Origin of the sequence: Amycolatopsis sp. VS8301801F10 (assembly GCF_046195355.1) — a bacterium.
GTDB lineage: Bacteria > Actinomycetota > Actinomycetes > Mycobacteriales > Pseudonocardiaceae > Amycolatopsis.
This window is the reverse complement of sequence record NZ_CP176065.1, coordinates 3,222,077-3,277,385: the sequence shown is the minus strand read 5'-3', so window position 1 is coordinate 3,277,385 and position 55,309 is coordinate 3,222,077. Positions and strand designations below refer to the sequence as shown.

55 protein-coding genes are annotated in these 55,309 nt (G+C 69.4%); 26 read left to right on the top strand and 29 right to left on the bottom strand.

What is annotated here, in order from left to right:
• Positions 1–104: 104 nt before the first annotated feature.
• Complete coding sequence (locus F9C11_RS15905; protein WP_409185636.1) at positions 105–1,601, bottom strand: AMP-binding protein; 1,497 nt, start codon at positions 1,599–1,601, stop codon at positions 105–107.
• 225 nt (positions 1,602–1,826) lie between these two features.
• Here F9C11_RS15905 and F9C11_RS15900 point away from each other — a divergent pair, with 225 nt between their 5' ends.
• Positions 1,827–2,072, top strand: coding sequence for a phosphopantetheine-binding protein (locus F9C11_RS15900; protein WP_409185635.1), 246 nt, complete (start codon positions 1,827–1,829; stop codon positions 2,070–2,072).
• Here F9C11_RS15900 and F9C11_RS15895 read toward each other — a convergent pair.
• Both F9C11_RS15895 and F9C11_RS15890 read right to left on the bottom strand, forming a co-directional pair.
• A complete protein-coding gene (locus F9C11_RS15895; RefSeq protein ID WP_182891222.1) occupies positions 2,065–3,024 on the bottom strand; it encodes an ACP S-malonyltransferase in 960 nt (319 codons plus the stop codon). The genes F9C11_RS15900 and F9C11_RS15895 overlap by 8 nt on opposite strands.
• Positions 3,017–3,949: a proline iminopeptidase-family hydrolase gene (locus tag F9C11_RS15890; RefSeq protein WP_409185634.1), complete on the bottom strand. Its 933-nt coding sequence runs from the start codon at positions 3,947–3,949 to the stop codon at positions 3,017–3,019. The genes F9C11_RS15895 and F9C11_RS15890 overlap by 8 nt, the downstream gene beginning before the upstream one ends.
• 235 nt (positions 3,950–4,184) lie before the next feature.
• Between F9C11_RS15890 and F9C11_RS15885 the strand changes: the two genes are divergently transcribed.
• The 3 genes from F9C11_RS15885 to F9C11_RS15875 are packed head-to-tail and all read left to right on the top strand — an operon-like array spanning position 4,185 to position 7,677.
• Positions 4,185–5,894: a nucleotide disphospho-sugar-binding domain-containing protein gene (locus tag F9C11_RS15885; protein ID WP_409185633.1), complete on the top strand. Its 1,710-nt coding sequence runs from the start codon at positions 4,185–4,187 to the stop codon at positions 5,892–5,894.
• Positions 5,885–7,000, top strand: a complete 1,116-nt coding sequence (locus F9C11_RS15880) for a sensor histidine kinase (protein ID WP_409185632.1) — start codon at positions 5,885–5,887, stop codon at positions 6,998–7,000. The genes F9C11_RS15885 and F9C11_RS15880 overlap by 10 nt, the downstream gene beginning before the upstream one ends.
• 23 nt (positions 7,001–7,023) lie before the next feature.
• Positions 7,024–7,677, top strand: a complete 654-nt coding sequence (locus F9C11_RS15875; RefSeq protein ID WP_409185631.1) for a response regulator transcription factor — start codon at positions 7,024–7,026, stop codon at positions 7,675–7,677.
• A gap of 312 nt (positions 7,678–7,989) precedes the next feature.
• Here F9C11_RS15875 and F9C11_RS15870 read toward each other — a convergent pair whose 3' ends face one another.
• The 4 genes from F9C11_RS15870 to F9C11_RS15855 form a co-directional block, all read right to left on the bottom strand.
• Complete coding sequence (locus tag F9C11_RS15870; RefSeq protein ID WP_409185630.1) at positions 7,990–8,604, bottom strand: acyl-CoA carboxylase epsilon subunit; 615 nt, start codon at positions 8,602–8,604, stop codon at positions 7,990–7,992.
• A gap of 365 nt (positions 8,605–8,969) precedes the next feature.
• Positions 8,970–10,538 (bottom strand): acyl-CoA carboxylase subunit beta, encoded by a 1,569-nt coding sequence (locus F9C11_RS15865; RefSeq protein ID WP_409185629.1) that lies wholly within the window; start codon positions 10,536–10,538, stop codon positions 8,970–8,972.
• Positions 10,531–11,301, bottom strand: a complete 771-nt coding sequence (locus F9C11_RS15860; RefSeq protein ID WP_409185628.1) for a thioesterase II family protein — start codon at positions 11,299–11,301, stop codon at positions 10,531–10,533. Before F9C11_RS15860 ends, F9C11_RS15865 begins: the two co-directional genes overlap by 8 nt.
• Before the next feature lie 280 nt (positions 11,302–11,581).
• Positions 11,582–12,268: a GNAT family N-acetyltransferase gene (locus F9C11_RS15855; protein ID WP_409185627.1), complete on the bottom strand. Its 687-nt coding sequence runs from the start codon at positions 12,266–12,268 to the stop codon at positions 11,582–11,584.
• Positions 12,269–12,418: 150 nt separating this feature from the next.
• Between F9C11_RS15855 and F9C11_RS15850 the strand changes: the two genes are divergently transcribed.
• Both F9C11_RS15850 and F9C11_RS15845 read left to right on the top strand, forming a co-directional pair.
• Positions 12,419–13,138, top strand: coding sequence for a VOC family protein (locus tag F9C11_RS15850; RefSeq protein WP_409185626.1), 720 nt, complete (start codon positions 12,419–12,421; stop codon positions 13,136–13,138).
• Between the two features lie 31 nt (positions 13,139–13,169).
• Positions 13,170–13,658 carry a GNAT family N-acetyltransferase gene (locus tag F9C11_RS15845; RefSeq protein WP_409185625.1) on the top strand — a complete coding sequence of 163 codons (489 nt, stop codon included), beginning with the start codon at positions 13,170–13,172 and terminating at the stop codon, positions 13,656–13,658.
• A gap of 7 nt (positions 13,659–13,665) precedes the next feature.
• Here the strand turns inward: F9C11_RS15845 and F9C11_RS15840 are convergent, their stop codons facing one another.
• Positions 13,666–14,097 carry an Lrp/AsnC family transcriptional regulator gene (locus F9C11_RS15840; protein WP_409185624.1) on the bottom strand — a complete coding sequence of 144 codons (432 nt, stop codon included), beginning with the start codon at positions 14,095–14,097 and terminating at the stop codon, positions 13,666–13,668.
• A 161-nt stretch (positions 14,098–14,258) separates the two neighbouring features.
• Between F9C11_RS15840 and pdhA the strand changes: the two genes are divergently transcribed.
• Genes pdhA through F9C11_RS15825 form a run of 3 tightly spaced genes read left to right on the top strand, consistent with a single transcriptional unit; the run spans position 14,259 to position 17,604 of the window.
• A complete protein-coding gene (pdhA, locus tag F9C11_RS15835) occupies positions 14,259–15,359 on the top strand; it encodes a pyruvate dehydrogenase (acetyl-transferring) E1 component subunit alpha (RefSeq protein WP_409185623.1) in 1,101 nt (366 codons plus the stop codon).
• Entirely contained in the window at positions 15,356–16,372 is a 1,017-nt protein-coding gene (locus F9C11_RS15830; protein ID WP_409185622.1) for an alpha-ketoacid dehydrogenase subunit beta, read from the top strand. Before pdhA ends, F9C11_RS15830 begins: the two co-directional genes overlap by 4 nt.
• Entirely contained in the window at positions 16,372–17,604 is a 1,233-nt protein-coding gene (locus F9C11_RS15825) for a dihydrolipoamide acetyltransferase family protein (RefSeq protein WP_409185621.1), read from the top strand. The genes F9C11_RS15830 and F9C11_RS15825 overlap by 1 nt, the downstream gene beginning before the upstream one ends.
• Positions 17,605–17,610: 6 nt before the next feature.
• Here F9C11_RS15825 and F9C11_RS15820 read toward each other — a convergent pair whose 3' ends face one another.
• The 5 genes from F9C11_RS15820 to F9C11_RS15800 all read right to left on the bottom strand — a co-directional run bounded on the left by F9C11_RS15820 (position 17,611) and on the right by F9C11_RS15800 (position 22,798).
• Positions 17,611–18,879 (bottom strand): glycosyltransferase family 2 protein, encoded by a 1,269-nt coding sequence (locus F9C11_RS15820; protein ID WP_409185620.1) that lies wholly within the window; start codon positions 18,877–18,879, stop codon positions 17,611–17,613.
• Positions 18,876–19,049: a hypothetical protein gene (locus tag F9C11_RS15815; RefSeq protein WP_409185619.1), complete on the bottom strand. Its 174-nt coding sequence runs from the start codon at positions 19,047–19,049 to the stop codon at positions 18,876–18,878. The genes F9C11_RS15820 and F9C11_RS15815 overlap by 4 nt, the downstream gene beginning before the upstream one ends.
• Before the next feature lie 22 nt (positions 19,050–19,071).
• Entirely contained in the window at positions 19,072–20,754 is a 1,683-nt protein-coding gene (locus tag F9C11_RS15810) for a DUF2334 domain-containing protein (RefSeq protein ID WP_409185618.1), read from the bottom strand.
• Entirely contained in the window at positions 20,751–21,944 is a 1,194-nt protein-coding gene (wecB, locus tag F9C11_RS15805) for a non-hydrolyzing UDP-N-acetylglucosamine 2-epimerase (RefSeq protein ID WP_409185617.1), read from the bottom strand. Before wecB ends, F9C11_RS15810 begins: the two co-directional genes overlap by 4 nt.
• Before the next feature lie 368 nt (positions 21,945–22,312).
• Complete coding sequence (locus F9C11_RS15800) at positions 22,313–22,798, bottom strand: carboxymuconolactone decarboxylase family protein (protein ID WP_409185616.1); 486 nt, start codon at positions 22,796–22,798, stop codon at positions 22,313–22,315.
• Positions 22,799–22,844: 46 nt separating this feature from the next.
• On the opposite strand from F9C11_RS15800, the gene F9C11_RS15795 reads away from it, so the two are divergent.
• The 4 genes from F9C11_RS15795 (at position 22,845) to F9C11_RS15780 (ending at position 26,772) form a co-directional block, all read left to right on the top strand.
• Positions 22,845–24,242, top strand: a complete 1,398-nt coding sequence (locus F9C11_RS15795; RefSeq protein ID WP_409185615.1) for a PLP-dependent aminotransferase family protein — start codon at positions 22,845–22,847, stop codon at positions 24,240–24,242.
• 73 nt (positions 24,243–24,315) lie between these two features.
• Positions 24,316–24,492 (top strand): CsbD family protein, encoded by a 177-nt coding sequence (locus F9C11_RS15790; protein WP_101438219.1) that lies wholly within the window; start codon positions 24,316–24,318, stop codon positions 24,490–24,492.
• Positions 24,493–24,609: 117 nt separating this feature from the next.
• Positions 24,610–25,218: a TetR/AcrR family transcriptional regulator gene (locus F9C11_RS15785; protein ID WP_409185614.1), complete on the top strand. Its 609-nt coding sequence runs from the start codon at positions 24,610–24,612 to the stop codon at positions 25,216–25,218.
• A gap of 18 nt (positions 25,219–25,236) precedes the next feature.
• Positions 25,237–26,772, top strand: a complete 1,536-nt coding sequence (locus F9C11_RS15780) for an FAD-dependent monooxygenase (RefSeq protein ID WP_409185613.1) — start codon at positions 25,237–25,239, stop codon at positions 26,770–26,772.
• Between the two features lie 201 nt (positions 26,773–26,973).
• Here the strand turns inward: F9C11_RS15780 and F9C11_RS15775 are convergent, their stop codons facing one another.
• Positions 26,974–27,783 carry a class I SAM-dependent methyltransferase gene (locus tag F9C11_RS15775; RefSeq protein ID WP_409185612.1) on the bottom strand — a complete coding sequence of 270 codons (810 nt, stop codon included), beginning with the start codon at positions 27,781–27,783 and terminating at the stop codon, positions 26,974–26,976.
• Between the two features lie 195 nt (positions 27,784–27,978).
• On the opposite strand from F9C11_RS15775, the gene F9C11_RS15770 reads away from it, so the two are divergent.
• Positions 27,979–29,409, top strand: a complete 1,431-nt coding sequence (locus F9C11_RS15770; protein ID WP_409185611.1) for a xylulokinase — start codon at positions 27,979–27,981, stop codon at positions 29,407–29,409.
• 4 nt (positions 29,410–29,413) lie between these two features.
• Positions 29,414–30,097 carry an alpha/beta hydrolase family protein gene (locus F9C11_RS15765; RefSeq protein WP_409185610.1) on the top strand — a complete coding sequence of 228 codons (684 nt, stop codon included), beginning with the start codon at positions 29,414–29,416 and terminating at the stop codon, positions 30,095–30,097.
• Here F9C11_RS15765 and F9C11_RS15760 read toward each other — a convergent pair.
• From F9C11_RS15760 to F9C11_RS15750, 3 genes are all read right to left on the bottom strand, one after another.
• Positions 30,090–30,794: an anti-sigma factor family protein gene (locus F9C11_RS15760; RefSeq protein WP_409185609.1), complete on the bottom strand. Its 705-nt coding sequence runs from the start codon at positions 30,792–30,794 to the stop codon at positions 30,090–30,092. The genes F9C11_RS15765 and F9C11_RS15760 overlap by 8 nt on opposite strands.
• Positions 30,791–31,330 (bottom strand): sigma-70 family RNA polymerase sigma factor, encoded by a 540-nt coding sequence (locus tag F9C11_RS15755; protein WP_409185608.1) that lies wholly within the window; start codon positions 31,328–31,330, stop codon positions 30,791–30,793. The genes F9C11_RS15760 and F9C11_RS15755 overlap by 4 nt, the downstream gene beginning before the upstream one ends.
• A gap of 769 nt (positions 31,331–32,099) precedes the next feature.
• The gene (locus F9C11_RS15750; protein WP_101438212.1) at positions 32,100–32,336 is read right to left on the bottom strand and encodes a hypothetical protein; all 237 of its coding nucleotides are present in this window, start codon (positions 32,334–32,336) and stop codon (positions 32,100–32,102) included.
• Between the two features lie 127 nt (positions 32,337–32,463).
• On the opposite strand from F9C11_RS15750, the gene F9C11_RS15745 reads away from it, so the two are divergent.
• Complete coding sequence (locus F9C11_RS15745) at positions 32,464–33,348, top strand: DUF3800 domain-containing protein (RefSeq protein WP_409185607.1); 885 nt, start codon at positions 32,464–32,466, stop codon at positions 33,346–33,348.
• A gap of 33 nt (positions 33,349–33,381) precedes the next feature.
• Here F9C11_RS15745 and F9C11_RS15740 read toward each other — a convergent pair whose 3' ends face one another.
• Positions 33,382–33,801, bottom strand: coding sequence for a DUF5709 domain-containing protein (locus F9C11_RS15740; RefSeq protein ID WP_409185606.1), 420 nt, complete (start codon positions 33,799–33,801; stop codon positions 33,382–33,384).
• 71 nt (positions 33,802–33,872) lie between these two features.
• On the opposite strand from F9C11_RS15740, the gene F9C11_RS15735 reads away from it, so the two are divergent.
• The 3 genes from F9C11_RS15735 to F9C11_RS15725 are packed head-to-tail and all read left to right on the top strand — an operon-like array spanning position 33,873 to position 36,969.
• Complete coding sequence (locus tag F9C11_RS15735) at positions 33,873–34,949, top strand: VanZ family protein (protein ID WP_409185605.1); 1,077 nt, start codon at positions 33,873–33,875, stop codon at positions 34,947–34,949.
• 50 nt (positions 34,950–34,999) lie between these two features.
• Entirely contained in the window at positions 35,000–36,481 is a 1,482-nt protein-coding gene (locus F9C11_RS15730; protein ID WP_409186916.1) for an AlkA N-terminal domain-containing protein, read from the top strand.
• A complete protein-coding gene (locus F9C11_RS15725; RefSeq protein WP_409185604.1) occupies positions 36,478–36,969 on the top strand; it encodes a methylated-DNA--[protein]-cysteine S-methyltransferase in 492 nt (163 codons plus the stop codon). The genes F9C11_RS15730 and F9C11_RS15725 overlap by 4 nt, the downstream gene beginning before the upstream one ends.
• Before the next feature lie 1,005 nt (positions 36,970–37,974).
• Here F9C11_RS15725 and F9C11_RS15720 read toward each other — a convergent pair.
• Together F9C11_RS15720 and F9C11_RS15715 are read right to left on the bottom strand one after the other, a co-directional pair.
• Positions 37,975–38,799: an isocitrate lyase/phosphoenolpyruvate mutase family protein gene (locus F9C11_RS15720; RefSeq protein ID WP_409185603.1), complete on the bottom strand. Its 825-nt coding sequence runs from the start codon at positions 38,797–38,799 to the stop codon at positions 37,975–37,977.
• 87 nt (positions 38,800–38,886) lie between these two features.
• The gene (locus tag F9C11_RS15715) at positions 38,887–39,519 is read right to left on the bottom strand and encodes a peptide deformylase (protein ID WP_409185602.1); all 633 of its coding nucleotides are present in this window, start codon (positions 39,517–39,519) and stop codon (positions 38,887–38,889) included.
• A gap of 93 nt (positions 39,520–39,612) precedes the next feature.
• Between F9C11_RS15715 and F9C11_RS15710 the strand changes: the two genes are divergently transcribed.
• Together F9C11_RS15710 and F9C11_RS15705 are read left to right on the top strand one after the other, a co-directional pair.
• Positions 39,613–40,809, top strand: a complete 1,197-nt coding sequence (locus tag F9C11_RS15710) for a cysteine desulfurase-like protein (protein ID WP_409185601.1) — start codon at positions 39,613–39,615, stop codon at positions 40,807–40,809.
• Positions 40,810–41,544 carry an enoyl-CoA hydratase-related protein gene (locus F9C11_RS15705; protein ID WP_409185600.1) on the top strand — a complete coding sequence of 245 codons (735 nt, stop codon included), beginning with the start codon at positions 40,810–40,812 and terminating at the stop codon, positions 41,542–41,544.
• On the opposite strand, the gene F9C11_RS15700 is transcribed toward F9C11_RS15705, so the two are convergent.
• Both F9C11_RS15700 and F9C11_RS15695 read right to left on the bottom strand, forming a co-directional pair.
• Complete coding sequence (locus F9C11_RS15700) at positions 41,541–42,056, bottom strand: TetR/AcrR family transcriptional regulator (protein ID WP_409186915.1); 516 nt, start codon at positions 42,054–42,056, stop codon at positions 41,541–41,543. The two genes, F9C11_RS15705 and F9C11_RS15700, sit on opposite strands and share 4 nt — an antisense overlap.
• A complete protein-coding gene (locus F9C11_RS15695) occupies positions 41,989–42,582 on the bottom strand; it encodes a GNAT family N-acetyltransferase (RefSeq protein WP_409185599.1) in 594 nt (197 codons plus the stop codon). Before F9C11_RS15695 ends, F9C11_RS15700 begins: the two co-directional genes overlap by 68 nt.
• Before the next feature lie 318 nt (positions 42,583–42,900).
• Between F9C11_RS15695 and F9C11_RS15690 the strand changes: the two genes are divergently transcribed.
• From F9C11_RS15690 to F9C11_RS15675, 4 genes are all read left to right on the top strand, one after another.
• On the top strand, positions 42,901–43,323 hold the full coding sequence (locus F9C11_RS15690; RefSeq protein WP_409185598.1) for a hypothetical protein: 423 nt from the start codon (positions 42,901–42,903) through the stop codon (positions 43,321–43,323).
• Positions 43,324–43,898: 575 nt separating this feature from the next.
• A complete protein-coding gene (locus F9C11_RS15685) occupies positions 43,899–44,453 on the top strand; it encodes a hypothetical protein (protein ID WP_409185597.1) in 555 nt (184 codons plus the stop codon).
• Positions 44,454–45,028: 575 nt separating this feature from the next.
• A complete protein-coding gene (locus F9C11_RS15680; protein WP_409185596.1) occupies positions 45,029–45,478 on the top strand; it encodes a helix-turn-helix domain-containing protein in 450 nt (149 codons plus the stop codon).
• Complete coding sequence (locus F9C11_RS15675) at positions 45,475–46,017, top strand: toxin (protein WP_409185595.1); 543 nt, start codon at positions 45,475–45,477, stop codon at positions 46,015–46,017. The genes F9C11_RS15680 and F9C11_RS15675 overlap by 4 nt, the downstream gene beginning before the upstream one ends.
• A gap of 262 nt (positions 46,018–46,279) precedes the next feature.
• Here the strand turns inward: F9C11_RS15675 and F9C11_RS15670 are convergent, their stop codons facing one another.
• On the bottom strand, positions 46,280–49,675 hold the full coding sequence (locus F9C11_RS15670; RefSeq protein ID WP_409185594.1) for an aminotransferase class I/II-fold pyridoxal phosphate-dependent enzyme: 3,396 nt from the start codon (positions 49,673–49,675) through the stop codon (positions 46,280–46,282).
• Between the two features lie 107 nt (positions 49,676–49,782).
• Positions 49,783–50,724: an NAD-dependent epimerase/dehydratase family protein gene (locus F9C11_RS15665; protein WP_409185593.1), complete on the bottom strand. Its 942-nt coding sequence runs from the start codon at positions 50,722–50,724 to the stop codon at positions 49,783–49,785.
• Positions 50,725–50,989: 265 nt separating this feature from the next.
• Between F9C11_RS15665 and F9C11_RS15660 the strand changes: the two genes are divergently transcribed.
• The gene (locus F9C11_RS15660; RefSeq protein ID WP_409185592.1) at positions 50,990–52,120 is read left to right on the top strand and encodes an MAB_1171c family putative transporter; all 1,131 of its coding nucleotides are present in this window, start codon (positions 50,990–50,992) and stop codon (positions 52,118–52,120) included.
• On the opposite strand, the gene F9C11_RS15655 is transcribed toward F9C11_RS15660, so the two are convergent.
• The 5 genes from F9C11_RS15655 to F9C11_RS15635 form a co-directional block, all read right to left on the bottom strand.
• Positions 52,102–52,734: a DUF998 domain-containing protein gene (locus tag F9C11_RS15655; RefSeq protein WP_409185591.1), complete on the bottom strand. Its 633-nt coding sequence runs from the start codon at positions 52,732–52,734 to the stop codon at positions 52,102–52,104. The genes F9C11_RS15660 and F9C11_RS15655 overlap by 19 nt on opposite strands.
• A gap of 79 nt (positions 52,735–52,813) precedes the next feature.
• On the bottom strand, positions 52,814–53,122 hold the full coding sequence (gene trxA / locus F9C11_RS15650; RefSeq protein WP_409185590.1) for a thioredoxin: 309 nt from the start codon (positions 53,120–53,122) through the stop codon (positions 52,814–52,816).
• Positions 53,119–53,517: a MerR family transcriptional regulator gene (locus tag F9C11_RS15645; protein ID WP_409185589.1), complete on the bottom strand. Its 399-nt coding sequence runs from the start codon at positions 53,515–53,517 to the stop codon at positions 53,119–53,121. Before F9C11_RS15645 ends, trxA begins: the two co-directional genes overlap by 4 nt.
• 29 nt (positions 53,518–53,546) lie before the next feature.
• On the bottom strand, positions 53,547–54,743 hold the full coding sequence (locus tag F9C11_RS15640) for an FAD-dependent monooxygenase (protein ID WP_409185588.1): 1,197 nt from the start codon (positions 54,741–54,743) through the stop codon (positions 53,547–53,549).
• An 84-nt stretch (positions 54,744–54,827) separates the two neighbouring features.
• Complete coding sequence (locus F9C11_RS15635; protein ID WP_409185587.1) at positions 54,828–55,283, bottom strand: MarR family winged helix-turn-helix transcriptional regulator; 456 nt, start codon at positions 55,281–55,283, stop codon at positions 54,828–54,830.
• Positions 55,284–55,309 lie beyond the last annotated feature (26 nt).

The window sequence follows — 55,309 nt, the reverse complement described above, 5'->3', positions numbered from 1 at the left end:
CCACACCCCTAACGGCCCCTAGCTGGCACTCTGCCGCCCGCCCGGAATACGGCAAAGGGCTCCTCGCGGGAATCCGATTCCCGCGAGGAGCCCTTTCCCGGACCTCAGGCGGGCACGGGGGCGAGGATCTCCGCGGCGCGCGCGGCGAGCGTCTTCCGGTCGATCTTGCGGTTCGAATTCAGCGGGAACTCCGCGACGTGCTCGTACCGCCGCGGGATCACGCCCTCGGGCAGCACCGCCCGCAGCGCCCGCACCAGTTCGAGCACCGGCCGCTGCGGCCCGGTGTAGAACACGAACAGCTCGGTCCCGCTGTCGCCTTGCACGCCAAGCGCCACCGCCTGCACCCCGCACGTCTGCAGCGCGTGCTCCACCTCGGTCAGCTCAACGCGCCAGCCGAGCACCTGCACCTGTGAATCGAGCCGTCCCAGATACGCCAGGTCGTCCCCGCCAAGCCGGCGCACCCGGTCGCCGGTGCGGTAGAACCGGTGCCCGTCGCGGTCGAGGAACCGGCCCTTCTCGTCCGCCGGGTCGAGGTACCCCGGCGTCAGCTGCGGTCCGGCGATCGCGAGTTCGCCCTCCCCTGCCTCGTTCTCGTCGATGAGCAGGTACTCGTGTCCCTCGTGCACCGCGCCGATCGGCACCACGCCGTTCACCGCGATCCGCGGGGTTTCCTCGTCGTCCCACCGGTATCCGGCGACGGTGATGGTCAGCTCCGTGGGGCCGTAGAGGTTCTCGGTCACCGCATTGCCCGCCGCCGCGCGCCAGTCCGCGGTGTCGCGGACGGTCAGTGCTTCCCCGGCGAAGAAACTCCACCGCAGGCCCGGCATCGCGCCCGGGTTGAGCCGTCCGGTGCGGCGCACCAGGTCGATCGCGCTCGGCGTGGAGAACCACACGGTGAGGCCGCGCTCCGCCACGAACGCCGGCACGTTCCGGTACGCCGCCCCCGGCAGGACCACCGCTTCCGCGCCCGCGCCCCACGCGCAGAAGAGGTCGAACATCGCGCAGTCGAAGTTCAGGTCGAACGTCTGGGAGAAGACGTCGTCCGGCGTGAAGTCGTACCGCGCGTCGAGCAGACCGAAGTAGTGCTCGGTGGAGCCGTGCCCGATCCGGACTCCCTTCGGCCGTCCGGTGGAACCCGAGGTGAAGAGCACGTACGCGGAATCCTCGGGCCGCACGTTCCTCGGCTCGCTGAGTGCTTGCGCCCCCTTGAGCCCGTTCTGGTTGACCTCCGGTGCCAAAAGCGTCTTCACCGGCGGAGCCACGGTCAAGCCGCGTTCGTCCGCGATCAGCGCGTCCACTTCCGCCGCCTTGACCATCTGCGCGGTCCGGGCCGCCGGGAAGTCCGGCCGCAGCGGGACGACCGTCGCCCCCGCGTACAGCCCGGCCAGAATCCCGGCGTAGGCGGTGACGCCCTTCCCGGCCAGCACCCCTACCGTGCGGGCGCCGGACTCGGCGAGCGCGCCGCCCCACCGCAAGGCCCGCTCGTGCAGCTCGCCGTAGGTGAACGCCTGCCCGCCGACACTGACCGCCGGCCGGGACTCGGAACGGGCCAGCCCGCGCAGAAACCGCGCGTGCAGTCCCGAGGTGGTCGTCGTGTCCATCGTGGTCCTCCGCGTTGCTGTGCCGATTGGTGCCAACCCGACCACCGTCACGGCCTCCTGGGTTCCTGGCAACGGTTGCGTGCCGGGTCGGGGGTTTCGGTCGGATCAGCAATAGGGGTGCCGGCGCGTCGCCCGGGAGCGGCGGCGCGGGGTAAAGTTCAAAACCGAACCGGGCGGTCGGTTTCCCTGCCTGGTGAAGTGCCCGACCCAGCCACCGGAGTAGCCATGTGGGACAGCTCTTTCGACGAAGCCCTCCGCCCGTACCTTCCGTTCCTGCCCGCCGACGAGGCGCTGACCGCCGAGACCCCGCTCAAGGAGTACGGCCTCGACTCGCTCGCCACGGTGGAACTGCTGGCCGTGCTGGAGGAGAAGTACAACGTCCGGTTCTCCGACGACGCGCTGAACCTGGAGACGTTCGAGAACCCCGGACGCCTCTGGAGCACGCTGTCGGGACTGCAGCCGGCTAGCTGACCCGCGAGGGACCCGCGCCGCGCCGCCGCGGCTGCAGCGCGAGCCGCGGGTTCACCGTGGTCACCTCGAACCGGCTGGTCGTGGCCCGGACGCGGCCGAACAGCGTGTCCGGCCCGGCCACCCACAGCTTGCGCACGCCGAGCTGTTCGAGCGACGAGACGACGTCCGGCCAGCGCAGCGGCTCGACGATGCTGTCCAGCAGCATCGTGCGGACCTGCTCGCCGGACCGCAGCACCGAACCGTCCTGGTCAGCGATGATCGGAAGGAGGGGATCATGGAAGTCGAGGCCGCCGAGCACCTCGTCCTCGGCCTTGCGCCGCAACGCGCCGAACGCTCGCGAATGCAGCGGAGGACGCATCGTGTACAGCGAGAGCCCGCCCATGCCCCGCACGGTCTGCTTGAGCCAGTCGAGATTCCGCTCCCGCACCGAGACCATGTAGAAGTCGTGGTCGATGTAGCAGGAGATGTCCGACCACTCGCCGCGCCCGTCGAGTTCCGTCAGCGCGTCGCGCAGTTTCTCTTCCGGCGTGCGGACGAACGAGTGCGTGACGACGTCGGTGTGCTCGGTCGCGAAGAACTCGTCGAGGCATTGCGCGAGCTTCGCGGTCATCCACACCGCGTCCGGGAAGGTCAGCGAACCGGCGTACACGCTGGCCGGTTTCTCCCCGAAACTCGGGCCGGTGCAGTAGTCCGGGCTCATCCCGTACTCCTGTTCGGCCCATTCGGCGAGCGCGACGCAGGTGAGCATGAACCCGACCTGGGCGTACTCCGAGTAGTCGCCCTCGGCCTCGCGGAAGCGGTCGACCAGCGAGTAGCCCAGCCGGTCGTCGGCGTCCTTGATGAGCCTGCGCGCGAACGGGTTGATGAGCAGGAACTTGCCGAAGTCGACGAACCGGCACGGGCTCATCCCGGGGAATACGACCGCCGATCCGGCCTGGCTGGCCTCATCCATGACTGGCGACCTCTCTTTCGGCGGGGGAATGGACTTCCTGCAGGAATCCCAGCAGGATTTCGCGGAACCGTTCCGGCTCCTCGAGATGGGGGACGTGGCTCGACTCCGGGAGGATCTCCCAGCGCACGTCGTGGATCCGGTCGTAGTACGGCTGCACGGTGGCCGGGGTGGCCTCGTCGTGCGCACCGGAGATGAGCAGGGTCGGCACCTCGATGTCGTCGAGGCGGTCGATTACCGAGTAGTCCGCGAGCGTGCCGGTGACGGTGAACTCGCTGGGGCCGTTCATCACCGAGTAGACGGTGTTGTTGTCGGCCATCTCCATGAACGACGCGACATAGTCGGCAGGCCACGGCAGCACGCGGCAGACGTGCCGGTCGTAGAAGACGCGCATCAGGTCGAAGTACTCCTGCGTGTCCGTGGTGCCGGCCGCCTCGTGCGCCCGCAGTCCCTCGTCGACGCCGGGCGGGAGCAGCGCGCGCAGCCGGTCCATCTCGCTGCGCCACAGCTCGTACGACGCCGGCGAGTTGGCGATCACCAGCCCGCGCAGGCCGTCCGGCCGCTCGGCGGCGTGCCGCGCGACGACCAGGCCGCCCCAGGACTGTCCATAAAGGACGTAGTTGTCCTCGATGCCGAGCCGGTGCACCAGGTTGTCCAGCTCGTCGCCGAACAGCTCCGGGTTCCAGAACCCCGGGCCGGCGTCCGGCAGCCGGGTGGACCCGCCGCTGCCGAGCTGGTCGTAGTGCACGACCGGGAATCCGTGTTCGGCGAGTTCGGCCAGGTTCAGCAGGTAGTCGTGCGTGCTGCCGGGCCCGCCGTGCACCACGACCACAGCGGGCGCCGCTCCTCCCGGTTCCCCGGTCACCCGGTACCACGTGCGGTGCTCGCCGAACGGGACCCAGCCTTTCGCGGTGGGCGCCACGGCCATGCTCATCACCTCGTTCGCCTCCCTCGTCCTCCTCCGGCTCGGACGCGGCCGGATCCGGTTACCTGTCTATCCGTCGCGGCCCGCGCTCCACCAGCCCCTAAGGGGCAGCTAAAGCCGAGCCAAATCCTCCTTGCCCGCGCCGGATTCAGGGGTCCCCTACCGGGTGGGCGCAGCGGTGGCACGGCCCTACCGTTTCCCTTGTCCAGCCGCACCTACGATTCCGGGAGCCGCCGCGATGCGCGTGATGCTGATGGTCCTCCCGACGAGAACCCACGTGCACAGCATGGCCCCGGTGGGCTGGGCACTGGCCGCGGCCGGGCACGACGTCCGCTTCGTCGGACAGCGCGGCTCGCGCGAGGCCGTGTCGTTCGCCGAGACCGGACTGGACGTCCTGTGGCTCGGCGGCGAACTCGACCTCGCCCGGCACCGCCGGCTCCAGATCGACGGCAACCACGCCAGGCAGGGCGACTTCCGGATCTCCGAAAGCCGTCCCGAGCGCTACACCGACGAGTACGTGCGCAACGTGTACGAGCACTGGGTCGACGTGTTCCGCTGGACCACGCCGGACTCCCTGCTCGACGACCTAGTCCGCTTCGCCCGGCAATGGCAGCCGGACCTCGTGGTGTGGGACTCGATGCTCTACGCCGCGCCGATCGTCGCGCACGCGCTCGGAGTGCCGCACCTGCGAATGACGCACGCCGCCGACCAGACCGCCCGCCTCGGCGCGCAGTACCGCGACCGCAGAGCCAGCCGTCCCGGCCGCACCTGGCCGCCGGACCCGTTCGTGACGTGGATGTCCACCGCAGTCGGCCGATTCGGCGCGGACTACGACGAAACCCTCCGCTACGGCCTGCGCACCATCGACTGCCACCCGGCATATCTGCGCTACGAAGGCGTAGACGTCGACTACCTCCCAGCCCGGTTCGTGCCACAGGACACACCGACGACGATCCCGTCCTGGGTACTGGAACGTCCTTCGCGGCCGCGGGTGCTGCTCGACCTCAGCTCGCTTCCGGGTCCCTGCGTCGAGAAGACCTCCGTCGGCTTCTTCGACCGGCAGGTGCCCAGCACGGCAGAGACCTCAGTCGGCCTCCCCGACCGGCAGGCGTCCAGCACCGAAAAGACCTCCCTCGGACTCCCCGACCAGCAGGCACCCAGCGCCGCAGAGACGTCCTTCGGCCTCCCCGACCGGCAGATGCCCAGCACCGCAGAGACCTCCCTCGGCCTCCCCGACCAGCAGGAACCCTGCACGGCAGAGACCTCCCTGGGCCTCCCCGACCGGCAGGCACCCGGCACCGGAAAGACCTCCGACGGCCTCTCCGATCGACGGGGGCTCAGCCCCGAAAAGACCTCTGTCGGCCTCTCCGGCCAGCGGGGGCCCATCACCGAAGAGTCCTCCGTCCGACTCCCCGACCGGCAGCCACCCGGCACCGCGGAGACCTCCCTCAGACTCCCCAACCAGCAGGCACCCAGCACCGCAAAGACCTCCGTCGGAGACCTGCTGGACGCCCTCGCCGACCTGGACCTCGAGGTGATCGCCACGATGCCCGCGAACCAGCTCACATCCCTGCGCGCGATCCCGGACAACGTCCGCGCGGTCGATTCCGTGCCGATGAACGAACTCCTCGCCTCGTGCTCGGCGATCGTGCACCAGGGCGCCGGCGCGACGATCAGCACCGCGGTCGTCAACGGCGTCCCGCAATTGGTCATCCCAGGCACCACGTGGAGCGAACGCTGCTCGGCGGTGGCTCAGGCGAAGCGCGGCAACGGATTGCTGGTGGACCTCGAGGACGCGACGCCCGCGAGCGTCCGGGCGGGAGTGTGCCGGCTGCTGGAAGAACCGTCCTTTCGCGAATGCGCGCGCGAGGTGCGCGACGAGATGCTGGCGACCCCCACTCTCGGCGACCTCGTCCCCGAACTGGAACGGATCGCGCTATGCCACTGACCCGGCCGCCGACCCTGCGCACGATCGGATTTCTCGTGCTCAGCCTCCCGATCCGGCTCGTCGTGTTCGTGCTGATCCTGGTGTCCATGGTGGCCGGCGTCGCGACGACGATGCTGTGGATCGGCATCCCCATCCTGCTGGCCGGGACCTCGCTGATGCGGTCGTATTGCGCCTTCGAACGCCGCTGGGCGCGCCAGATGCTCGGTGTAGCCATCGCCGAACCGGACCGCCGCCGGCCGGTCGGGCCGGGCATGCTCGCGGTGTGGCAGGCGCGGTTGCTCGACGCCGCCACCTGGCGCGAACTCGCCTTCGTTCTCGTCGCTTTTCCGTTGGGCATCGTCGAATTCGTGGCGGGCGTCGTGTCCATCGCAGTACCTCCTTTCGGGATTTTCGTGGCACCGCGCATCGGGGCGATGCACGGCGAACTGGCGACCTCGTTCCTCGGCCCGAACCGCACCGCGCAACTGGAAGCGCGCACGCAGCAGCTGCGGAACTCGCGTGCACGCGGGGTCGACGCGGTGGAGGCCGAACGGCGCCGGATCGAACGGGACCTGCACGACGGCGCGCAGCAGCGGCTGGTGTCCGTCGCGATGAGCCTGGGCCGCGCCCAGCTCAAACTCGACCTCGACGACCCGACCGCGGTCCGCGAACTCATCGGAGCCGCGCACGCCGACGCCAAACTCGCTGTCTCGGAGCTGCGCGACCTCGCCCGCGGGATCTACCCGCCGGTGCTCCAGGATCGCGGCCTGGACGCGGCGTTGTCTTCTCTTACCGCAAGAATGCCTATCACTGTTGAGGTCGAGGTTACCGCAGAACCCCGTCCGCCCGCACCTGTCGAGACGACGACTTATTTCATCGTGAGCGAAACGCTCACCAACGTGACCAAGCATTCCGGCGCCGACCGCGCGTCCGTGCGAGTGACCCGCGACGCCGACACCGTGGTCGTCGAGATCACCGACAACGGCCACGGCGGCGCGTCGGTGCGCCCCGGCGGCGGCCTGGCCGGACTGGCCGACCGAGCCGCCACGATCGACGGAGTTCTCACCGTCGTCAGCCCCGTCGGCGGTCCCACCGTCGTGCGGGCCGATCTGCCCGTCCGCTGGTGAATCCTGTTGTGGAGGCTCGAAAAATGCGCGTCGTGATCGCGGAAGACTCGGTACTGTTGCGCGCCGGGGTGCAAAGCCTGCTCGCGGATGTCGGCATCGAAACCGCCGCCGCGGTCGACAACGGCGAAGACCTGCTGGTGGCCATCCGAGACCACCGCCCGGACCTGGTCATCGCCGACGTCCGCATGCCCCCGACCTTCACCGACGAGGGCCTGCGCGCGGCTTTGGCCGCCCGCAAGGAAATCCCCGGGCTGCCGGTATTGGTGGTGTCGCAGTACGTCGAAGGAAGCTATGCGGTAGACCTGATCGCGGAAGGTACGTCCGGCGTCGGCTACCTGCTGAAGGAACGAGTCGCCGACGTCGCGGACTTCCTGGAAGCAGTCCGCCGCGTCGCCGACGGCGGTTCAGCCATCGACCCGGACGTGGTCGCGCAAATGCTTTCCCGCAGCCGCGATCCGCTGGAAGCACTGACCGCGCGCGAAACCGAGGTCCTGGCGCAGATGGCACAGGGCCTCTCGAACACGGCCATCGCCAAGGCTTTGGTGGTGACGCAGGGAGCGGTGGAAAACCACATCAGCAACATCTTCGCGAAACTAGGCCTGGAGGCCAGCCGGGACCAGAACCGCCGCATCCGCGCCGTTCTGACCTATTTGGACAGTACCGCGGTACACGCCTGATTCACCGGATCGATACCGTGCAGATGTTCGACTGGTGGCGGTAGCTTGGAGATATGGATCTCGGACCCGCCCCCGTGTCGTCCGTTGTGGACGAGGTAATTGTTCTCTTGTGGCGCAACGCTTCCGCCACCAGCACTGCGATCACGAGCCGCCGATCACTGCTACCCTCGAAAGCCGCACCTCGCCTTAACTGGCCCCTCCGAAGACCGGCACTCCGCGCAGCCGCCAATGCCGGAGTCACACTACTGCGAAAAGCCCGCATCGCTATGCGCCGACGCGGACCCCGCCCCCTCGCGCCTTCCTCGACCAGGGCTACCGCGCCCGCCAGCTCGTCGCCGGAACAAACCCTGCGGCCGGTCGCCGAGGTGACGGCACAACAGGTCCCTCATGCCCAGCCCCCGCTGCCCGACCGACCGCGGCCAACGCCACGAGCAACGCAGCCACTTCCCCGTCATCCGGATTCCCCCGCACCACACGCACTGCGGGCACTACCGCCGCAGCACGCTCCGCAGGAGCTTCACGACCACCTAAACCCTTTTGCGTGGCAACTGGATCCGCCTCTCCCGCAAGTGCCCGACTGGGCTCCCGAGGCGATTCTTCCAGCCCTCCAGACAGCTGTGCACTGGCCACAGATCCGCCTGCTGCCTCACCGCGCCCAGAACCGACCAGCCCGACCGACGTCGAACCACCCGAGTCCCCTCGACCCGAACCCCCAGCCGACCCTGCCACCACACCAGACCGCCCAGCACTCGCCGCAGCCTCGCCCGCTGCCGACGCCGAACCACCCGAACCCTGTTTCACAGCAACCGAACCCACCCCACCCGAAGCCCCAGATGACCCTTCCAACACCGGAGCCCGCGCCGCGCTCGCCGCAGCCTCGCCCGCTGGCACCTCATCGCACCCAGAACCAGCCGCCCCGACCGACATCGAACCACCCAAAGACGCCCGACTCAGATCCCCAGGAGATTCTCCCAGCGATCCAGACGGCCCTCCCCCGGCCCCAGATCCGCCTACTGCCGCCTCAACGAATCCAGAACCAGCCGAATCCCCCTGCACCGCAGAAGAACCAAGCCCAGCAGGAGCCCTCTGATCACCGGAGTCCCCCGGTCCCGCGGGATCCCGCAGCACCGAACAAACCCCCGCATCACCCGCGCCCCCGCCGAACCCGGCCCGCGCGGCAGGCAACTCCTCCCCGCCCAACGCCCCGCCCGACTCTCCGACCGCCTCAAGACCGCCCGGCCCCGGACCCGCCACCACCCCATCCATTCCTCGACGCGCGCTCCGAACCCCCATCACATCGGCGGGTTCCCGTGCTTGCGCGCCGGAACGTCGGCGTGCTTGGCCCGCAGCATCGACAGCGACCGGATCAGCATCTCCCGCGTCCGGCCGGGCTCGATCACGTCGTCGACCAGTCCGCGTTCGGCCGCGTAGTACGGGTGCATCAGCTCGGTCTTGTACTCCTTGATCTTCTGCCGCCGCACCGCCTCCGGGTCGTCGGCCGCGTTGATCTCGCGCCGGAAGATCACGTTCGCCGCGCCCTCGGCTCCCATCACCGCGATCTCGTTCGTCGGCCACGCGAGCGAAACGTCCGCGCCGATCGACCGCGAGTCCATCACGATGTACGCGCCGCCGTAGGCCTTCCGCAGGATCATCTGCACCCGCGGCACCGTCGCGTTGCAGTAGGAGTACAGCAGCTTCGCACCGTGCCGAATGATCCCGCCGTGTTCCTGGTCCACCCCGGGCAGGAAGCCCGGCACGTCGACCAGCGTCACCAGCGGGATGTTGAACGCGTCGCAGGTTTGCACGAACCGCGCGGCCTTCTCGCTCGCCTCGATGTCGAGCACCCCGGCGAGCGTCGCCGGCTGGTTCGCCACGATCCCGACCACGTGCCCGTCCAGGCGCGCCAAGGCGCACACCACGTTCGTCGCCCAGCCGGCGTGCACCTGGAGGAACTCGCCGTCGTCGACGATTTCCTCGATCACCGCACACATGTCGTACGCGCGGGCCGCGTCCGTCGGCACCACGTCGAGCAGCTTGTCCGTGCGGCGGTCCGCCGGATCGGCCGTCGGCTCCACCGGCGGAACCTCGTTGTTGTTGGACGGCAGCAGCGAAATCAGGTACCGGACGTCCTCCAGACAACTGGGTTCGTCGTCGTAGACAAACGCCGCGACCCCCGACGTCGAGGCGTGCACGTCCGCGCCGCCAAGGCCGTTCTGGGTGATCTCCTCGCCGGTCACCGCGTGCACCACATCCGGGCCGGTGATGAACATCTGCGAGGTTTCCCGCACCATGAACACGAAATCCGTCAACGCGGGCGAATACGCGGCACCGCCTGCGCACGGGCCGAGCATCACCGAGATCTGCGGGATAACCCCCGAAGACCGGGTGTTGCGCTGGAAAATCCCGCCGTACCCGGCGAGCGCCGTCACGCCCTCCTGAATCCGGGCACCGGCTCCGTCGTTGAGCGACACCAACGGCGCACCGGCCGCCGCGGCGAGATCCATCACCTTGTGGATCTTCTGCGCGTGCGCTTCGCCCAGTGCGCCGCCGAAAATGCGGAAGTCGTGGGCGTACACGAACACCGTGCGCCCGTAGACCGTCCCCCAGCCGCACACCACGCCGTCCGAGTAGGGCTTGCGGTGTTCGAGGCCGAAGGCCGTCGCGCGATGCCGGCGCAAGGACTCGATCTCGGTGAACGAACCCGGGTCGAGGAGCAGGTCGATGCGCTCGTGCGCGGTCAGCTTGCCGCGGTCGTGCTGCCGGGCGGTCGCCGAGTCGTCGGGACCCCGCCGGGCGGCCTCCTTGATCTCCCGCAGTTCCTCGAGTTTGCTGTCGAAACCGACCGCCAATGCCTCAGACATGCGCACGCCCCTTGTCGACAAGCCGATCGTTCAGGTACCGGAGAATCACGTCCTGATGGCGGGTCAGGAAGAAATGCCCGCCGGCGAGCGGGACCAGCTCGAAGCCCGCCGAAGTGTGCTCGCTCCACGACCGGACCTCGTCGACCGAGGCGACCGGGTCCTCGGTGCCGGTGAACGCGACCACCGGAGCCGTCAGCGGCGGGCCCGGCTGGTACCGGTAGGTCTCCACGGCGCGATAGTCGTTGCGCACCACGGGAAGGATCATCCGCACGACGTCGTCGTCGCCGAGCAGGTCCATTTCGGTGCCGCTCAACCGGCGCAGCTCGTCGATCACGCCGTCGTCGGTGCGGGTGTGCACGCTCTCGTTGCGCGGCCGAGTCGGCGCCCGGCGGCCGGACACGAAGAGCGTGTCCACCGCGGTGCCCGCGGCCTCCAGCCGGCGAGTTACCTCGAAGGCGATCATCGCGCCCATGCTGTGCCCGAACAGTGCCAGCGGCAGATCGTCGCGGCCGTGCAGCAGCTCCGCGATCCGGTCGGCCAACGCATCGATCGTGGTCAGGAACGGCTCGTGCCGCCGGTCCTGCCGACCCGGGTACTGGACCGCCAGCACCTCGATGTCGGGCGTAAGCGCCCGCGAAACCGGGAAGTAGAACGGAGCCGAACCTCCGGCGTGCGGCAGGCACACCAGCCTTGCCTTCGCCTCGGGCGACGTGTGGAAGCGGCGAAACCAGCTGTCCTCGTCGGAATTCGCGCTACCCGTCATGTCGTCCCACCGCCTTTCCGACGTCTGCGCCGGGACGACCCGGCCACGGATCCTTCTTCGCCGACCCACGGTAGCCGCGCCCCAGCCCGCGCAACGACCCCTAGCTGCCCCTAGATCCACAATGGACAGTCGCGCCGACCACGGGCCTGGTGGCGCGACCGGTTACGACTCGGCCCTGGTGGTGCGGGACCGGCACGACCCCGCACTGGCCGACCTCGGCCTCATCGCGTTTCCCCTGCCTGTCATCTCGACCGACTGGCCACGCCGAAATCCCAGCCGACTACAGAGAAGGAGCCCGATAAGCGCCGAACTGCATCTCCCGGACGAGCCGGAACCCCAGCTTCTCGTACAACCGGATCGCGCCGGTGTTCGTCGCGGCCGCGTGGAGAAACGGCCGTTCCCTGCGCTCCCGGATCCCCGCGGCCACCGCCAGCACCAGCCGGGCAGCCAGCCCCTGCCCCTGGAACGCCGGGTCTGTGCACACGGCGCTGATCTCCGTCCACCCCGGCGGATGCATGCGCTCGCCCGCCATCGCCACCAGCGCCCCGTCGCGGCGGATGCCCAGGTAGGTGCCCAGGGCGATCGTCCGGGGCAGGAACGGGCCGGGCTTCGTCCGGGACACCAGGTCCAGCATCTCCGGCACGTCCGCCTCGGTCAGGCGCACCGCCTCCGGGTCGGCGGCCGCCGGGGCGGCCGAACCGTCCATCTGCACCCCGGCGATCTCGGCCTCCACCGTCCAGTCCGCGGGCGGCGGAGTCCCGACGCGGCCGACCACGACCGTCGACGCCCCCGGTCCGACGAGGTCGGCGATGTCGTGCCAGACGTGTTCGTCCGGCCGGTCCGGCACGGCGAGGAACGGAGAGACATCCACCGGATACCGCAGCACCTGCCCCTTCTGCTCCGCGAACGACGCGTGCGGGCCGCTCAACGCGGCCCAAGCGGGGTTTTCGAGCGGGGACGTGCTCATTCTCGCCTGCCATTCCGATCCGGGGTGCCGGTCCAGAATGCGTGCGCCGAACCGGACCCGGCCACTGCCTCCCACATGGTGAGCGGCCGAGGACCGCAGCTGTCCGCGATTCGCCCTACCGTCGCCGCCATCACCGACGAAGGGACCTCCATGAGCACCGTCGACCGCGACCAGCCGCTCGGCACCCCGACCTGGATCGACCTCACCGTGCCGGACCTGGACCGCGCGCAACGCTTCTACGGTTCCGTCCTCGGCTGGACCTTCGACGGCGACCACTGCCTGCTGCGCGACCTCCCCGTCGCCGGCCTCCGCCAAGGAACCGCCCGCCCGGCCTGGACGGTCTACTTCGCGACCGACGACTGCGACCGCACCGCCAAGGCCGTCGCCGCCGCAGGCGGCAAGCTCCTCGACCACCCCCGCGACGACGGAGACCAGGCTCGCGTCGCCGTCGCCGAAGACCCGACGGGTGCGCGCTTCGGGCTCTGGCAGGGCCGCAAACTCCCCGGCGCCCGGCTCGTCAACGAACCCAGCACCCTGATGCGCAACGACCTCGTCACGCCCGCGCCCAACCCGGCGCGAGATTTCTACTGCCAGGTCTTCTCCTTCACCCTCGACGGCAACGACGACCTGTCCGGCGTCGACTTCACCTTCCTCCGCCGCCCAGACGGCCACGAAATCGGCGGCATCGTCGGCGACCCGTCCGCCTCGGCCTCGGTGTGGGGCACCCTGTTCCTCGTCACCGACGCCGACGCGGCGGGAGCGCGGGCGGTCGAGCACGGCGGCGAGATTGTCGAAACGCAGGACAGCCCGTACGGACGCATGGTGACCGTCAAAGATCCGTTCGGCGCGGAATTCGTCCTGGGCTCCTGAACCCGGTGCTTCCGGTGCTAGAACAACACAGGTGGACCTCGAAACCCTCCCCGGCGCGACCCTGCTCCCCGCGACCCCCGACGACGCCGCCGAGCTGATGGTGCTCCAACGGTGCTGCTGGGTGCAGGAAGCCCTGCTCAACAACACCTTGGAGCATCCAGCACTGAGGGAAGACCTCGACGAAGTGCGCGAGTCGATCAAGACCTGGCACAGCTGGGTCGTCCGGTTGGGGCACCGGCTCGTCGGCGCGGTCCGTGCCCGCGGCGTCGAGGACGGCGGCTGGGAGATCAGCCGCCTGATGGTCGCGCCGGACCTGGCTGGCCGCGGCCTCGGGCGGTTTCTCCTCGAACACGCCGAACGGCACGCCCCGCCGGAGACGAAGCAGTACGTCCTCTTCGCCGGCGCGTCCAGCGAACGCAACATCGCGCTCTACGAACGGGCCGGGTACCGCCGCGCGCCCATGCCATTCGAAGCGACCGGAGTGTTCCGGCTCGCGGTCTACCTGGTCAAAGCGGCCTGAGCAAGGCTCACAGCTCGTCGAAGACCAGCACGGTGTGTGTGGAGAGCACGTCCGGCATGTTCTGCAACCGTTCGAACACCAAGTCCCGCAGGCTGTCCGCGTCGCGGGTACGCACGAACAGGATCAGGTCGTTGTCCCCGGACACCAGGCCGCCGTGTTCGATTTCCGGGATGTGCTTGAGTTCCGCGCTCACCGTGCGCCACGAGTTCTGCGTGATCTTCAAGTACACGTACGCCGCCAGCCCCTGCCCCATCCGGCGCGGATCGGTGACGGCCGTGTACCCGGTGATCACGCCTTCGCGGTGCAGCCGCTCCACACGCGTGTAGCAGCCGGCCCGCGAAATGTGCGCGCGTTCGGCCAGGGCGCGCATCGACGCGCGGCCGTCTTTCTTCAGCTCGGCGATCAGTTTCAGGTCGACCTCGTCCAGCACCGCAGCCATTTGTCCACCCGGCTGGGACATCCGCGCCACCTCGCAAGCCAATCGTCCAATCAAGAAGCACCAACCCGACCATCATTCCACAGTTCCCAGTCAAGTCTGGATCTCTGATCGCTCGCACACGAGTATCAGGGCCTACTCGTCTTCGTCGATGGGAGCTGTCGGTGACCACCACGGAACGCACTGCCGCGTCCTATTTCCTGCCCAGCGACGAGCCGCTCGGCCTCGTGGCCGCCGACGGCACGCCGACGCCCGACCCGGCGCTCGCGATGCCCGCGGACGACGTCCTCCTCCGCCTCTACCGCGGCATGGTTTCCGGCCGCCGCTTCGACACCCAGGCCACCGCACTGACCAAACAGGGCCGGCTCGCGGTGTACCCGTCGGCGCGCGGGCAGGAAGCCGCCGAGATCGGCTCGATCCTCGCGCTTCGCCCGCAGGACTGGCTTTTCCCCACCTACCGCGATTCGATGGCCGTCGTCGCGCGCGGCGTCGACCCGGTCGAGGTGCTGACGCTGCTTCGCGGCGACTGGCACTGCGGCTACGACCCGTACCGCGCCAACGTCGCCCCGCAGTGCACGCCGCTCGCCACCAACACGCTGCACGCGGTCGGCTTCGCGCACGCTGCGCGCGTGAAGGGCGAGGACACGGTCTCGCTCGTTCTCGTCGGTGACGGTGCCACCAGCGAAGGCGACACGCACGAAGCGCTGAACTTCGCTGCGGTCTGGAAGGCCCCGGTGGTCTTCCTCGTACAGAACAACGGCTACGCCATCAGTGTCCCGCTCGCGAAGCAGACCGCTGCTCCTTCGCTCGCGTACAAGGGTGTCGGTTACGGCATGCCGTCCGTGCTCGTTGACGGCAATGACGCTGCCGCCGTACACGCTGTCGTCGAGCAGGCGGTCGCGCGCGCCGCGGCTGGCGAAGGACCGACGCTGATCGAGGCCGTCACCTACCGCATGGAGTCGCACACCAACGCCGACGACGCGACGCGCTACCGCGACAAGGCCGAAGTGGAGCAGTGGCTCACGCGCGACCCGATCAGCCGGCTCAAGCAGTACCTCACCGACCGTGGCCTCCTCGACGACAAGGCGCAGCAAGAGATCGACGCGCGCGCCGAAGAGGAAGCAGCCGCGTTGCGCGAGCGGATGAACGTGGACACCGAGCTCGACCCGGCGGATCTCTTCCGGCACGTGTACGCCGAACCGACCGCCGCGTTGCGCCAGCAGGCCGCCGAACTGGCGCACGAGAACACCGAGGACCAGGCATGACCGCCACTCTGGACACCACGCTGTCCCTCGCCGGGGCGCTCAACCGCGCTCTCGCGGACGCACTCGCCGAGGACGAGCGCGTGCTCGTCTTCGGAGAGGACGTCGGCACGCTCGGCGGCGTCTTCCGCGTCACCGACGGGCTCGCCGCACGCTTCGGCGACGCCCGCGTCTTCGACTCGCCGCTCGCCGAGTCGGGCATCGTCGGCACCGCGATCGGGATGGCGATGAACGGCCTGCGCCCGGTCATCGAGATGCAGTTCGACGCGTTCGCCTACCCCGCGTTCGAACAGATCACCAGCCACCTCGCCAAACTCCGCAACCGCACCAAGGGCCAGGTCGAACTGCCCGTGGTGATCCGCGTGCCTTACGGCGGCGGCATCGGCGGCGTCGAGCACCACTGCGACTCGTCCGAGGTCTACTACACGCACACGGCCGGGCTGCGCGTCGTCACCCCGGCCACGCCGGACGACGCCTACACCCTGCTGCGCGAGGCGATCGACAGCCCGGACCCGGTCATTTTCCTCGAGCCGAAACGCCGGTATTGGGAAAAGGGAACCGTTGACCCGCAACGCCGTTCGCCCGGTCTCGACAAAGCGGTGATCCGCCGCGAAGGCAGCGACGTGACCCTCATTTCCTACGGCGGCGCACTCGGCACAACCCTCGAAGCTGCCGAAGCCGCCTCCGAAGAGGGTTACGACACCGAAGTGATCGATCTGCGCAGCCTCGCGCCATTCGACCTGGAAACGGTCGCCGCTTCCGTGCGACGCACCGGTCGCGCGGTCGTCGTGCACGAGGCGAGCCGATTCTGCGGTTACGGCGCCGAGGTCGCCGCGCAACTGTCCGAGCACTGTTTCCATTACTTGGAAGCACCGGTTTTGCGCGTGGCCGGATTCGATATTCCTTATCCCGCGCCGAATCTGGAACAGCACCACCTGCCGGGCGTCGACCGGATCCTGGACGCGATCGAACGCCTCCAATGGGACGACGCGGCGCCTCTCGACGGGGAGAAGTGATGGCCGTCTTCAAACTGCCTGATCTCGGCGAAGGACTGACCGAGGCGGAAATCGTCGCGTGGCACGTCGCGGTCGGCGACACCGTCACCGTGGATCAGACCGTCGTGGAGGTCGAGACCGCGAAGGCGAGCGTCGAGGTTCCGGTGCCGTTCGCGGGCCGAGTCGCGGCGTTGCACGGAGCGGCCGGCGAAGTGCTGACCGTCGGCAGCCCGTTGATCACTGTGGACAGTGCCGCGGACTTCACCGAACCCGGCGTCGTGACCCCGGAGGGCAGCGGAAACGTCCTGATCGGCTACGGCACCAGCCAAACCCGCACCCGGCGGGCGAGGCGGCCGCGCGGCAGCAAGGCACCGGCGACCGCACCGGCCGCAGCGCCGAAGTCCACTTCGGACCGCATCCGCGTAGTGTCTCCGCTGGTCCGTCGTCTCGCCCGCGAGTCCGGAGTGGACCTTCACGCGCTGACCGGAACCGGTACCGACGGCATCGTGAGCCGCGCCGACGTAGAACGCGCGATCGCCGCCGCCGAGACCCCGGCAACCCCGGCGGATGAGCAACGAATCCCCTTGCGCGGCTTGCGCAAAACCGTCGCCGACAAACTCGCCCGCTCCCGCCGCGAGATTCCTGAGGCGACCGTCTGGGTGGACGTCGACGCGACCGAGTTGCTGCAGCTGCGCACCGCGCTCAACAGCGATCCGCATGCCCCGAAGATCAGCCTGCTCGCGCTCATTGCCCGGTTCGCCGTCGCTGGCCTGCGCCGATTCCCCGAGTTGAACGCGCATCTGGAAGGCGACGAGATCGTCATCCCGTCCAGTGTCCACCTCGGCTTCGCCGCGCAGACCGACCGCGGCCTGGTCGTCCCGGTGGTCCAGAACGCACACCAGCACACCCTGGAAGATCTCTCCGCCGCGCTCGCCGACCGCACCGAACAGGCCCGCGCCGGGCGACTCGCTCCGGCCGACCTCACCGGCGGCACGTTCACCGTGAACAATTACGGCGTGTTCGGAGTGGACGGTTCGGCGGCCATCATCAATTACCCGGAGGTCGCGATCCTCGGCGTCGGCCGGATCATCGACCGGCCGTGGATTGTGGACGGTCAGGTCACCGCCCGCAAGATCACCGAGCTGACGCTGGCGTTCGACCACCGCGTCTGCGATGGCGGCACCGCGGGCGGGTTCCTCCGCTTCGTCGCCGACTGCATCGAGAATCCCGTACGACTGCTGCGCACTCTCTGAGGACGGTCAGGCTGGCAACTCTGCCAGCCTTTCCGTTTTCGCCCACACGTTCCGCTTCAGCACGATCCGGAACACGGCCCGCCAGGTCGCCAGCACGCCGAGCAGCAAGAACGCCGGATAACACACTCCGGCCAGCAATGCCCGGTGCAGGGGTTCGTCGCGCAACCGGACAAAGTAGACGATCGCCCACATGATTCCGGGCAGCAGCAACGCGGCGAGCCACCACGCCACCGCCTGCGACAGGTTGTCGGTCTCCGCGACCAAACCGCCGAACGAATTCCCCGTCAGCAACGCCACCGGCACGATCACCAGCAACGCCGCGGCAAGCAGCGAAAGCGGAACGGTCAGCCACGGCACGACGAGGTAGACCAGGAAGTCGAACAACCCCGTCCCAGCGATGAACCGAGACGTCGCGAGACTGCGCAAATGGCGCGAGCACTGCAGATTTCCCTGCGCCCAGCGGGTTCGCTGCCGCAGGAGGCGACGGGTGTCTTCCAGCCCCTGCTGCGTTACCCAAGCACGCTGCGTGTACCGGATCCGCACCCCGGCCAGGTGCAGCCGCAATCCCAGTTCAAGATCCTCGACCAGGCAATCGCTCCACGGCGAGGGGCCGAACTTCCGCAACACCGACAGTCGGGTGAACTGCCCATTGCCGCCCATCCCGACACTGCCGAGAACGTCCCGCAACGACTGCGAAGCATCCGCGATCGCGCCGAACTCCAAGTCCTGCAGCAACGCCAGCAACCGGTGTCTATTGTGGATTCTCACCCGGCACTGCACCGCACCGACCCCGCGGCTGCGCAGCATCGCCGCGACCTCAGCAAGCAACCCGGTGCTGCCACGCCCGTCACCGTCGATGATCCCCACGACGGTCTGCGAAACAGTGCCCTCGCGCGCCGCAATAGCGTCGATGTAACGATAACCCGCGTTGAGTGCCTCGCCCTTGCCCTGCCGAGCCTGAGGCAAATCACGCCGCAACACATGCAGCCGATCATCCTTAATGCCCGCGACAATCTCCGGCGTGGCATCATCGGACCCGTCGTCAATGACCAGCACTCGCACGGGTGTTTCCGGACTGCCCAGCCGCAACGCGTTCCGCACCGTGTTGGCGATAACGCGTTCTTCGTTCAGCGCCGGAATGACAATCCAGAACAGCAACGGGCGTGCCGAACGTTCTGCCGCGGGCCGCGGCGCGCGCCAGGCGAAGGCCGCCAGCACCAGGTTGTGCACCGGCCACCAGCACAGCAGCAGCACGAACCACCACGGCTGCGTCATGCCGCGTGCCGGCCCCGGGATCCGCTGGCCCGCAGCCGGACCGAACGGACCGTCAACGCCATCGCCACGAATCCGGCTACCGACAACACGAACCACAGCACCCCGTGGAACGGGGCGACACCGATCGCGGCAGCGGAAACGACCGCGGGAGCGACCCGGGTGACAGACATTTCTTTTCCTTCCAGAATGAACTCAAGCAGCGACGGCAGCCGGAGACACAAAACGGTAGCCGAGGCCTTCGATGCCTTCGACCACCTTCCGAAGGTCTCCGAGGCCAAGAAACGGGTGATAGTAAAAGCTGACGACGCTGTCGGTTACCACGCGATAGGTCTTCGCGTCAGCCAGGATGTCGTCGGCGGTGCGGGCGGCGTGCTGATTGAACTTGGCCGGAGCCACGTTCCCGACGTTCTCCGGCACCACGACAGTCCCGTAAACATCGCGGACCGGATACGGGAAGAACTGCCCGTATACCTCGCGATACGACACTTCGGTCCGTCCACATTGGCCACCGTCGCACTGCCCGGCGTAGTAGCTGCCGCGGTCGTACCGCATCGGAAAGACCTTTCCGGCCTCCTGATAGTCCACTGCGGACCCGCCGTAATGCGGAAACTCGAACGCGTCCGGCCGCGGCAAGCCGACCCGGTCGAACTCGGCGAGACCGGTCGCGACACGATTGCGGAACCACTCCGGCGAATCCTCCGGAACCGGTCCGCTGAGCCGCACATTGTCCTGGTGGTCGACGGTTGCCCGGTAGAACTCGTAGTCCGCACCGCTGGTTCCCGAGTACGGGTTGGCAGTCTCGCCGTTCTGGTGACTGTAGCCGTGCATCACCAAGGTTCCACCCCGCGCGACCGCATCTCGCAGGGCCGCAACAAGTTCCGGACGGTCCACCAACCGCGCGAACGTCGGTTTCCCACCGTTCGCCGCACCACGCGGGTCCGCGTAATACGGGTAGACCGCCAACGAGAACGGCACACCATGCCCGCTCAGGTAATCCGTGATCGCCCGCACTTCAGCAGGCGGCGTAAGCGGACCGATGTCCTCGATCCGCACCAGTGCCCGACGACGTTCTGGAGTGTCCGGCGCGAGCGCGCCGAGCAGAATGTCAGCAGCCGCCAGATAACGATCGCCCGCGCCGACGTAGGAATACGGCACCTCGGCGAGATAGGTAAATGATCCACTGTGGACCGCCCACGGCGATGCCACTCCCTCGGCGGACTTCGCCTGCGCCAGCACCTTCGCCTTCGGCGAGTTCACTCGCACGCTCAAGACATCGACCCCGGCATTGGGATCACGGCGCAGCTCAGTGTCCCGATAGGACACCGTCGTGACCTTGTCCTCCCGGAACGGAGCCCACGTCCAACCCCACTTTCCGGCGAGCGTCGGCGCGTGGTCGAACAGCTGCCAGATATTGCTGCCCATCCACACCACCGGCATCCGGGTCCGGCTCACGTCCTCCAGCAACGCGGGCGGCAGTTGCGCGTCATAAACCGTGCCGACGTAAACCACCGCCTGGTATTCGTTCAGCTCGCCGCTGCGGTAATCGGCGGCGGGCAGCATTCGCCAAGCGGTGGAACGGGAAACCAGGTTCGCCGTCTGGATGGCGTTGGCCTGCGCTTCCTCGGCGACCTGCGTCGCGGGCGGACTCGGCCGCAACCGTCGCCCGTCATCGAACAGCACCAACGTGCGCCGGTCGTCCCGGCCGCCCGGGCCCGCCAGCCCGATTTTCGGTTGCCGCAGAACCGGTTCGGCCGGAGAGGCGGCTTCCGAACCGGCACCGTCGTCCGAGACCACGACGACGATCCCGCCCACCAGACTGACGACCGCGGCGACAATGATCCCGAGCCGCAACCACGCCGGGAAGCGTTGATTCACTGCGCGACCTCAGCCAGTTCCGGCACGAACGGCTCCGGCGCTTGAGCAGCCAATCCCAGCAGCCAGGCCACCGCTTGCTCGGTGCGCTCCGCGGCCCGGCCGTCGCCGAACGGATTGGCGCGCGCGCTCATCGCTGCTCGCTGCGGCGGATCGGTCAACAACCTCGACGCGGTGTCCACAATGAACTCGGCATCCGTTCCGACGAGCATCGCGCAACCGGCGTTGACGGCTTCCATCCGCTCCGTCGTGTCCCGCAAGACCAGCACCGGAACCTTGAACGTCGGCGCTTCCTCTTGAATACCACCGGAATCCGACAAGATGAGCGAGCTGGCCGCGATCGCCGCCGCAGTCTGTTCATACGGCAACGCAGGAGTCAGCACCACGCGCGGGTGACCCGCCAGCGCATTACGCACCGTTTCCTGCACAGCCGGGTTCGGGTGCATCGGCAGCAACACGTGAACATCCGGATGCCGCGCCAGCAGCGTGTCCACAGCGGACAGAATGCGAGTCAGCGGCTCGCCCCAAGATTCCCGGCGGTGCGCGGTCACCAGCACCAACCGGCACTCGCCCCGCGTCGCCGACTCGATCACGTCCGCGACCGCACCGTCGGCAAAGGACACTCCTTGGTCGGTCACCCGGGAAATCGCGTCCACCACAGTGTTTCCCGTGACAAGAAGAACGCTGTCGTCGACGTTTTCGGCACGCAGGTTCTGCACGGCGTCCGGGGTCGGGGCCAGGTGCAGGCTCGCGGCCTGCGTGACGAGCCGCCGGTTCAGCTCCTCCGGAAACGGCGACTGCAGGTCGAACGAGCGCAGCCCGGCTTCCAGATGCACCACGGGAATCTTGCGCCAGAACGCGACCATCGCACCGGCCACAGTGGACGTCGTGTCGCCCTGCACGAGCACCGCGGCGGGCGGCCGTCGCGCGGCGAGCGCGTCGAGACCGGTGATGAGCTGCGAGAACAACTCCGGCTGCCCGCCGTCGACCCGGTTCAGCGCGAGCCGCAGGTCCGGGGTCAGCGAGAACGCGGCGAGCACCTGGTCGACCAGCTCCGGATGCTGCCCGGTCGCGACGAGCACCGGATCCAGCCGTCCGGACCGGCGCATTTCCTGCACGACCGGCGCCATTTTGATCGCCTCCGGCCGGGTGCCGGCGATCAGCCAGACCACCGGTGCGTCACCCCGGGTCATCACGGAACTCCATTTCAGCGAGAACGGACGCGACCCGGAAAAGTTCACTGGATCGCGCCGACCACGCTAACTACGGCATCCGGAATCAACCTCACCCTCGCGGGTAAAACTCACCGTCAGTAGTCGCCGTCACAAACCGTCAAGAAAGCACCAACGGCTGCACACCTCGTTTTTAAGCGTCTGCTTACTTAACCGAACTCTGGAGACACCAGCATTGCCGAGCACTCTCCGTGATCAGCCTGGATCGGTTAAGTCACCAGCCCGGGAAAAGAGCGCCCGAAACTCCGGTCGCCCTTTTCCCGTCGCCGGGCCAAACCGGCGGCATGACCTCCCGTGATCCTGCTCGCATAGTGGTCCAGACCACCAGGTCAGTGCTTCCCCGGAACGTATTCGCCGGGCACCATCCGCGTCGTGACCGCGAACCGGTTCCACGCGTTGATCACCGTGATCGTCGCGATCAGCTGGGCCAGCTCGGCCTCCTCGAAGTGCTCGGCGGCGCGGGCGAAGACCTCGTCGGGCACGAAGCCGTCGGTGAGCACGGTGACCGCTTCGGTCAGCTCCAGCGCGGCGACCTCCTTCGCGGTGTAGAAGTGCTTCGACTCGTGCCAAGCGGACAGCTGGATGACGCGCTCGGTCGTTTCCCCGGCGGCCAGTGCGTCCTTCGAGTGCATGTCGATGCAGAAGGCACAGTGGTTGATCTGCGACGCCCGGATCAGCACCAGCTGCCGCAGCGTCGGGTCAATGCCGTGCCGGGTCGCGGCGTCGAGACGGATCATCGCCTTGTAAGCCTCGGGTGCCAGCTCCGCCATGGTGAGGCGGGGAGGTTGCACCGGAAGTCGTTCTGTCGTCGTCATAGTTTCGACCCTACGAGCGATTGGCACTCTGTTATGGTCCATTTCCGTGCGCGCGGAGTGGGCCAGTTCGCTGAGTGAAGACCTCCACCTCGACCTGCGCGGACCCCGCCTGCGCGACGGCCTGATGGAGGCCCTGCGCGACGCTATCCGCACCGGGCGGCTCGCTCCGGGCGCGAAACTGCCGTCCAGCCGCACGCTCGGCGCGGATCTGGGAATCGCCCGGAACACCGTGGCGCAAGCGTATGCGGAACTGGTCGCCGAAGGCTGGCTCACCGCGCGGCAAGGCGCCGCAACCCGGGTTGCCCCGCGCGCCGAGACAGCGCCCGCACCAGCCGTGCCGAAGCCCGCGTCGCGCCACCGGATCGTGCACGATCTGCGCCCCGGCCAACCTGACCTGTCCGCGTTTCCGCGCGCAGACTGGCTTAAAGCCGCGCGCCGCGCCCTGACCGACGCGCCTGACGACGCGTTCGGCTACGGCGGTCCGTACGGCCGTCCTGAGCTACGCGAAGCCGTAGCCGCGTACCTCGCCCGTACTCGCGGCGTACGCGCGCACCCCGACCAAATCATGCTGTGCACCGGTACGTCGCACAGTCTCGTCGTACTCGCCGAAGTACTGAAGCAGCGCGAAACCCGCGCGGTCGCCGTAGAGTCGTACGGCTTGCAAGTGCATCGCGCGCAGCTCACCAAGGTCGGCCTGGACACTCCGCAACTACCGGTGGACGCCGACGGCGCGACGGTCGAACGCCTCGACGACCTGCCCGACGTCGGCGCGGTACTGCTGACGCCGTCGCACCAGTTCCCGACCGGTGTCGCGCTGCATCCGGACCGCCGCGCCGCCGTGGTGGACTGGGCGCGCCGGACCGGCGGACTGGTGCTGGAGGACGACTACGACGGCGAGTTCCGCTACGACCGCAGCCCGGTCGGCGCGATGCAGGGACTCGACCCGGAACACGTGATTTACCTTGGCACCACAAGCAAAGCACTCGCCCCGGGCCTGCGGCTGGGCTGGATGGTGCTCCCGCCGCGGATCGCCAGGGCCGCCGCCGAGGCCAAGGGCGAGCGCGATCCGTTCTCCGGCGTGCTCGACCAGCTCACCATGGCCGAGTTCATCACTTCGGGCAGCTACGACCGGCACATCCGCGCGATGCGGCTGCACTACCGCCGCCGGCGCGACCAGCTCGTCGCGGCGCTGGCCGAGCACGCGCCGAACACCCGGGTGACCGGGCTGTCCGCCGGGCTGCAGGTGCTCGCGGACGTCCCGGCCGGCGAGGAGGACGCCGTGGTGCAAGGGTCCGCGTGGCAGGGGCTGGCGATGCACGGGCTCGGCGCGTTCCGGCATCCCGAAGCACCCGCGGACCGCGACGCGCTGGTGATCGGCTTCAGCACTCCGTCGGCGAGCGCGTGGTCGGGCGCGCTGGCCGCGTTGTGCCGGGTGCTGCCCTAGCCGGCCGGGCGCGTTTGGCGCCCGGCAGAGCGGGTAGCCGAAGCGCGAGGGGCACGAGAAGGGAGGACCCATCGTGAACGACAAAGCCGAGAACAAGGCCGAAGAACTTAAGGGGCGCGCCAAGGAAGCCGTCGGCAACGCCACGGACAACGAGCAGTGGCAGGCCGAAGGCAAGGCGGAGCAGGGCAAGGGCAACCTGAAGCAGGCTGCCGAGAAGGTGAAGGACGCGTTCAAGAGCAGCAAGGACTGACCGGACGCGGGACCAGGGAAGCCCGGGGCATCCGTGCCCCGGGCTTCTTCTCGCCCTCCAAACTTGCACAACGCGCAAACTTTGCGCGGCACGCAAGCCGCACGCTATGGTGGTCCCATGACCGACCGACCGAACCTCCGAGACCGCCGCCGCCAAGAAACCCGAGTCGACATCTCCTGGGCGGCAGTCCGGCTCACGGTCGAGCGCGGTCTGTCGAACGTGACAATCGAGGACATCGCCCGGGAAGCGGGAGTTTCTCCGCGCACCGTCAACAACTACTTCTCCAGCAAAGCCGAAGCGATCGTCGCCCGCCACCAGGACCGGGCTCGCGGGATCGCTGACCACCTCCGCGCGCGCCCGGCGTCGGAGCCGCTGTGGACCGCGCTGCGCGAAGCGTCGCTAGCGCAGCTCAACGCCGACCGCGGCTCCGCCCCCGGCGGCCGGAACGATCCACAATGGACAGCTGGGGTCCAGGTCATGATCGCCGAACCCGCCCTGGCGGGCGAATTCCTCAAAGCCAACGTCGCGGCCGAAGAAGCACTGGCCGAGGCCGTCGCGGAACGGCTCGGCGCGGACGTCTCCGATCTCCGCGTCCAGCTCATCGCCACCACCGCGGGCGGCGTGCTGCGCGCAGTCATCCAGGAATGGCTGCGCACGGACCCGCCCGCGGACCTGACCGCCATCGTGCACCGGGCGTTCGACACGCTCGCCGAGGTGCTTCCCTGATCCCGCAAGGAGATCCCCATGTCCGCCGTCGTCATCGCGGGCGCCGGGCCGAACGGCCTGATGCTCGCCGCCGAACTCTGCCTCGCCGGAGTCCGCCCCGTCCTCCTGGAGCGGCTCGCCGAACCGGACGGGGTGCGCCGAGCCAACGGTCTCGTCGGCCAAGTCGTGCCGCTGCTGCACCGGCGCGGGCTGTTCGAGAAACTCGCCGGCGTCCCCGAACCCACGCCCGTGCCGCGCTTCGTGTTCGGCGCGTTTCCGGTCGGATTCGCCGACCTTCCCCGGAATCCGATGTATATCCTGGGAAAGCCGCAGCACGAGCTTGAACAGCTGCTGACCGAGCACGTCCGCTCGCTGGGCGCCGACCTCCGCCGGGGCCACGAAATCACCGGCTTCACCCAGGACGAGGACTCGGTGACCGTGCGGGTGAACGGACCGGACGGGCCCTACGAGATCGCCGCCGAATACCTGGTCGGCGCGGACGGCGGACGCAGCACGGTGCGCAAGCTAGCCGGGATCGAGTTCCCCGGCGTCACGTGGGACGAAACGGTGTCCCGCAGCGCGAATGTGCGGCTGCCGCGGTCCTTCGCCGATCCGGTGACCGGCGGGCTGAAGCTGGAGACCGGCGTCCTCCCGCCGTTCCAGCACCACCGGACGGAAACCGGGGTGTTCGTGTTCGCGCCGTTCGACCCGGAGAACCCGACGCTGTCGGTCACCGAACACACCGGCGCCGCCGAGTTCGCCGAGGACGATCCGCTGACCCTGGACGAATTGCGCGCGAGCGTGCACCGGGTGCTCGGAGTCGACCTGCCGCTCGAACCGCCGTCCGGGCCCGGCCCGTTCCTGCTGCGCAGGCTGAGCGGCGGCAACACCCGGATCGCCGAAACATATCGGCGGGGCCGGGTGCTGCTGGTCGGCGACGCGGCCCACGTGCACTCCGCGATCGGCGGCCCCGGGCTCAACCTCGGCCTGCAGGACGCGGCGAACCTGGCGTGGAAGCTCGCCGCGGAGGTGCGAGGCTGGGCTCCGCCGGGGCTGCTCGACAGCTACGAAGCCGAACGCCGCCCGGTGAGCGAGCGCGTCGTGATGCACACCCAGGCACAGAGCGCGCTCGTCGCACCCGGCCCGGAAGTCACCGCGCTGCGCGAGTTCTTCGGCGAACTGCTGTCCTATCCGGATGTGCGGCAGCACGTCGCCGACCTGATGTCCGGCGCGGACCTGCACTACGGCACCGACCCGGACAGCGGCCGCTGGGCACCCGACCTGCCACTCGCCGACCCGGCCCCGCTGACCGCCGCGTACCGAGCCGCGCGCCCGGTACTGCTGGACCTGACCCCCGGCGCCGTACTCGCCGACGCCGCCGAGCCATGGAAAGACCGCGTGACCACCGTGCTCGCCACGGCAACCGGCGACGCCCCCACCGCCCTGCTCATCCGCCCGGACGGTTACGTCGCCTGGTCCTCCACCGCCGCCGAGCCCGACGTCGAGGCACTCCGCTCGGCCCTCACGCAGTGGTTCGGCGCACCGGTGAGGTCAGCCGTGTCGTCGCCACGCTGACCCGCACTCCGGCAGGCTCCCCTCGCCTAGTCCGCCACCACCGACCCAGACGCCGAGCTACCCCGCGCGCAGCCAATGGTCCGCCGCACCAGTCAGATCAACCGCGTCGTCGCCACGCTGACCCGCACCCCAACCAGCTCCCGCGCCTAGCCCACCACCGACCCAGACACCAAGCCACACCCCGACGGACCGCCACACCAGTCAGATCAACCGAGTCGTCGCCACATTGACCCGCACCCCCGCGGGCAGCGTGCCGTCCGGAGCGACCAGCGACCGGGTCGCCACCTTGAACGCCGTCCGCAGCCCCAGCAGCTGCGTCTCGTCCAGGGCGTCGACCTGGTAGTAGGTGTCGTGGCAGGTCTGCCAGACCTCGTCCGGCGGGCCGGACAGGTCCACCTGCAGCTGATGCCATCCGACCGGCGCGAACCCGGCTGGGCCGAGCAGTGCGTCGAGGCCTTCGCGGGTGCGGGTGCGCGGGTCGCCGGAGGTCGGTACCTGACGGTCCTCGGGCACCACCGCGAAAAGCGGCCGGGCGACCTTCAGGAACACCTCCAGCGCGTCGGTCCCGCCGCCGCCCACGCCGATCACGAAGGCGCCGCCGGGACGCAGCACGCGGGCGGTCTCGGCGAGCACCTTCTCGACGTCGGACATGAGCATCAGCGCCATGTGCGACACGACCGTGTCGTAGCTGTCGTCCTCGAACGGCAGCTCCTGCGCGCGGCCCGGCCGCAGGTCCGCGTCGGCGAGCCCGGTCCGGCCGCGCGCGATCTCCAGTTGCTTGGCGGAAAGGTCGATGCCGGCGAGCTTTTCGGCACCGCGACCGGCGAGCACCGCCAGCAGCGCGCCGTCCCCGCAGCCGAGGTCGAGCACGCTGCGCGGCCGGCCCACGTGGTCGGCGAACGCCTCGTACACCGAGCGTCCGCCGACCCGGCCTCGCTCGGCCAGTTCGGACGCGGCTGCCGGGTTCCGGTCGTGAAAATCGCGCAGGAACTCTTCGGCTGGCGTCATCATGCCCGAGACGGTAGCGCGAACGGTCGCTTCAGCAGCCCGGTTTTCGCCAGGTCGACGCCGGTCGGTCGAGTAATCCGATTCACCGCACCCCTCGTCCGGCTCACGGCTCCGAAGAATCCGGCCGGAACGAGCGATCTCGGCGGCCGGTCCCGCAGCGAAGACCCGACGACAGCGAATTCCTGGTACCCCTGTGGCATGGACGAAGAAGCTCTGCTCGGCATCGACGTCGGCACGACCGCGGTGAAAGTCGCGGCGTTCGCGCCGGACGGCCGGGAACTCGCGGCGCACTCGGTGCCCTATCCGATCGCGCGCCCGCGTCCCGGCTGGGCCGAACAGGACCCGGAAGACTGGTGGCGCGCAACGGAAACCGCGCTTCACACGGTCCTTTCCGGACTTCCCGCCGGTTCGGTGCGCGCGGCCGGGATCGTCAGCCAGGTCAACACCCATCTCCTCGTCGACCGAGACCTGCGGCCGCTCACGCCCGCGGTGATCTGGCAGGACCAGCGGTGCGCGGCGATCGCGGCGGAACTCGACGCCCGCTTCACCGACGACGACAAGAAACGCATCTGGGGCGGGCCGATCGTGCTCGATGCGTCGTTCGCCGGTGCCCGGGCCGCGTGGTTCGCCCGCGAGCGACCGGAGCTGTGGTCCCGCGCGCGATGGATGATGAGCCCCAAGGACTTCATCGGCGCACGGCTCACTGGACGCGTGGCGACCGACCCGCTGTCCGGCGTGCGCATCGCCGGAACCTCCGGCTATCTGCCCGAAGCGGCCGCGCTCGTGGACGGGCTCGGCGACCGGCTGCCGGAGCTGCTCGCGCCCGAGGAACCCCTCGGCCACGCGGCCGCGCTGGGCGACGCCCCGGTCGTCGTCGGAACCATGGACGCCTTCGGCGCCGTTTTCGGCACCCGCACCACAGAACCGGGCCGCGCGATGGTCACCTGCGGGACGTCGTTGGTCGTCGCGGCCGCCTCGCGCCGGAACGAATCGGTCCGCGGCCTGGTCACCTTCCCGCCCCGCGGCGACCTCGTCGTGCACGCCGGACCGACTCAAGCGGCGGGCGACGCGGTGCGCTGGTGGAGCCGAGCGTCCGGGCTCGAGGTAGCTCAAGTGTTCGCTTCCGCCGCGGAAGGCACGCCCGGCGTGGTCTTCCTGCCGCACCTGCAAGGCGAACGCGCGCCGCTGTGGGACCCGGACCTGCGCGGCAGCTTCCTCGGGCTGACGTCGTCCACAACCACCGCGGACCTGTCGCGAGCCGTCCTCACCGGAGTCGCGTTCTCCGCGCGGCACGTGCTGGAAACCGTCGAAGAAGCGTGCGGCGAACGCCTCCCGTCGGTGACGTTCTCCGGCGGCGGCGCACGAAGCGACCTCTGGACCCAACTCCACGCCGACGCGCTGTCCCGCCCCGTCGAACGCCTCCGCGTGCACGACAGCGCCGCGCTAGGAGCCGCCCTCCTCGGCGCAGTCGGCGCGGGCCGGTATCCGGACGTCGAAACCGCCGCGGCCGCGACCGTCGCCGTCGAGCGAACCTTCGCCCCCGAGACCGACTTGACCTGCCTGTACGAGGCGTATCGCGCGGCGCACGAAGGGCTCGCGGGAGTACACGAACGGCTGGCTCGATGGTGATCTAATGGCCAGCATGGAAACCCTCCGCTACGGCAGCGAGCCCAGCCAGTTCGTCGAACTCCACGGGGCCCCGGGCGGGCGGGGAACCGCGATCCTGCTGCACGGCGGATGGTGGCGCGCCCGGCACGACCTGCACCAGCTCGACCCGATGGCGGCCGACCTCGTCGCCGCGGGCTGGTATGTGGCGAACGTCGAGTACCGCCGCATCGACGGCGACACCGGCGGCTGGCCGCAAACCCTTGACGACGTGCGAGCCGCGATCGCCGCCGTCGAACGACCGGACGCGCTGCCGACAGTCGCGATCGGACACTCCGCGGGCGGCCACCTGGCACTGCTGGCCGGCGGCGGGCTCTCCGGCGTCGTCGCGCTGGCCCCGATCACCGACGTCCCGCGCGCCCGGGCCGAGGACCTCGGCGAAGGCGCCGCCGGACTGTTCCTGACCGGCGACGATCCCGCCGCGTCGCCCATCCGGCAGCTCCCGATCGGGTGTCCGCACCTGGTCGTGCAGGGTGCCGCCGACGTCCGGGTCCCGGTCGCGCACAGCCGTGACTACGCAGCCGCGGCGAAGGCGGCGGGCGACGACGTGGACTACGTCGAGCTTCCCGGCGTGGACCACTTCCGCCTGATCGACCCGGCGGACCAGCCGTGGCAGTCCGCCCGCGACTGGCTGGACCGGCGGTTCAGCTGACATCCGCCTCGACGAACCGGTGCCCGGCAGTGTTTTCGATGACCACCGCCGCCACCTGCGCCGGGTCGACGACCGCCGTGCCGTAGAGGTACGCGCCGTCCCGCGCCGCGCGTTCCGAGACCATCCAGCCGCCGGCGACCTGGCGCTGGCCGTCCTTGCCGAGGACGACGAGCAGGCATTTCTCCCCGGCCGGAATTCCGGTCACCGAACCGTCCACGCGCACCCATCCGCTCTGCGGCACGATATTTGCGGTGAGCCGCATCTTGCCGCTGGAATCCGCACCGGAAACGACCTTCGTGCCCGGAACCGTGCTGGCAGGCGGCGGCGTGGTCGGCACCGCGACCGCGGGCCCAGACGAACTGCGCCCCACCAGCACCCCGACGCCCAACGCGATCGCAGCCACCACGACCGCGGCGACGATCGCCATCGACCGCCCCCGCCCAGCCTGCGCGCGCGACTCCGCCCGGACCTGGCCCACGGTCCGCTGCAACACCAGGTCCGCGCCCACCGGCGGCCCCTCCAGCAACGCCTCCGGCGGCAACTCGCCGAGGAAGCTCTGCACCTCGCGCAGGGACGCGGCCTCCGCCCGGCACCGCTCGCAGCCGTCCAGATGCGTCTCGACGTCGCGCTGCTCGCCGGACGCGAGCTGACCGGACAGGTATCCCGCCAGGTCGACGTGCTCGTCGGCTGTGTTCATCCGGCCACCCCTTCCGCTCGCCGGAACTCTTCCCGCAACGCCCGCAACCCGTAATACGAGCGGGACTTGACCGTGCCCGGAGGAATCCCGAGCCGCTCCGCCGCTTCCGCGACGCTGCGCCCCTGCAGATACATCTGTTCGAGCACCTCGCGATGCTCCGGGGACAGCCCGTCGAGCGCGGCGAGCACCACCATCGAGTCCACGACCTGATCGGCATGATCCCGCGCGACCGGCCCGCCCGAAGGCGACTCGGCTACCTCCTGCGGCCGCGCCTCCTTCGCCCGAACGCGGTCGATCACCAGGTTCCGCACCACGGTGAGCAACCACCCGCGCACCGACCCGCGCCCGTTGACCAGGCTGTCCGGACTGCGCCACGCACGGACGAGCGCCTCCTGCACCACATCCTCCGCCGCCGCCCGATCGCCGAGCAGCCGGGTGGCGTAGGCGAGCATCGCCCGCCCGTGCTCCTCGAAAAGCGCCCGGACCAGCGCCTCGTCCGCAACCGCCCGCCGGTGACGGGCCCTGAACCCGGCCATGCCCCGATCATCCCCCGAGAGGGGGTGAATGTCGCGCGGTCGGGCTGTGTCGCTTCCCGGCCGATGCCGTTCCGATTACGGGACGGCTTCCTTCCGCTGCGTACAGTGCCGCCGAGCTAGGTCGCATCCCGCCCGACGCCGTTCCGAATACCGCATCCCCGCCGCGCACGATGCCACAGCCAAGCCAGGTTGCTCCTGCCCAGCGTGGCCCGACTACCGTGCGCGTTCTCCCACTGCGTCGGGTGCCAGTTAGCTCCGAGGCTGGCTGCCGCCCTTCCCCCCTGCTAGGCACTGCTCCACCTCGCCTTGACCGCTGGCCCTTCGTCGCGTGCCGTTCCCACCGCTCCGGGATCCGGCCCGCCGCTCGCTCCCGCGTGGGCCCCGATCGGTGCAGCTCCCCGGCCTGCCCCCAGGCCCTTCCCCACTGGGCACCGCTGCCCCGATCGATACCCGCCCACCAGCGTGGTTCCGTCGACACGATCGGGGAACGCACCGCCTGCGAGCCCCGGACCTGGGCTAAGTTCGATATCGATCCAGCCGGAAGGCTTGCTCACCAGGTCGGCGCACGCCGGTGCCGTGCACTGGGATCACCGCCCCGGCCGCCCGACCGCCCTGGAGCCGCCGGGAGCGCCGCGCACACCGCCCTCCCGGCGGCTCCGGGGCACCTAGGGGCGGTTCAGCCAGTGCCTGCGAAACCCGCCCGGAGTCAGCGCGGCTGCCATCGGCCGCGCCGTTCAAGCCTGGCGAAATTTGTCAGTCCACAAAGGACTCAAGCGGCCGCGGCGCCGAGGTCCGTCAGCACCACCGGGCTCGCCGGGGCTCCTCGGCGGCGGGCGATTCTGACCAGCCCCCGGCGGCGCAGGCGGTCCATCGCCTGCGTTTCCCACAGCGGGACCCGCCCGCCGACCGACCACAGGTAGCACTCCCCGGCGAATCCGTTGTGGACCACCACCAGCCCGCGCCGTACGTCGTCCAGTGCGTGTACGTCCTCCTCGACGAGCACCATGACCGGCTCCCTCCGTCCCCTTCATGGTGAAACGTCCGGGGCCGCCGGCACATCCGGGAATCCACCTCAGGGGTCCCTGGAGAAATGGGGTCGCCCTCGCCTCGCGGACCTGGCAGGATCGGGTTTCGTGCGGCCGCCGACGATCGCGTGCGACGAATCCGGTTCGGAGGGCGGGAACCTGATCGGCGCGAACACCGCGGTCTTCGCGCACGCCGCCGTCCGGCTCGAGCCCGCGGCCGCCGCCGAATGCGTTGCGCGGCTTCGGGAACTCATCGGTTCGCCCGCGCTCGAATACAAAGCCAACCACCTCCTGCGCGCCAAAAACCGCGCTGCCCTGGAGTGGCTGCTCACCGAACCTCTCGCCGGGGCCGCCAGCGTGCTGCTCGTCGACAAAGCGCTGTTCCTCGCGGGCAAAATCGTCGACCTGCTCGTCGACCAGACCCCGTACCCCGAATGCCTGCGACACCGTCCGGACGCCCGAGCCCGCGCGTTGCACCAAGACGGTCCGCGCATCCACGGCGCCCGCCGCTGGACAGAATTCCTGCGGTCGTTCACCGGACTGCTGCGTACCTCGAACCGCCGCCTCCCCGCGACCACTCCCGACGGATTCTTCGCCCAGACGGACGTCCTCGGCGACCTGGTCGCGGCTCGCCCGCAGCTGACCGCGCTGCGCGACAAGCTTCTCGCCAACCCCGGCCTCGCGTCGCCGCTCGACCCGCTGCTGCCCGCCCTCGCCGACACGATCGCGTTCTGGCGTCCGGAAAGCGTCATCCACGACGAGCAGCAGTCCCTCACCCCGGCTCGGCTCGCCCAGTTCCTCGATCCGGGACCGCGGTGGCGTTTCGTGGACTCGAGGTCCGAACCGCGGGTCCAGATCGCCGATTTCCTGGCCGGAGTCGCCCGGCGGCTGACCGAGGAAACGCTGCACGGCGGCGGGGACGCGGCGCTGGTCAAACTGCTGCGGCCGTATGTGCTGCCGGCGTCGGTCTGGATCGGGGATCCGGCGGACTAGCCGCCCGCCAGTCTCAGCGGATTCCGGCCGGCTTCACGAATCCCGCGGGTCGACAACGTGCACCGCGGCTTCCTCGGCCGACGCCGCGCCGCCGTCGATGCCGATGTCCGAGGCATACAGCTCCGCCTCGGTGTCCGGGCCGAAGCCCGCGTTGGAGGCCACCAGGCGGCCCGCGCGGAAGTCGCCGACCTCATCGTCTACGAGTTCGCCGTCGGTGTCCTCGGTATCGCCCAGTCCGTCGCCGTCAGCCGCGCGGATGTCCGGCAGTTCGCGGGCCAGCCTGCCCTCCCAGCTTTCGCCGGCGGCTTCCTCGGAGGCGGTGGTGCCCCAGTCGCGAGTCGCGAGTGGACGTTCCGGCGGCGAATACCCCACGTCGTAAGGGTCGATGTCCTCCAGCGTGTCCTCGGGATCCAGCACCCCGGTGTCGGCATTGTCTTCGATGTCGTCGTCCACTGCTCCTCCTTCCCGCGTGCCCAGGCTACTGCCGCCAGCTACCCTGTGCGCTCACGCCGGGTGGAGGAACGATGACTCAGTGGAGCGGTCCCACGCTGATCGCCGTGTTCGCCGGTTTCGGGCTCGCGTTTGTTTTGGTGGTGCCGTATGTGGCGATCAGTTATCGCAAACGCGGCGAACTCGGCCTGCTGCGCGCGATCGCCGCACCGGCATTCCTGGTGTACTGCTTCGCGCTGGTCACCTACACATTGCTGCCGCTGCCAGACGTCGACGCGGCCTACTGCGCGACGCACGAAGCGCTGCGGCACCCGGTCTGGAATCCGCTCCAATTCCTCGACGACATGAAGCAGTTCAATACCGGGGGGCTGCTGGATAATCCGGCGCTGCGCCAGGTGTTGTTCAACGTCGCGTTCTTCGTGCCGTGGGGCGTTTTCCTGCGCCGATTGTTCGGGCGGAGCATCGGTTTCGCCATCGTCAGCGGGTTCTTCGTGTCGCTCGCCATCGAGACGACCCAGCTGACCGGCGTGTGGTTCCCGATGGAGTGCCCGTATCGGCTGTTCGACACCGGCGACCTGCTGTCCAACACCGTCGGCGCGGGGATCGGCGCGCTTCTGGCGCCCGTGCTGCGCCGTTCCGGGCGACTGCGTCCGGCCGACGAACCGCGTCCGGTCCTCGCCCGGCGACGGCTGCTGGGCATGGTGCTCGATCTGATCTCGGTCACGCTGGTGGGTGTCGTGCTGAGCATGATCGCACTGGTGGTGCAGTACGTCACGAAGGGCACGTTGCAGAACAACCCGCTGATCGACGACGTCCTCGGCCGATGGGTGCCCACGGCGGTTCTGCTGCTGCTCGTGCCGCTGGCGGGCAACGGCGCGACGCCTGGTCAGCGCGCGGTTCTGCTGACGGTGGTGCGTGCGGACGGGCGACCGCCGTCGGTGCTGCAGACGATCGTCCGGTTCCTGATCGGTTCGGGCGGCTATTTCATCCTCGTTGGTTTGGATTCCGGGTGGACGTCGCTGTGGCTGCTGGCGCACCTGGTGTTCATGGTCTTCACGCGCGGACATCGGGGGCTGACCGGGCTGGTGTGCGGGTTGTCGGTCGTCGACACGCGGGCGGTGGAGCGGGAGGCGGTCACCCCGCCAGGGTGATGTCGTTTTTTCGCGAGGTTTCCGGCGTGGGGCGGGGCAGACTGGTCGGCGTGTACGAGGAGACCGAACGCTGTGTCCGCGCGGTGCAGTCGAAGGACGACCGGTTCGACGGGTGGTTCTTCACCGCAGTGCTGACGACGCAGATCTACTGCCGGCCGAGTTGCCCGGTGGTGCCGCCCAAGGTGGAGAACATGCGCTTCTACCCGAGTGCGGCCGCCGCGCAGGCCGCCGGGTTCCGCGCCTGCAAACGCTGCCGCCCGGACGCGTCGCCCGGTTCGCCGCTCTGGAACGAACGCGCCGACATGGTGGCGCGCGCGATGCGCCTGATCAGCGACGGGGTCGTCGACCGGGAAGGCGTGCAGGGACTCGCCGCGCGGCTGGGATACAGCGTGCGGCAGGTGGAACGCCAGGTGCAGGCCGAACTGGGCGCGGGTCCGCTCGCGCTCGCCCGGGCCCAGCGCGCCGAAACCGCCCGGTTGCTGATCGAGACCACGACGATGCCGATGAGCGATATCGCGCACGCCGCGGGGTTCTCCAGCATCCGGACGTTCAACGAAACCGTGCGGGCCGTCTTCGCTCTGACCCCGAGCGAGCTGCGTTCGCGCGTCCGCGGCGGCAAGCGGACCAAGTCGCCGGGCGTGCTGTCGCTGCGGCTCCCGTTCCGTCGGCCGCTGTGTCCGGACAACCTTTTCGGGCACCTGATCGCCACCGCGGTCCCGGGTGTCGAGGAATGGCGCGACGGCGCTTACCGCCGCACCCTGCGACTGCCACACGGCCACGGCGTGGTGTCGCTCCGCCCGGAGCCGGACCACGTCGCGTGCCGCCTGAGCCTGACCGACCTGCGCGACCTGGCCGCCGCGATCAGCCGTTGCCGCTGGCTCCTGGACCTGGACGCCGACCCGGTGGCCGTCGACGAACAGCTCGCCGCGGACCCGACCCTCGCCCCGCTGGTGGCCGCCGCTCCCGGCAGACGCGTCCCACGCACGACCGACGCCGCCGAGTTCGCCGTGCGAGCCGTCCTCGGCCAGCAGGTCTCGACCGCGGCCGCCCGCACCCACGCAGCACGCCTGGTCCTGGCGCACGGCACCCCGATCGAGGACCGGGAAGGCGGGTTGACGCACCTGTTCCCGTCGCCCGAGGCGCTCGCGGACCTGGACCCGGAAACCCTGGCCATGCCGAAATCCCGCCGCGCGACCCTGCTGGGACTCGTGTCGGCCCTGGTCTCCGGCGACGTCGACCTGACCGCAGGCGGCGACTGGGTCCACGCCCGCGCTCAACTGGCCGCACTGCCCGGCTTCGGCCCGTGGACGGTGGAGAGCATCGCCATGCGCGCCCTCGGCGATCCGGACGCCTTCGTCGCGACCGACTTGGGCGTGAAGGTCGCCGCCGAAACCCTAGGCCTGCCAACAAGTCCAGCCGCCTTGATCGCGCACGCCAGCCGGTGGCAGCCGTGGCGCGCGTACGCGGTCCAGCACCTGTGGGCGACCGGCGACCACCCGATCAACCGGATTCCGGCGGAGGAATCGGCATGACCGTGGTGCACACCGTCATCGACAGTCCAGAGGGCCCGCTAACCCTCCTGGCCCGCGACGGCGCCCTGGCCGGCCTGTACATCGGCGAAGAGCAGTACCGCCCGCCCCGCGCCGCCTTCGGCGACCGAGACGACCGCCCATTCGCCGCGGCGACGCGTCAGCTGAACGAGTACTTCGCCGGCGATCGGGTCGACTTCGACCTTCCGTTAGCTTTCAGGGGAACTCCTTTCCAAGAGACGGTGTGGCGGGCGCTCCTGCAGATCCCGTACGGCGAGACGACGACCTACCGAGAGCTGGCCGAGTCGATCGGCCGACCGACGGCGTCCCGCGCGGTCGGCCTGGCGAACGGCCGGAACCCCATCGGCATCGTGGTGCCGTGCCACCGGGTGCTGGGCAGCGACGGATCACTGACCGGCTACGCGGCTGGGGTGGAGTGCAAGCGGAGATTGCTGGATTTGGAACGGGGCCGGCGGTTGGTGGTGGGGTGAGACGGGCTCTGGGGCGAGCCGGGATCGGTTGTGTTGGGGCGCTGGCTGAGGCGGTTCGGCTGGGTTCGCCGGGTCGAGGCGCTGGCCGGGACCGGCCGGGCCAGGATCGGCTGGCCTCGGCTGGGCTGGGCGGAATTCGCTGGGCTGGTCTGAGCCGCTGGCTGGGATCGGTTCGGCCGGGGTCGGTTCGGCTGGGATCGGCTGGCCGGGTCGGCTGGGCTGGGCCCGGGTCGGCTGGCCGGGTCGGCTGGGCTGGGCTGGGCTGAGGCGCTGGTCGGGATCGGTTCGGCCGGGCCGGTTGGTCCGGGACGCTGGCCGGGGGGTTGGCCGGGCCAGATTCCGATTGACTGGTTTGGCTTGAGGTTGAGCGACTTGGATCGGCTTGGCTTGGGCTGGACGGATTGACGATGGGCGGCCTCGAGACGGACGGGCTGACTAGCCGAGCCTGGCTCGGAGCACCCTGGCTCCGCTCAGCCAGACTCAGGTCAGGTGAGCTGGCTGAATTCGAGGCTGGCCCGGGCGGCTGGCCTGACTTGGCTCAGAGTGAACGGGCCCAAGCGGCACGGCCAAGGCTGAACCGCACCAGCTCGGGCAGCCCGGCGAGGCCAAGAGATCCGGCTCGACCAAGGCTGAACCGCATCGGCTCGGGGCGAGCCCGTCGGGGCCAAGCAGTGCGGCGCGGCCAAGGCTGAACCGCATCAGCTCGGGGCAAGCCCGACGAGACCAAGCTGTCCGGCTCGGCCGGACTGACCCGCATCTCCTTGGGCGGGCGAGCCCGATGGACTCGCTCGGACTGGGCTCCGATCTCGCCCGTACTGGCCGCACGGTTCGCGTCGCCTCGTAGGCGGAGTCGGGGCGGCCCCAGGTCTGCGTTAGCTCTCCTCGACCGCTCCCTCCAACCGCCGCTCGTCCCGTGCAGTCCCAACACGGACCGCAACGCGAGGCCCGGCGTGGATTGTCGGTCCACGCAGGCCCCAGCAGTCCCGCCCCAGCTGGTACCGGAAGTCAGCTGAACCAGCCATTCACCGTTCCGAAGTCCAGGGCGCCCGTCACCTCCCCGTACGTTCCCTGCTTCAGTACCTCTGCCGCTGCGTGGTAGGCCAATGAGTATGCCGCCTGGGCGATCGACGTTCCTACGCTCACTCGGCGCACTCCAGCCGCGGCCAGTTCGGACACTGCGGGTGCTCCTGGGCCGGCCATGGCGCTTACCGGGATTGGCGAGGACTTTGCCAGTTCCGCCAGTACCTCCAAATCCACCAGGCCGGGGACGAAGATGCTGTCCGCTCCGGCGTCGGCGTAGACGCGGGCTCGGGTCAGGACGTCGTCGAAACGGCCGGAGGGTTCGCCGATTCCGAAGAGGTACACGTCCGTGCGGGCGTTGACCCACAACTCCGAGAGACCGGCCGTCGCGGCGGCGGCGCGGGCCGCGGTGAAGCGTTCTGCCTGTTCGTCCGGGGTGAAGAGGGTGGCGGTTCCGGCGCGGGAATCTTCGAGGTTCACGCCTACCGCACCGGCTTCTACTACGCCCTTCACGGTTTCGGCGACGGCCGAGGGAGCCAGGCCGTAGCCGCCTTCTACGTCGGCGGTTACCGGGGCTTCTACGGCTGCGGCGATCTGGGCGATCACCGCCAGCATTTCCTCCCGGGAGAGGTGCTGGCCGTCGCCGCGGGCCAGCGCCCAGGAGACGCCTCCGCTGGTGGTGGCGATCGCTGAGGCACCGGCGCGTTCGATGGCCACGGCACTGCCCGCGTCCCAGGCGTTCGGCAGCACCAGCACGTCCGCTTCGTGGAGTTCGCGGAAGAGTTTTGCCTTGTCTTGCAACGAGTTCATGAGGTTCCTCCCCAGTGGCGGGCCCCGGTCGGGGCGACTGCGGAGGAACGTATCAGCGGGCACCGACAAAAACCGGAGCCGAAGGAATCAGGGGAGGTCGAAGCCCAGTTCGCGGGCGGCCTGGGCGGGGGTCGGCTGAGTCCAGCGGCGGGCCACGGCCTCGTGGGTCGACAGGGAGCGCAGTTCGGCTCGGTCCAGGTACAGGACGCCGTGCAGATGGTCCGTCTCGTGCTGGACGATTCGCGCTGGCCAGCCGGACAATTCCTCGTCCAGGGCCGCACCGGTTTCGTCGCTGCCGCGCAGGCGGATCCGCAGGGCTCGCGCGACGACGGCCTGCCAGCCGTGCACGCTGAGGCAGCCCTCGAAGAACGCGGCGGTTTCGTCGCCCACTCGGGTGTAGGCGGGGTTCACCAGCACGCGGAACGGCAGCGGCACGATCCCGCGGGTGGCGAGGGTGGATTCGGCGACGCCGGGGCGTTCGCGCGCGCCGTCCTCGACTACCGCGATCCGGACCGACAGGCCGATCTGCGGCGCTGCGAGGCCGACCCCGGGCGCGGCGTGCATGGTCGCCCTCATGCCCTCGATCAGCGCCGACAGCATCTCGTCGCCCAGTTCGCCCTCGTACGGCCGCGCGGCGGCGCGCAGCACCGGGTCTCCTGCCTGCACGATCGGCCACGGCAACGGCTGGGCGAGCAGTTTTTCGACCTGTTCGGCGAGCACCAGCGAACCCCTCTCCAAGGGCAACGGGACAGCGGCATGATCGCACCCGCGCGGAGCACGACACTCGCCCGGGGATCAGGCAAGCTGGCAGCCGTGGCCTACGACGTGAACGCGATCCGCAAGCACTTCCCCGCGCTCGAGAACGGCGCTGCCCACTTCGACGGACCTGGTGGTTCCCAGGTCCCGGACGTGGTCGGCGAAGCGGTGTCCTCGACCCTCTGCGCCGCCATCGCGAACCGCGGCACTGCCACCGCGGCGGAGCGCCGCGCGGACGGCGTCGTGCGCGACGCCCGCCAAGCCGTCGCTGACCTGCTCGGCGCGCGTCCGGAGGGCATCGTGTTCGGTCGCAGCATGACCCAGGTGACCTACGACTTCTCCCGCACGCTCGCGAAGAACTGGGGCCCGGGCGACGAGGTCGTGGTCACCCGCCTGGACCACGACGCCAACGTCCGGCCGTGGGTGCAGGCCGCCGAAGCGCGCGGCGCGACTGTCCACTGGGCGGACTTCGATCCCGAAACGGGAGAGTTGCCGACGTCGTCCATCACGGATCTGCTCACTGACCGGACGCGGCTGGTCGCGGTCACCGCTGCTTCGAATCTCCTGGGCACGCGGCCGGACATCCCGGCGATCACCGGCGCGGTGCGCGAAGCAGGCGCGCTGAGCTACGTGGACGGCGTGCACCTGACGCCGCACGCGCCGGTCGACCTCGCCGCCTTAGGCGCAGACTTTTATGCCTGCTCGCCGTACAAGTTCCTCGGACCGCACCTCGGCCTCCTCGCGGCCGCGCCGGACCTCCTGGAGACACTGCAGCCTGACAAGCTGCTGCCGTCGAGCAACGCGGTTCCAGAGCGGTTCGAGCTGGGTACGTTGCCGTACGAACTCCTCGCGGGCACTACCGCGGCTATCGACTTCCTTGCCGACCTCGTGCCGAGCGAAGGCAGTCGTCGCGAACGTTTGCGTACGTCGCTTACTGCCCTTGAAGAGCACGAAGACGCACTGCTGCAGCGATTGGACGACGGACTCGCCGCGCTGCCGCGCGTTGTGCGTTACGGCTCACCGACGCGTCGCCGTACGCCGACGGTGTTGTTCTCAGTCACGGGTCTGACGCCGCAGGCGGTGTACGAGCGTCTCGGCGCGCGTGGCATCAACGCGCCTGCTTCGACGTTCTACGCCATCGAGTGCGCACGGCATCTCGGCCTGGGCGACGCTGGCGCCGTACGCGCGGGCATCGCGCCGTACACGACTGCAGCGGAAGTCGATCTGCTCCTCGCTGCCGTTGCGGAGCTGTGAATGAGCATCGAGACCACGGTCGACGGCCAGGTCACCACCATCACCATCAATCGGCCGGAGAAGCGCAACGCGCTCACGAAGGCGATGTACCTCGCCCTCGCAGACGCTTTCGACACTGTCCGCACGCCGATCGTCGTACTGCGCGGAGCTGGCGGCGCGTTCACCGCGGGCAACGACCTCGGCGACTTCCTCGCGCACGAAGCCGGTGATCGCACGAAGACGCCCGCGCGGATCTTCCAAGAGGCGTTGCTCGCGACGCAGGCAGTAGTCGTCGCCTCGGTCGACGGTCCTGCGGTCGGCATCGGCGCGACCCTGCTGCTGCACTGCGACCTCGTCTACGCCACCGAACGCAGCTACTTGCAGTTCCCCTTCGTCCCGTTGGGCCTCGTGCCGGAGTTTGGCAGCAGTTACGCACTGCCGCGCCGCGTCGGTCCGCAGCGAGCGACGGAGCTGCTGCTGTTCGGAGAACGCCTGCCGGCAGCCGAAGCGGCGCAACTCGGGTTGGTCAACGAAGTGCTCCCTGACGAGACAGCGCTCAGTAAGCGGGTCTCGGAACGCGTCACGACGCTCGCCGCCCGTTCGGTACGCGCGTTGACGACGACCCGCGCACTGTTGCACGACCGCACTGACCGAAGCGTCGAAGAGCGCATGGAGTCGGAGTCCAGACACTTCGCCGAACTGCTGCACGACCCGGACACTGTCGCCACGTTGCGCGCGAAGCTCGACAGGCGTTAGCGGCGGCGGCGCTTGTCCACTGCAGCGTCGAGAACTGGACCCAGCTCCTCGACAACGGTGTCGAGCGCCGTCACCGCACGCTCCACGCGCGCCAGCACTATGGCTCCTTCGAGCGCGCTGATCATCAACACTGCCAACGAAGCAGCGCGCGCCGCCGGTACGCCCATCTGCTGCAGCGCGGACACGATGGGCTTCCGCCACTCAACGAACGCGTCGTTCGCGCGCTCCCGCAACGGTTCGCTCGACGCTGCCGTGTCGGCGACTGTCGCTACCAGCGGACAGCCGGCGTCGTAGCCGATCTCGAGGAACTCTGCGCGCCAGTACTCGACTACCGCGGCGAAGAGCGCGGACGGCGTCGGGTCCGCGAGAGACTCCATGGCGCGGGTCACGCGGCGCGCGGCGTAGCGGCCGGTCCAGTCGATGGCTTCGCCGAACAGCTGCTCCTTACCGCCCGGGAAGTAGTGCTGCAGCGACCCCCGCGGCGCTTCGGCATGCGCTACTACCTCGCGCATCCCCGTGCCGCTCAAGCCCTGCGTACGCAGCAACTGCGCAGCGCTGAAGACCATCCGGTCGCGCGCCGGCCGTTCCTTCATCGAGCGTCTCCTCCGTGACCGTCAGCTCGTACTCGTTCTCGCCGCCGTACCCCGGGACGAAGCGGAACCCGCACGCCCGCAGCAATCCTTCCGCAGCGACATTGCCTTCCTGCACGGTGGCGTGCAGCGTCCAGCCTCGCCACCGCTCCGCGGCCAGCCCGACCAGACCGCGGCCGATGCCCCGCCGCTGCCACCGGTCGGCGACGAGCAGCCCCAGCTCGACCCGGCCGTCGTCCTCTGGAACTGCGTTCAGCAGCCCGGCGGGCAGGTCGGAAACCTCCGCGACCAGCGCGGTGCCGGCGAGGAGAAACCGCTGGTACCGGGACAGGACCGCGGCCGGTTCGATCGGGCCGCCGAGGGTGAACCGGCGGCTCAGCGATTCCGGCGAGCAGGTGCGGACAAGATCGGCCACGGAACCGGCGGTGGCCGGTCGCACGGCGGTCATGACAGTCGTCATAACCCGAGGGTCGCACAGGCTCGGGACTATGACAAGTGTCATGGGAGAGGTCACGCAGCCGACACGGCCCGCGCGGCCCGCCGCCGCCGGGGCCGGCGGGCGGCCACCGGTTTCGGGCAAGGGGAATTCACTTATCGTATCCGCGATACCCCATCGGCGGTAATTCCACCGATTAATCGGGCGCCGACCACGATGCGTGTTCACTGGGCCTCTTTGGGTGAAAACGGTTCCCGATACCTGCCGGAACCCCGTTTCTTCCTTATATTTTCCTCGACGCTCCGGCAGGCGAGCAAAGGAGACACGGCCATGACCCAGTCGCTCGAGGTTCCGACGAAGGAATTCTGTCTCGACTGGACGATGGACGGGGCCAATGGCGGCAGGGTGCACTTCACCCTGTCCGGCCAGGTGAGCCTGTTGGACGGCAAGCGGTTCTACAAGGTCGACGGCGTGCTGTACATCGCGGACGGCAGCGCGTACTGCCGGGAGATCGGGAACCCGCGGCTGCACGTGCGGCGCAACGGCGTCGAGGAGTCCGGACGGCAATGGGGCTGGGAAGCGATCAGTTCCCGCAAGAGCGCGAACCGGCTCTGCACAATGGACGGCTATTTCGTGCGCACGGGCTACTGGGCACCCGCCGATCGCAGCATCCAACTCGGAATCGTCGCCGAACACGGGATCACCCGGCGCCGTTCGCACAGCCCGACGACGACGATTCGAATGGTCGACTGAATGGTTCCCGGATATCGGGAGCGCCGCGCGGTTTGTACCCGGCAATGACCCGCTTCCGGACCGGACGACAGCGCACGTTTTCGCGACGGCCCAGGCAGGCGAGCTTGCCCGGGCTGTCCGCGTCGGAAACCCACGGTGACCTCCGCGCGAACATTCGGCACACAGTCGCGCGCGACCGATGCCGCGGCAAGATCGCTTACCCGCCAAGGCGAACCGCGCGAACCAGACGATCCGCCGAGGAGCCGCTGGGCCGAACCGTCGGTGCCGCAACCCATCCGCGGCCGATCCCGGCGAAAGATCAATCCAGGCAACGCGTACCGGCCTCCGGGACATTGGCCTGGACCACTCGCCGAGCGCGGAAACCGCCCCACCCTCCGCTCGTCGTCACCCACACGGGTAACCCGAGGCTGCGGGGTAAGCGAAAACACACCGGATCCCCAGGAAAAACGTGAAAAACGTTGTGCGGGACACAGCGCTCGCGCGCGCGAAAGAGGACCATGAGAGGCATGCGGAACAGGACTCGGGCAGGCAGACCACCACACCCTGGTAAACGATTGCTCCGACGGCTCGGCGCCGTGCGCAACCCGCTCGTGCGACGGTCGGACCGGATCGAAGGCGTGCTCGCCGGGATCGCCACGCTGCTGGCGCTCATCGCGATTCCCTTCGCCATGATGATCGGCAGCGAGGACATCGCCGCGGAGACCGCCGCGTCGGACGCGCAGCTGCAGTCGCGGCACCAGGTCACCGCCACGGTGCTCACGACGGCCACGCAGCCGGCCGCTTCCGTCGGCGACAGCGCGCCGATCGCCAACACCGCGCGCGTGAACGCGGTCTGGAAGCCGCCGAACGGCGCGCAGCGGACCGGCGTCGTCACCGTGCCCGCCGCGGCCGCGACCGAGGGCTCGACCACCGAGATCTGGCTCGACGACAGCGGCAAGCAGACCACCGCCCCGCTGACGCACGCGGACGCGGTCACGAACGGCGTGCTGGTCGCGGCCTTCTGCTGGCTGTGCGCGGTCGGAGTGCTGGGCGGCGCGTTCTGGGCGGCGCGGCGCGTGCTCGACCACCGGCGCGCGGCGCAGTGGGCTGCCGAGTGGGCGCAGTTCGCCGGTCCGGAAGCGGTTCGCTGACACTCGCCGAGGGTTCCGCGCCGCAAGGCGTCCGGCTCAGCGCGGGCGAATGGGCAGTCCGCTGGGCCGGAAGCGGTTCGCTGATACTCGCCGAGGGTGCCGCGCCGGAGGCCCCCGAGGATTAGCGCGGACGGGCGCGACCCGCCGACAGCTCAGCTGGCCATTGATACTCGCCGGAGGTTTCGCACCGGAAGCCCCGGCATCAGTACGGACGGCCGCCGGACCAGCGCGATCCGCCGGTCCGGCGGGCGTCTGCTGATTAGTCCGCGAGCCGGTCCTCGGCCGCGTCTCTGAAGTTCCGCACCTGGCGTAGTGCGCCGGGCCCGGAGGCAGTCCGCTGACACGTCTGCTGCCTCCGGGCCCGGCCTCGGCGGACCGAGCGGGGCGACACCCCCAGCGTCGCCCCGGGCCGGTACTACGCCTGCCGCTCTCTGCCCGGAATGTGGCGAGTTAGCCACCAGCTATCTCGTTAGGCACAGTCTTGTGGAGCCCTCCGGCGATTGTCAACTGTGAGCTAATCTGAGATAGTCGCCTTAGCTGAGAGCAATCAGCTGCAACTGGAGGGGCGTAGCAGCATGTCCGAAGACACTCAGCCGGCGGATGCCCGGCCCACCCTGGCCTCCAGACTCGACGACCTCTTCCGCACGGTGCGCCCGCAGGGAAGACACTGGACGAACGCCGAGGTGGCAGCCGAACTGAAGCGGGCGACGCCGGAGCTGAAGGTCGGCGCGGTGTATCTGTCTCAGCTGCGCACGGGCAAACGGACGAATCCGTCTCAGGAGCTGCTGGCCGCGCTGGCGAAGTTCTTCGGGGTCTCCGTCGCGTACTTCTTCGACGACGAGATCGCCGGCTCGGTGCTGTCCGAACTGGCGGCCGTGGAGGCGATGCGCCAGGCAGGCGTCCGCGCGGTCGCCATGCGCGCGGCGGGCATGCGCGAGGAGAACCTCCAGGCGATCACCACGATCATGGACCAGTACCGCAAGATGCAGGGGCTGCCCCCGGTCACGGACGAAGCGGCACGGTGACCGGCACCCCGTCCGAAGCCCCGCAGCGGCGCGAGCAACTGCGGCGGATGCGCGACGAAGGCGCCCGCCGGATCGCCGAACTCGACCTTCCGCCGAAGTACGACCTGGCCACCCTCTGCGCCCGGCTGGGCGAGATCCGCGAACGGCCGATCACCCTCGTGCCGTTGCCGATGCCCGCGTCGCACCCGTGCGGAATGTGGGTAGCCGCACGGGGCGAGGACCTGATCTTCTTCGACGCCAACACCACCGGGGCGCACCAGGAGCACATCATCTTGCACGAGCTGGGTCACATCATCTGCTGCCATCGCGGCTCGGGTCTCCTGGACGACGAGAGCGCCCGCTCGCTGTTCCCCAACCTGGATCCGGACATCGTCCGGGACATGCTGATGCGCGCTACTTATGACGACGCGCAGGAGCAGGAAGCGGAGATCATCGCCTTCCTGCTGTCGGAACGCATGGGCACGCCTGCGAAGCCGATCGCGACCACCCCCAAAGCAGGGGAAAAGCCGATGGACCGGATCGAACGCTCGCTCCTCTAGCCCCCCGGTGCCGCTCGCTCCGTGAGGCCACCTTCCCCCAGGGCTCCCTCACGGCCCTAAACAGGCACCGATGCACCCAAACAGCGAGGCACCCAGCCCCTCCCCCGCACCCCGATACGAAGCCTCCCTGCGGTCGGTGGGTGCTTGTCAAGGCATCTTTCCCGCCTTGACAAGCACCCACCGACCGTCAGCACAATCGGGCTTCGGGGTGCCCCACGCAACCACTCAAGGCGCAATGTCGCCCCCCAGGGCGACGAGCCGCTCACCCAGCCCGCAACCGAGCCAACTCATCCCCCACCACCCCGACCGCATACCGCAACTGATCCTCCCGATGCTCGCTGGTAATAAAAAACCGCAACCGAGCCTGGGACTCCTCCACCGCCGGATAAAGAATCGGATCCACCACAACCCCACGCTCATACAACGCAGTAGCCAACCTCAACGCAACCTCCGACCCCCCAACCACACAAGGCACAATCGGCGTCTCCCCCGCCGACCCAGTAGGCAACCCAGCGGAAGAAGCCAGCTCAAGGAACAACCGGGAATTCTCCCGCAACCGCACCAACCTCTCCGGCTCCCCCCGCAACACCCGAAGAGCAGCAAGGGAAGCAGCCGCATTGGCCGGAGTAATCCCCACGCTGTAAACAAACCCGGGCAGCGAATACCGCAACCACCGCACCACCCGGGCCGACCCGGCCAGATACCCCCCGCACCCGGCCAGGGACTTGGACAACGTCCCCATCCAAAGATCGACCCCGGACCGATCGACCGCGAAATGATCGCCGACCCCAGCCCCCCGAGGCCCCATAGTGCCGATACTGTGCGCCTCGTCGACCATCAGCAACGCCCCATAACGCCGCTTAAGCTCAATCAGCGCAGGCAAATCAGCGAGATCACCGTCCATGCTGTACACGCCCTCGACGACGATCAGCACCCGCCGAAACCGCGCCCGAGACCGTCGCAGCACATCCTCCAGCCGCGCCATGTCGTTGTGCGGAAACGGCTGCCGCGTAGCCCCGGACAACGCACAGCCCTGCAGAATACTGTCGTGCGCCAGCGAATCATGCACGATCAAGTCCCCGGGCCCCACGAGATGCCCGATCGCCCCGACATTCGTCGCGTGCCCGCTCACCAGCACAAGACTGTCCTCGACCCCGAGAAACGCAGCGAGTTCCGTCTCCAGATCCCGTGACAAATCCCGGTCCCCAGCAAGCAATCGGCTGCCGGACACGGAAGTCCCGTACCGCTCAACCGCCTCGTGCACCGCCGCGGTCACCGCCGGATGCCCGGCCAGCCCGAGATAATTGTAGCTGGAAAAGGACAGATACTCCCGCCCGGACACCGCCGTCGTGGCGTCCATCCGCCCCTGATGCTTGCGGAAGTACGGATTAGGCACCCCGAGGTCGTCGAATTCCTTCAACCGGGCCTCGATCGCCGCCGCCTCCGGAAACTCCTCGATCGCCGCACTGGCCGGATCCCAAGACGGAGCCGGAGCAGCGGACACCGGCGCGGCAGGCGCCAAAGCCGTTGCCGGAGCGAGCATCCCGGCCACCGCCCCCACCGTCAGCGCCCCCGACTGCTCGACCTCCAACGGCAGCCCCGGAAACCGCTTCCGCAGCCGCCCCTCCAACTCGGTGAGCATCAAGGAATCGAATCCGAGATCGTCCACGAGCAACTGCCCGGCATACAACTCGCTGACCGGATACGCAGTAGTCCGCGCGACTTCTTCCAGCACGACCGCCAGCACATCCCGCGCAGACGTCGTCTCCTCGGTCTCCTCGACCGGTGCCGCGGAGGCGCCGAGCGGCTCCAGTGTTTGCGCTTTGGCGAGCTTCGCGTCGTCGACCACCCAGTGCCGACGCGGGCTGAGCGGGCTCGGCGGCAGCGTGCAGCGCGGCAAGCCGTCCGCGACCGGTCTCAACCCGGCCCCGGTCACCGCACGCGGGGCCAGCTCGGCCGGCGGACCGTCCTCGACCGGCTCCTCCCCCGGGGACACGACCCCGGCGAACACCCCCGGAACCAGCTCGCCGCTCGACCCGGATTCGAGCGCGACCGACGCCGCGACCAGCTTGGAAATCGCGTCGGCGACGTCGTCCGCGGCCACCGCGAGCCGTTCCGGGAACAGCGTCCGGCGGGCGAGCGTGCCCGCGACGGCGGCCAGCGGCGGGTTCTCGCTGCCGAGCGTCTCGGCCACCTCCCGGGCGTGCCGGGCCAGCCCGGTCCGGTCCCGCGCGGTGAGCAGCAGCAGCCGCGGCGTCTCGGCGGGCGGAGTTTCCTGCGCCGCTTCCTCGATGACCACGTGCACGTTCGAACCGCCGAAGCCGAACGCGCTGACCCCGGCCCGGCGCGGTCCGTCGCTGTCCCACGGCGTGACCTGGCCGGCCACCTCGAGCCCGGCGTCCCGCAACGGCAGATGACCAGCGGGCTCGAAATCCGGCTGCGGCAGAATTTGTCCCTTGTGGACGGACAAAATGGACTTGATCAGCCCGGCGAGTCCCGCCGTGCCAAGGGAATGCCCGACCACCGACTTGGCCGCGCCGAGATAGGCCGGATTCCGCGCGCCGCGGCGCAGTTCGGCCAGCGCGCTGATCTCCACGTCGTCGCCGACCGCCGTCGCGGTGCCGTGCGCCTCCAGGAAACCGACCGACGCCGGGTCGACGCCCGCGTCCCGGTAGGCCCGCCGCAGCGCCAGCAGCTGGCCGGACTCCTGCGGCATCATGCCGCCCTTGACCGTGCCGTCGTTGGACAGTCCGACGCCGCGGATCACCGCGTACACCCGGTCCCCCGCCGCCCGCGCGTCCGCGAGCGGGCGCAGCACCAGGACTCCGGCCCCCTCGCCGAGCACGAACCCGTCGGCGCGGCGGTCGAACGGACGGCATTCGCCTGCCCGCGAGATCGCGCCGATCCGGCACAGGCCCACGAACAGGTCCGGGGCCAGGATCAGCTGCGCGCCGCCGGCCACGGCGATCCGGCAGCGGCCCGCCCGCAGCGCGAACACCGCGTTCGCCACCGCGGTCAGCCCGCCGGAGCAGGCCGAATCGAGCGCGTAGCTCTCGCCGTGCAGGTCGAAGACGTTGCTGATCGAACTCGGGCCCATGTTGAGCAGCAGCCCGGCCATCGCGGTGGCGTGCAGGCCGCTGACCGCGGACGCCGCCTCGGCCATCGCCGGATCCCCCGCCCGGCCGAATTCGCCGCCGATCAGCTGCTTCAGCCGCAGGTGCAGCGTGCTCATGTCGCGGTATCCGCTGTCGCTGAGCGACATGATCACCGACGTGTCGTCGCGGTCGAAGCCCTCGGCTTCCCACCCCGCGTCCTGCAGTGCCTCGCGGGTCAGATCGACCAGCAGCCGGTGCTGCGGGTCGAGCGATTTGGCCCGTCGCGGCGGGATCTTGTAGTGCCCCGCGTCGAAGTCCCCGACGTCGTCCAGCAGCGCCATCCGGTCGGAGTAGGCCGCGGTGCTGTCCCGGAAATCGTCGTGGTAGAACGCGTCGCGCCGCCACCGCGAATCCGGCACCCGCCGAAACTGCGGTTTGGGCTCGCTCAGCAGATCCCAGTACTCGTTGACGTTGCGCGCCCCCGGAAAACGGCATCCCATTCCGACAACGGCGATGTCCTGGCTATTTTCGGATTCTTCCCGCCCAGATGCTGCAGACCCCATGGCATGACTTCCTCGTGCCGATTCCCACCCAGTCGACACCGAGATTGCCCGTTCTTACCCAGTTTTTCAAGTGCATTGGGCAAGGTGCGGAGGAATGCACAGGCAACTCAACTCACGGTAGCCAAGCGATCACGCCACCAGGCCACAGTTCCGGCCATTTGATCTTTCTCCGGGGTCGGCGCAATCCCGAAAAATTCCTGTGCCGCACGGGAATCGAGCTGGTAGGGGCGGTCGAACTGGTACCGGACCTCCCCCAGCTCGCGCAACATCGGCGAAACAAGCGCCCCCGCCTTCAGTAACGTCGGGGAAAGGCGTTGCACAGCCACCGGAGGCACTCCGGCCGCCTCGCACAACAGCGCGACCATCACGCGAGCGGACCTCGGCGGACCAGTGGGCACATGCCAAGCCTTGCCCCACGCCTTTTCTTCGCGGGCGGCGGCGACCAGCGTGCGCGCGACATCGGAAATGTACGTCCAACTGTGCGGGGCGTCCGGATCGCCGAGCACCTGCACTTTTCGTCCCCGCAGCACGTTCGGAACCACCCGGGCGGCGAGATGTCCGCCGTCGGTCACTCCGGGACCGAAGAAATCGGAAGCCCGCACCTCGACCATGCGGATGCGGCCTTCGCCGTGCAATGCGAGCAGTTGTTCGGAGAGCAATGCCCGGATCCGGCCCTTGGTTCCGGTGGCCGCGAGCGGCAGATTCTCGGTGAGCGGACCGTCGACCGGGCCATAGCCGTACAAATTCCCCAGCGAGACCAGCAGCGCGTCATTGGCCTCGGCGGCGGCGCACATCGAGGCCTGCAGCGGCGGCCAATCGGTCGCCCACCGAGGATAAGGAGGGCTCGCACAGCTGTAGATCGCCGCCGCGCCCTTGGTCGCTTCGACGAGTGCGGCCTGGTCGGCGGCGTCGAGCGCGACGTGCTCGAGCCCCGGTTCGTTCTCCCGGGGCGAACGGCCGATGACCCGGACTCGTTCTCCCCGTTCGGCCAGCAACGCGGCGGTGGCCGCCCCCGCCGGTCCGTACCCGATCACCACCTGAAGATTCATGACGACACCCTAGTCAGGGGCGCCTTCCGCGGCGGCCGGTCCGGGCCCGGCCGCCCATTGTTCACCGCGGGGCTACCCGCGGCCGTTGCCGAGCAGGCCGCCGACACCCGAGATCCACTCGGAATTCGCCCAGGCCAGAACCAGTTTTCCGGCCCTAGTTCCGGCACTTGCGGTGGTGTATGGTCGCCGATCGTGAACAATTCCGCCAAGGTTGCCGCGCACACCGTTCCGCCCGCCGGGCACTGACCGCGTTCCGGGGGCGCGAGTGAACACTCTGAAGATCATCTTATTCTCACTGTCGGCGGTCTCCTCGTACGCGGCCTTGCTGTACAAGCTTTTCTCGATGCGCCGCTCGTGGCGCGACCCGGCCTACATCGTGCTGATGACGACGCTGATCCTGCAGTGCGTCACCTTCACCCTCGGCGCGCTCTCGCTCAGCATCGGCTCGCTGTTCGGGATACCGAATCTGGCGATCTTGATCTTGCACCTGGCCGCGGTCGCGTACTGCATCAGCGCGCAGCTCCTGCTGATGCTCTGGGCGAATCCGCCCGCGGAAATCCGCACGCAGATCCGGGCGTGGATCGTTTCCGGCGCGGCGCTGTTCGTCGTGCTGACCGTGCTGTTCTTCATCGGCAACAAGCCGGGCACCCCAGGCACCGCTTTCGCGGTGGGCAGCAGCGACCCGGTGATTCTCACGTACCTGCTGCTGTTCATCATTTCGCAGGCAGTGCCGTGCGTGACGATCTACCTGCAATGCCGGCCGTACGCGCGAAGCACGTCGCGAGTGTGGCTGCGCCGGACGCTGCGGACGCTCGCGGTCGGCGCGGTGGTGCTGTTCTGCTACTGCGCCACGCGCGCGGTGAACATCGTGAGCCCGGCGCTCGGCTGGCGTCTCGGCCCGTGGGCGATCCTGCCGTCGGTGTTCAGCGCGCTGGGCATCGTGATCGTGTCGTTCGGGCTGACCATGCCGTCGTGGGGCGAGCACGTGTCGGCGCTCGCGCGCTGGCAGCGCAATTACCGTTCTTATCGCGCGCTCTACCCGCTGTGGCATTCGCTGTACGAATCCTCGCCGGGCATCGCGCTGGAACCGCCGACCGAGGGTGACCCGGATCGGCACTGGTCGGACCTGCACTACCGGCTGCACCGCCGGGTCATCGAGATCCGCGACGGCTGGCGGGCGCTGCGGCCGTACATGGACCGCGCCGACACCCCGGACGGCGACCAGGCGATGGCCGAGGCCCGCAAGATCCGCCAGGCGCTGGAGGCGAAGACCTCCGGCGTCGCTCCGTCGGAAAACCACGACAACGGCGCGTTCGACGACCACGACGCGAAGACGTTCGCCGCCGAGGTCGCCTGGCTCACCCAGGTCTCGGAGGCTTACGCCAAGCTGGGCTGAGGCTGGTCGCCCAGCAGCGTCTGGCCCTTCGTCAGCCACGCGAACCCGAACGCGAACACCGCGAGCGACTCCAGCCACAGCGTCGGATGCCAGGCCGCGGTGGCGGCGCTGAAGAACAGGCCGTTCACCACGATCAGCACCAGGCACGCGAGCATCACGATGCCGCACGTCCGGTAGACGGCGTTGCGCGAACGTTTGCGCTTGGTCGGCGCGCCGTCGTCCTTGGTGAACAGGAAGAGACAGAAGAACGCGAGGGTGAGGAAGAAGATCGCGGCCAACACGAGGTGCGCGACGCCGATGGCGTGCTGCGTGGGCGTCGGCGAGGCCGGCTGGGTCGGGAAGAGCGCGACACCGATGCCGGCGACCGCCGCGACGTTGGCCGCGATGTCGTCGACGCGGCCGTAACCGCGGTAGGCGATCAGGAAGACACCGATCGCGCACAGCGTGCCGACGAAGACGTTCCGCAGATCGCTGTAGTAATAGCCGCTCAGCGAGCCGAGCAGGCCGCCGCCCTCGATCAGCTCCTTGCCGACGATCACGACGATCGGCAGCAGGATCCCGAGCACCCCGATGGCGCGGCGAAGGAACAGGTAAGAGCGCACGAAAGCGGTCATGGCACGGCTCCCCGAAGTCGTGCACTCTTTGTACCGGTTCCGTCACCGGGCCACCGGGCAACCGCGGAAATCCACCGGTTCAGCCCAGAAGTTCGTCCAATTCCGCGAGCAGTTTCGCCTTCGGCCGGGCCCCGACGAACGACGCCACCGGGGCTCCGTCGCGGAACAGCATCAGCGTCGGCAGCGCCATCACCTGATAGGCGCGCATCGTTTCGGGGCTTTCGTCCGTATTCAGCGCGCGCACGGTGAGTCCGGGGCGCTCCGCGGAAATCTCGGCGAGCACCGGCGCGATCATCCGGCACGGCGGGCACCAGTCGGCGGTGAAATCGACCAAAACGGGCTGGTCGTGTTCCAGCACGTCGGCGGCGAAGGTGGCGTCGGTGGTCATCGGGACTCCTCGAGGTCGGCAGGGGCGGCGCACGGATCGGCCGGGCGCGCGGTGGCGGCGGCGAGCTTGTCGAGCAGGGCGGAGCGGACCGCGGCGAGGTCGCGCATGCAGGCCTCGACCTCCTCCAGCTTCCGCCGGTACACCTCGACCGACGCCGGGCACGCGTCGCCCGCGTCGTGGCCGGTGCGGAGGCAGTCGACGAACGGGCGCGTGTCGTCGAGGCTGAACCCGACCGTGCGCAGGGTCTGGATCTCCCTGACCAGCCGCAGGTGGTTCTCGTCGTACTCGCGATAGCCGTTCGCCGCGCGCGCCGCCGGGAGCAGGCCCTGTGCCTCGTAGAAGCGCAGGGCCCGCGTGGTGGTCCCGGTCCGCTGAGCCAGTTCGCCGATCCGCATGTCTTCGACGCTAAACCTTGCCGTCCACGTCAAGGCAAGGCGTGCGCACGGGGTTGCGGGTATTCGCGGTACTTGACCGCGTTCGCCGCGCGGTTGCCCAGGTACTCGAAGACGCGGCGGCCGATCGGGCCGGCCAGCGAACGGTACATCCGGTTGCGCTTGCGCAGTTTTTCTTCGGTGGCCGGGACCAGGAAGTCGCCCGAACCGGCTCCGTTGCGCTGTCCGACGCGGGCGGGCTTGCGCAACCGCTGCTCGTAGCGAGCGAACGCGGTGACGTGGTCGTCGGCCGCGGCCAGCTCCCCGGCGAGCACCTGCGCGCCCATCATCGCGAGGCCGGTGCCGGATCCGCCCGGTCCGGCGCACCAGGCGGCGTCGCCGAGCAGTACCACGCGACCGCGCGACCAGCTGTCGAGCTTGATCTGGCCGACAGTGTCGAAGTACAGGTCAGGCGCGTCGGCCACGGCGGTGAGCAGCTGCGGGAGTTCCCATCCGGCGCCGGCGAAGACCTCGGTGACGATGTCCTTCTGCCGGGCCAGGTCGGGGCGGCCGTATCCGTCCGGGTCGCCGCGGAAGGCGAGACCGACGGTGACGGTCGCCGGGTCGCGGTGGCTGGCGACGATCGCGCCGAGGCCGGGTTCGTTGTAGAGCAGGCCCTCGTGGTCGAGGCGCAGGTGGTTGGGCGCGGTGAACCCGGCGACGTGGTAGCCGAGGTCGGTGCGGAATTTCGCCTCCGGGCCGAACGCGGCCGTGCGCACGCCGGAGTGGACGCCGTCCGCGCCGACGACCAGGTCGAACCGGCGCGGGGCACCGTGGCGGAAGGTGACGTCGACGCCGTCGGCGGTCTCGGCGAGCGAGGTGACGCGGTCGCCGAAGACGTATTCGGTGAAGTCCTTGGTGTGCTCGTACAGGATGCGGGCGAGGTCGCCGCGCAGGACTTCCAGCTCGCCGTTGGTGAACCCGCTCGGCAGGGTGAACGCGGGTTTTCCGGCCGGGTCGAGCTGCACCTGCTCGCGCAGCGCGGTCTCGTGTTCCCGCAGGTCGTCGAGCAGGCCCATCGCTTCGACGAGCTTCATCTGCTCGCCGCGGAAGTCAACGGCCTGGCCGCCGGGCCGCAGCCGCGGCGCGGCCTCGACGACGGTCACCGAATAGCCGTACCGGTGCAGCCAGTAGGCGGCGGACGGGCCCGCGACGCTGGCGCCGGACACGAGAACGGTCTTGCTGGTCATCTCTGCTCCCCTGGATCGGTAGGCGATGCGGCAAGACTGCGGCGCACCGCTTACCGCGCCCGCACGGAGCGCTGACGATCCCGGTCAGTCCTGCGCCAGCCGGGCGAGCATCCGGGAGAACACGCGGCCGAGCAGCTCCAGTTCGGGCCCGCTGACCTGGTCGAAGAAATACCGGCGCACGAGTTCGCCGTGCTGGTCCTTGGCCGCCGCGACCGCCGCCCGCCCGGCGTCGGTGAGCCGGACGTTCGCCCCGCGCGCGTCCTCGGTGCAGTTCTCCCGCGTGACCAGCCCGCGCTTGCACATCCGGCTCACGTGATGCGACAACCGGCTGCGGTCCCATTCGACGGTCGCGCCGAGTTCCCGCATCCGCAGCACGCCGTCCGGTTCGTTCGCCAGCGGGACGAGGAGGGCGTAGTCGGCCCCGGAGATCCCGGCGGCGCGCTCCAGCTGCCGGTCGAGCGCGCTGCCGAGCGCCCGCTGCACGCGCTGGTAGGAACACCAGACCTCGGCCTCGCGCCGATCGGTCGCCACGTCCGCCATCCGGTGATTCTACTAAGAGCGCGGGA

Bases quoted from the DNA above. Each gene is read 5' to 3' on its own strand.
- F9C11_RS15905 (WP_409185636.1), bottom strand. From the start codon at position 1,601: ATGGACACGACGACCACCTCGGGACTGCACGCGCGGTTTCTGCGCGGG.
- F9C11_RS15900 (WP_409185635.1), top strand. From the start codon at position 1,827: ATGTGGGACAGCTCTTTCGACGAAGCCCTCCGCCCGTACCTTCCGTTC.
- F9C11_RS15895 (WP_182891222.1), bottom strand. From the start codon at position 3,024: ATGGATGAGGCCAGCCAGGCCGGATCGGCGGTCGTATTCCCCGGGATG.
- F9C11_RS15890 (WP_409185634.1), bottom strand. From the start codon at position 3,949: ATGGCCGTGGCGCCCACCGCGAAAGGCTGGGTCCCGTTCGGCGAGCAC.
- F9C11_RS15885 (WP_409185633.1), top strand. From the start codon at position 4,185: ATGCGCGTGATGCTGATGGTCCTCCCGACGAGAACCCACGTGCACAGC.
- F9C11_RS15880 (WP_409185632.1), top strand. From the start codon at position 5,885: ATGCCACTGACCCGGCCGCCGACCCTGCGCACGATCGGATTTCTCGTG.
- F9C11_RS15875 (WP_409185631.1), top strand. From the start codon at position 7,024: ATGCGCGTCGTGATCGCGGAAGACTCGGTACTGTTGCGCGCCGGGGTG.
- F9C11_RS15870 (WP_409185630.1), bottom strand. From the start codon at position 8,604: ATGTCGGTCGGGGCGGCTGGTTCTGGGTGCGATGAGGTGCCAGCGGGC.
- F9C11_RS15865 (WP_409185629.1), bottom strand. From the start codon at position 10,538: ATGTCTGAGGCATTGGCGGTCGGTTTCGACAGCAAACTCGAGGAACTG.
- F9C11_RS15860 (WP_409185628.1), bottom strand. From the start codon at position 11,301: ATGACGGGTAGCGCGAATTCCGACGAGGACAGCTGGTTTCGCCGCTTC.
- F9C11_RS15855 (WP_409185627.1), bottom strand. From the start codon at position 12,268: ATGAGCACGTCCCCGCTCGAAAACCCCGCTTGGGCCGCGTTGAGCGGC.
- F9C11_RS15850 (WP_409185626.1), top strand. From the start codon at position 12,419: ATGAGCACCGTCGACCGCGACCAGCCGCTCGGCACCCCGACCTGGATC.
- F9C11_RS15840 (WP_409185624.1), bottom strand. From the start codon at position 14,097: ATGGCTGCGGTGCTGGACGAGGTCGACCTGAAACTGATCGCCGAGCTG.
- F9C11_RS15830 (WP_409185622.1), top strand. From the start codon at position 15,356: ATGACCGCCACTCTGGACACCACGCTGTCCCTCGCCGGGGCGCTCAAC.
- F9C11_RS15825 (WP_409185621.1), top strand. From the start codon at position 16,372: ATGGCCGTCTTCAAACTGCCTGATCTCGGCGAAGGACTGACCGAGGCG.
- F9C11_RS15820 (WP_409185620.1), bottom strand. From the start codon at position 18,879: ATGACGCAGCCGTGGTGGTTCGTGCTGCTGCTGTGCTGGTGGCCGGTG.
- F9C11_RS15815 (WP_409185619.1), bottom strand. From the start codon at position 19,049: ATGTCTGTCACCCGGGTCGCTCCCGCGGTCGTTTCCGCTGCCGCGATC.
- wecB (WP_409185617.1), bottom strand. From the start codon at position 21,944: ATGACCCGGGGTGACGCACCGGTGGTCTGGCTGATCGCCGGCACCCGG.
- F9C11_RS15800 (WP_409185616.1), bottom strand. From the start codon at position 22,798: ATGACGACGACAGAACGACTTCCGGTGCAACCTCCCCGCCTCACCATG.
- F9C11_RS15785 (WP_409185614.1), top strand. From the start codon at position 24,610: ATGACCGACCGACCGAACCTCCGAGACCGCCGCCGCCAAGAAACCCGA.
- F9C11_RS15780 (WP_409185613.1), top strand. From the start codon at position 25,237: ATGTCCGCCGTCGTCATCGCGGGCGCCGGGCCGAACGGCCTGATGCTC.
- F9C11_RS15775 (WP_409185612.1), bottom strand. From the start codon at position 27,783: ATGATGACGCCAGCCGAAGAGTTCCTGCGCGATTTTCACGACCGGAAC.
- F9C11_RS15770 (WP_409185611.1), top strand. From the start codon at position 27,979: ATGGACGAAGAAGCTCTGCTCGGCATCGACGTCGGCACGACCGCGGTG.
- F9C11_RS15765 (WP_409185610.1), top strand. From the start codon at position 29,414: ATGGCCAGCATGGAAACCCTCCGCTACGGCAGCGAGCCCAGCCAGTTC.
- F9C11_RS15760 (WP_409185609.1), bottom strand. From the start codon at position 30,794: ATGAACACAGCCGACGAGCACGTCGACCTGGCGGGATACCTGTCCGGT.
- F9C11_RS15755 (WP_409185608.1), bottom strand. From the start codon at position 31,330: ATGGCCGGGTTCAGGGCCCGTCACCGGCGGGCGGTTGCGGACGAGGCG.
- F9C11_RS15750 (WP_101438212.1), bottom strand. From the start codon at position 32,336: ATGGTGCTCGTCGAGGAGGACGTACACGCACTGGACGACGTACGGCGC.
- F9C11_RS15735 (WP_409185605.1), top strand. From the start codon at position 33,873: ATGACTCAGTGGAGCGGTCCCACGCTGATCGCCGTGTTCGCCGGTTTC.
- F9C11_RS15725 (WP_409185604.1), top strand. From the start codon at position 36,478: ATGACCGTGGTGCACACCGTCATCGACAGTCCAGAGGGCCCGCTAACC.
- F9C11_RS15720 (WP_409185603.1), bottom strand. From the start codon at position 38,799: ATGAACTCGTTGCAAGACAAGGCAAAACTCTTCCGCGAACTCCACGAA.
- F9C11_RS15705 (WP_409185600.1), top strand. From the start codon at position 40,810: ATGAGCATCGAGACCACGGTCGACGGCCAGGTCACCACCATCACCATC.
- F9C11_RS15700 (WP_409186915.1), bottom strand. From the start codon at position 42,056: ATGCGCGAGGTAGTAGCGCATGCCGAAGCGCCGCGGGGGTCGCTGCAG.
- F9C11_RS15695 (WP_409185599.1), bottom strand. From the start codon at position 42,582: ATGACCGCCGTGCGACCGGCCACCGCCGGTTCCGTGGCCGATCTTGTC.
- F9C11_RS15690 (WP_409185598.1), top strand. From the start codon at position 42,901: ATGACCCAGTCGCTCGAGGTTCCGACGAAGGAATTCTGTCTCGACTGG.
- F9C11_RS15680 (WP_409185596.1), top strand. From the start codon at position 45,029: ATGTCCGAAGACACTCAGCCGGCGGATGCCCGGCCCACCCTGGCCTCC.
- F9C11_RS15670 (WP_409185594.1), bottom strand. From the start codon at position 49,675: ATGGGGTCTGCAGCATCTGGGCGGGAAGAATCCGAAAATAGCCAGGAC.
- F9C11_RS15665 (WP_409185593.1), bottom strand. From the start codon at position 50,724: ATGAATCTTCAGGTGGTGATCGGGTACGGACCGGCGGGGGCGGCCACC.
- F9C11_RS15655 (WP_409185591.1), bottom strand. From the start codon at position 52,734: ATGACCGCTTTCGTGCGCTCTTACCTGTTCCTTCGCCGCGCCATCGGG.
- trxA (WP_409185590.1), bottom strand. From the start codon at position 53,122: ATGACCACCGACGCCACCTTCGCCGCCGACGTGCTGGAACACGACCAG.
- F9C11_RS15645 (WP_409185589.1), bottom strand. From the start codon at position 53,517: ATGCGGATCGGCGAACTGGCTCAGCGGACCGGGACCACCACGCGGGCC.
- F9C11_RS15640 (WP_409185588.1), bottom strand. From the start codon at position 54,743: ATGACCAGCAAGACCGTTCTCGTGTCCGGCGCCAGCGTCGCGGGCCCG.
- F9C11_RS15635 (WP_409185587.1), bottom strand. From the start codon at position 55,283: ATGGCGGACGTGGCGACCGATCGGCGCGAGGCCGAGGTCTGGTGTTCC.